Origin of the sequence: Streptomyces sp. NPDC006879 (genome assembly GCF_042869595.1) — a bacterium.
In the GTDB taxonomy this organism is placed as follows: Bacteria; Actinomycetota; Actinomycetes; order Streptomycetales; family Streptomycetaceae; genus Streptomyces.
Genome location: NZ_JBIAGC010000001.1, coordinates 182124 through 237932, shown reverse-complemented (window position 1 = coordinate 237932; position 55809 = coordinate 182124). Strand labels below are relative to the sequence as shown.

The 55809-nt window shown below is 70.5% G+C and carries 53 protein-coding genes, 1 tRNA gene, 1 pseudogene and 1 riboswitch (2 of these 56 running past the window's edge); of the genes and pseudogenes, 30 read left to right on the top strand and 25 right to left on the bottom strand.

Translation table 11 applies throughout. The features are described from left to right. The 3 genes in view from ACFYMC_RS01095 to ACFYMC_RS01085 are tightly spaced (each overlapping or abutting the next) and all read right to left on the bottom strand, a layout consistent with a single transcriptional unit that may run on beyond the window. Positions 1 to 790, bottom strand: the 5' portion of a protein-coding gene (locus ACFYMC_RS01095) for a bifunctional RNase H/acid phosphatase (protein WP_388517071.1). 509 nt of this gene lie to the left of the window's left edge; the window shows 790 of its 1299 coding nt (coding positions 1-790); it begins with the start codon at positions 788 to 790; the stop codon falls past the left edge of the window. Then, a complete protein-coding gene (locus tag ACFYMC_RS01090; protein ID WP_388517068.1) occupies positions 790 to 1533 on the bottom strand; it encodes a zinc ribbon domain-containing protein in 744 nt (247 codons plus the stop codon). The genes ACFYMC_RS01095 and ACFYMC_RS01090 overlap by 1 nt, the downstream gene beginning before the upstream one ends. Next, positions 1530 to 2396 carry a Nif3-like dinuclear metal center hexameric protein gene (locus tag ACFYMC_RS01085; protein ID WP_388516848.1) on the bottom strand — a complete coding sequence of 289 codons (867 nt, stop codon included), beginning with the start codon at positions 2394 to 2396 and terminating at the stop codon, positions 1530 to 1532. Before ACFYMC_RS01085 ends, ACFYMC_RS01090 begins: the two co-directional genes overlap by 4 nt. A 297-nt stretch (positions 2397 to 2693) precedes the next feature. Between ACFYMC_RS01085 and ACFYMC_RS01080 the strand changes: the two genes are divergently transcribed. Together ACFYMC_RS01080 and ACFYMC_RS01075 are read left to right on the top strand one after the other, a co-directional pair. Next, positions 2694 to 4202, top strand: coding sequence for a hypothetical protein (locus tag ACFYMC_RS01080; RefSeq protein WP_388516846.1), 1509 nt, complete (start codon positions 2694 to 2696; stop codon positions 4200 to 4202). Between the two features lie 227 nt (positions 4203 to 4429). After that, positions 4430 to 4609, top strand: coding sequence for a hypothetical protein (locus tag ACFYMC_RS01075; protein ID WP_388516844.1), 180 nt, complete (start codon positions 4430 to 4432; stop codon positions 4607 to 4609). A gap of 413 nt (positions 4610 to 5022) precedes the next feature. On the opposite strand, the gene ACFYMC_RS01070 is transcribed toward ACFYMC_RS01075, so the two are convergent. The 3 genes from ACFYMC_RS01070 to ACFYMC_RS01060 all read right to left on the bottom strand — a co-directional run bounded on the left by ACFYMC_RS01070 (position 5023) and on the right by ACFYMC_RS01060 (position 8079). Then, positions 5023 to 5967, bottom strand: a complete 945-nt coding sequence (locus ACFYMC_RS01070; RefSeq protein ID WP_388516841.1) for a 3-oxoacyl-ACP reductase — start codon at positions 5965 to 5967, stop codon at positions 5023 to 5025. 27 nt (positions 5968 to 5994) lie between these two features. After that, positions 5995 to 7071 carry a Zn-dependent alcohol dehydrogenase gene (locus tag ACFYMC_RS01065; protein ID WP_388516838.1) on the bottom strand — a complete coding sequence of 359 codons (1077 nt, stop codon included), beginning with the start codon at positions 7069 to 7071 and terminating at the stop codon, positions 5995 to 5997. A gap of 153 nt (positions 7072 to 7224) precedes the next feature. Continuing rightward, positions 7225 to 8079, bottom strand: coding sequence for a MaoC/PaaZ C-terminal domain-containing protein (locus tag ACFYMC_RS01060; RefSeq protein WP_388516835.1), 855 nt, complete (start codon positions 8077 to 8079; stop codon positions 7225 to 7227). A gap of 231 nt (positions 8080 to 8310) precedes the next feature. On the opposite strand from ACFYMC_RS01060, the gene ACFYMC_RS01055 reads away from it, so the two are divergent. After that, complete coding sequence (locus ACFYMC_RS01055; RefSeq protein WP_388516832.1) at positions 8311 to 8778, top strand: response regulator; 468 nt, start codon at positions 8311 to 8313, stop codon at positions 8776 to 8778. A gap of 29 nt (positions 8779 to 8807) precedes the next feature. On the opposite strand, the gene ACFYMC_RS01050 is transcribed toward ACFYMC_RS01055, so the two are convergent. After that, on the bottom strand, positions 8808 to 10013 hold the full coding sequence (locus tag ACFYMC_RS01050) for a lipid-transfer protein (protein WP_388516829.1): 1206 nt from the start codon (positions 10011 to 10013) through the stop codon (positions 8808 to 8810). 10 nt (positions 10014 to 10023) lie between these two features. Continuing rightward, positions 10024 to 12213 carry an acyl-CoA dehydrogenase gene (locus ACFYMC_RS01045; protein ID WP_388516826.1) on the bottom strand — a complete coding sequence of 730 codons (2190 nt, stop codon included), beginning with the start codon at positions 12211 to 12213 and terminating at the stop codon, positions 10024 to 10026. A gap of 456 nt (positions 12214 to 12669) precedes the next feature. On the opposite strand from ACFYMC_RS01045, the gene ACFYMC_RS01040 reads away from it, so the two are divergent. The 4 genes from ACFYMC_RS01040 to ACFYMC_RS01025 all read left to right on the top strand — a co-directional run bounded on the left by ACFYMC_RS01040 (position 12670) and on the right by ACFYMC_RS01025 (position 16548). Further along, on the top strand, positions 12670 to 13308 hold the full coding sequence (locus ACFYMC_RS01040) for a class I SAM-dependent methyltransferase (RefSeq protein ID WP_388516823.1): 639 nt from the start codon (positions 12670 to 12672) through the stop codon (positions 13306 to 13308). Between the two features lie 23 nt (positions 13309 to 13331). After that, positions 13332 to 14324 carry an N-acetylmuramoyl-L-alanine amidase gene (locus ACFYMC_RS01035; protein WP_388516820.1) on the top strand — a complete coding sequence of 331 codons (993 nt, stop codon included), beginning with the start codon at positions 13332 to 13334 and terminating at the stop codon, positions 14322 to 14324. Positions 14325 to 14511: 187 nt separating this feature from the next. After that, positions 14512 to 15408 carry a hypothetical protein gene (locus ACFYMC_RS01030; RefSeq protein WP_388516817.1) on the top strand — a complete coding sequence of 299 codons (897 nt, stop codon included), beginning with the start codon at positions 14512 to 14514 and terminating at the stop codon, positions 15406 to 15408. A gap of 129 nt (positions 15409 to 15537) precedes the next feature. After that, complete coding sequence (locus ACFYMC_RS01025) at positions 15538 to 16548, top strand: LLM class F420-dependent oxidoreductase (RefSeq protein WP_388516815.1); 1011 nt, start codon at positions 15538 to 15540, stop codon at positions 16546 to 16548. Between the two features lie 77 nt (positions 16549 to 16625). On the opposite strand, the gene ACFYMC_RS01020 is transcribed toward ACFYMC_RS01025, so the two are convergent. From ACFYMC_RS01020 to ACFYMC_RS01005, 4 genes are all read right to left on the bottom strand, one after another. After that, entirely contained in the window at positions 16626 to 17171 is a 546-nt protein-coding gene (locus tag ACFYMC_RS01020; protein ID WP_388516812.1) for a hypothetical protein, read from the bottom strand. Positions 17172 to 17339: 168 nt separating this feature from the next. Next, positions 17340 to 18422 carry a prenyltransferase gene (locus ACFYMC_RS01015; RefSeq protein ID WP_388516809.1) on the bottom strand — a complete coding sequence of 361 codons (1083 nt, stop codon included), beginning with the start codon at positions 18420 to 18422 and terminating at the stop codon, positions 17340 to 17342. After that, entirely contained in the window at positions 18419 to 19153 is a 735-nt protein-coding gene (locus tag ACFYMC_RS01010; protein ID WP_388516806.1) for a class I SAM-dependent methyltransferase, read from the bottom strand. The genes ACFYMC_RS01015 and ACFYMC_RS01010 overlap by 4 nt, the downstream gene beginning before the upstream one ends. An 82-nt stretch (positions 19154 to 19235) precedes the next feature. Continuing rightward, positions 19236 to 20552, bottom strand: coding sequence for a glycosyltransferase family 4 protein (locus tag ACFYMC_RS01005; RefSeq protein WP_388516803.1), 1317 nt, complete (start codon positions 20550 to 20552; stop codon positions 19236 to 19238). A gap of 217 nt (positions 20553 to 20769) precedes the next feature. Between ACFYMC_RS01005 and ACFYMC_RS01000 the strand changes: the two genes are divergently transcribed. Next, on the top strand, positions 20770 to 21390 hold the full coding sequence (locus ACFYMC_RS01000; RefSeq protein ID WP_388516800.1) for a TetR family transcriptional regulator: 621 nt from the start codon (positions 20770 to 20772) through the stop codon (positions 21388 to 21390). Positions 21391 to 21410: 20 nt separating this feature from the next. On the opposite strand, the gene ACFYMC_RS00995 is transcribed toward ACFYMC_RS01000, so the two are convergent. Both ACFYMC_RS00995 and ACFYMC_RS00990 read right to left on the bottom strand, forming a co-directional pair. After that, positions 21411 to 21644: a ferredoxin gene (locus ACFYMC_RS00995; RefSeq protein ID WP_388516797.1), complete on the bottom strand. Its 234-nt coding sequence runs from the start codon at positions 21642 to 21644 to the stop codon at positions 21411 to 21413. Continuing rightward, positions 21644 to 23101 carry an aldehyde dehydrogenase gene (locus tag ACFYMC_RS00990; RefSeq protein WP_388516794.1) on the bottom strand — a complete coding sequence of 486 codons (1458 nt, stop codon included), beginning with the start codon at positions 23099 to 23101 and terminating at the stop codon, positions 21644 to 21646. Before ACFYMC_RS00990 ends, ACFYMC_RS00995 begins: the two co-directional genes overlap by 1 nt. 189 nt (positions 23102 to 23290) lie before the next feature. Between ACFYMC_RS00990 and ACFYMC_RS00985 the strand changes: the two genes are divergently transcribed. The 7 genes from ACFYMC_RS00985 (at position 23291) to ACFYMC_RS00955 (ending at position 31223) form a co-directional block, all read left to right on the top strand. Beyond that, positions 23291 to 24328 carry an MBL fold metallo-hydrolase gene (locus tag ACFYMC_RS00985; RefSeq protein WP_388516792.1) on the top strand — a complete coding sequence of 346 codons (1038 nt, stop codon included), beginning with the start codon at positions 23291 to 23293 and terminating at the stop codon, positions 24326 to 24328. Between the two features lie 42 nt (positions 24329 to 24370). After that, positions 24371 to 24502, top strand: a riboswitch (cobalamin riboswitch). 108 nt (positions 24503 to 24610) lie between these two features. Further along, on the top strand, positions 24611 to 25906 hold the full coding sequence (locus ACFYMC_RS00980; RefSeq protein ID WP_388516789.1) for a prenyltransferase/squalene oxidase repeat-containing protein: 1296 nt from the start codon (positions 24611 to 24613) through the stop codon (positions 25904 to 25906). An 80-nt stretch (positions 25907 to 25986) separates the two neighbouring features. Then, positions 25987 to 26628, top strand: coding sequence for an SCO2322 family protein (locus tag ACFYMC_RS00975; RefSeq protein WP_388517065.1), 642 nt, complete (start codon positions 25987 to 25989; stop codon positions 26626 to 26628). Continuing rightward, positions 26625 to 27887 (top strand): energy-coupling factor transporter transmembrane protein EcfT, encoded by a 1263-nt coding sequence (locus ACFYMC_RS00970; RefSeq protein ID WP_388516786.1) that lies wholly within the window; start codon positions 26625 to 26627, stop codon positions 27885 to 27887. The genes ACFYMC_RS00975 and ACFYMC_RS00970 overlap by 4 nt, the downstream gene beginning before the upstream one ends. Further along, the gene (locus tag ACFYMC_RS00965; protein ID WP_388516783.1) at positions 27884 to 29605 is read left to right on the top strand and encodes an ABC transporter ATP-binding protein; all 1722 of its coding nucleotides are present in this window, start codon (positions 27884 to 27886) and stop codon (positions 29603 to 29605) included. The genes ACFYMC_RS00970 and ACFYMC_RS00965 overlap by 4 nt, the downstream gene beginning before the upstream one ends. After that, positions 29602 to 30522 carry an ECF transporter S component gene (locus tag ACFYMC_RS00960; protein WP_388516780.1) on the top strand — a complete coding sequence of 307 codons (921 nt, stop codon included), beginning with the start codon at positions 29602 to 29604 and terminating at the stop codon, positions 30520 to 30522. The genes ACFYMC_RS00965 and ACFYMC_RS00960 overlap by 4 nt, the downstream gene beginning before the upstream one ends. 296 nt (positions 30523 to 30818) lie before the next feature. Next, positions 30819 to 31223, top strand: coding sequence for a transglycosylase SLT domain-containing protein (locus tag ACFYMC_RS00955; protein WP_388516777.1), 405 nt, complete (start codon positions 30819 to 30821; stop codon positions 31221 to 31223). A gap of 131 nt (positions 31224 to 31354) precedes the next feature. On the opposite strand, the gene ACFYMC_RS00950 is transcribed toward ACFYMC_RS00955, so the two are convergent. Then, on the bottom strand, positions 31355 to 32524 hold the full coding sequence (locus ACFYMC_RS00950) for a steroid 3-ketoacyl-CoA thiolase (RefSeq protein WP_388516774.1): 1170 nt from the start codon (positions 32522 to 32524) through the stop codon (positions 31355 to 31357). A 476-nt stretch (positions 32525 to 33000) separates the two neighbouring features. On the opposite strand from ACFYMC_RS00950, the gene ACFYMC_RS00945 reads away from it, so the two are divergent. Continuing rightward, complete coding sequence (locus ACFYMC_RS00945; protein ID WP_388517062.1) at positions 33001 to 34248, top strand: cytochrome P450; 1248 nt, start codon at positions 33001 to 33003, stop codon at positions 34246 to 34248. A gap of 318 nt (positions 34249 to 34566) precedes the next feature. Here ACFYMC_RS00945 and ACFYMC_RS00940 read toward each other — a convergent pair whose 3' ends face one another. Then, entirely contained in the window at positions 34567 to 36657 is a 2091-nt protein-coding gene (locus tag ACFYMC_RS00940; RefSeq protein ID WP_388516771.1) for a bifunctional glycosyltransferase 87/phosphatase PAP2 family protein, read from the bottom strand. Positions 36658 to 37019: 362 nt separating this feature from the next. Here ACFYMC_RS00940 and ACFYMC_RS00935 point away from each other — a divergent pair, with 362 nt between their 5' ends. Next, a complete protein-coding gene (locus ACFYMC_RS00935; RefSeq protein WP_388516768.1) occupies positions 37020 to 37349 on the top strand; it encodes an antibiotic biosynthesis monooxygenase family protein in 330 nt (109 codons plus the stop codon). 100 nt (positions 37350 to 37449) lie between these two features. Here ACFYMC_RS00935 and ACFYMC_RS00930 read toward each other — a convergent pair whose 3' ends face one another. Next, entirely contained in the window at positions 37450 to 37845 is a 396-nt protein-coding gene (locus ACFYMC_RS00930) for a nuclear transport factor 2 family protein (RefSeq protein WP_388516766.1), read from the bottom strand. A gap of 127 nt (positions 37846 to 37972) precedes the next feature. Here ACFYMC_RS00930 and ACFYMC_RS00925 point away from each other — a divergent pair, with 127 nt between their 5' ends. Both ACFYMC_RS00925 and ACFYMC_RS00920 read left to right on the top strand, forming a co-directional pair. After that, positions 37973 to 38536 (top strand): GNAT family N-acetyltransferase, encoded by a 564-nt coding sequence (locus tag ACFYMC_RS00925; protein WP_388516763.1) that lies wholly within the window; start codon positions 37973 to 37975, stop codon positions 38534 to 38536. 79 nt (positions 38537 to 38615) lie between these two features. Beyond that, positions 38616 to 38927 carry a hypothetical protein gene (locus ACFYMC_RS00920; protein ID WP_388516760.1) on the top strand — a complete coding sequence of 104 codons (312 nt, stop codon included), beginning with the start codon at positions 38616 to 38618 and terminating at the stop codon, positions 38925 to 38927. Between the two features lie 71 nt (positions 38928 to 38998). On the opposite strand, the gene ACFYMC_RS00915 is transcribed toward ACFYMC_RS00920, so the two are convergent. Continuing rightward, a complete protein-coding gene (locus ACFYMC_RS00915; RefSeq protein WP_388516757.1) occupies positions 38999 to 41071 on the bottom strand; it encodes a DHA2 family efflux MFS transporter permease subunit in 2073 nt (690 codons plus the stop codon). A 940-nt stretch (positions 41072 to 42011) separates the two neighbouring features. On the opposite strand from ACFYMC_RS00915, the gene ACFYMC_RS00910 reads away from it, so the two are divergent. Both ACFYMC_RS00910 and ACFYMC_RS00905 read left to right on the top strand, forming a co-directional pair. Continuing rightward, positions 42012 to 42200: a peptidoglycan-binding domain-containing protein gene (locus ACFYMC_RS00910; protein WP_388516754.1), complete on the top strand. Its 189-nt coding sequence runs from the start codon at positions 42012 to 42014 to the stop codon at positions 42198 to 42200. Between the two features lie 120 nt (positions 42201 to 42320). Beyond that, on the top strand, positions 42321 to 43031 hold the full coding sequence (locus ACFYMC_RS00905) for an HAD-IA family hydrolase (protein ID WP_388516751.1): 711 nt from the start codon (positions 42321 to 42323) through the stop codon (positions 43029 to 43031). Between the two features lie 57 nt (positions 43032 to 43088). Here ACFYMC_RS00905 and ACFYMC_RS00900 read toward each other — a convergent pair whose 3' ends face one another. Further along, positions 43089 to 43670 carry a TMEM165/GDT1 family protein gene (locus tag ACFYMC_RS00900; RefSeq protein WP_388516748.1) on the bottom strand — a complete coding sequence of 194 codons (582 nt, stop codon included), beginning with the start codon at positions 43668 to 43670 and terminating at the stop codon, positions 43089 to 43091. Between the two features lie 505 nt (positions 43671 to 44175). On the opposite strand from ACFYMC_RS00900, the pseudogene ACFYMC_RS00895 reads away from it, so the two are divergent. From ACFYMC_RS00895 to ACFYMC_RS00875, 5 genes and pseudogenes are all read left to right on the top strand, one after another. Beyond that, positions 44176 to 44814: pseudogene (locus ACFYMC_RS00895) on the top strand (HNH endonuclease family protein); the annotation flags it as partial. Between the two features lie 119 nt (positions 44815 to 44933). Further along, positions 44934 to 46628 (top strand): alkaline phosphatase D family protein, encoded by a 1695-nt coding sequence (locus ACFYMC_RS00890; RefSeq protein ID WP_388516745.1) that lies wholly within the window; start codon positions 44934 to 44936, stop codon positions 46626 to 46628. A gap of 166 nt (positions 46629 to 46794) precedes the next feature. Beyond that, positions 46795 to 47412 carry a DedA family protein gene (locus ACFYMC_RS00885; protein ID WP_388516742.1) on the top strand — a complete coding sequence of 206 codons (618 nt, stop codon included), beginning with the start codon at positions 46795 to 46797 and terminating at the stop codon, positions 47410 to 47412. 264 nt (positions 47413 to 47676) lie between these two features. Beyond that, complete coding sequence (locus ACFYMC_RS00880) at positions 47677 to 48177, top strand: hypothetical protein (protein WP_388516740.1); 501 nt, start codon at positions 47677 to 47679, stop codon at positions 48175 to 48177. Positions 48178 to 48316: 139 nt separating this feature from the next. Next, positions 48317 to 49249 carry a universal stress protein gene (locus tag ACFYMC_RS00875; RefSeq protein ID WP_388516737.1) on the top strand — a complete coding sequence of 311 codons (933 nt, stop codon included), beginning with the start codon at positions 48317 to 48319 and terminating at the stop codon, positions 49247 to 49249. Positions 49250 to 49302: 53 nt separating this feature from the next. Here ACFYMC_RS00875 and ACFYMC_RS00870 read toward each other — a convergent pair whose 3' ends face one another. Then, positions 49303 to 49527, bottom strand: a complete 225-nt coding sequence (locus ACFYMC_RS00870) for a DUF2277 domain-containing protein (RefSeq protein ID WP_388516735.1) — start codon at positions 49525 to 49527, stop codon at positions 49303 to 49305. Positions 49528 to 49727: 200 nt separating this feature from the next. Here ACFYMC_RS00870 and ACFYMC_RS00865 point away from each other — a divergent pair, with 200 nt between their 5' ends. Then, positions 49728 to 50126: a hypothetical protein gene (locus ACFYMC_RS00865; protein ID WP_388516732.1), complete on the top strand. Its 399-nt coding sequence runs from the start codon at positions 49728 to 49730 to the stop codon at positions 50124 to 50126. A gap of 194 nt (positions 50127 to 50320) precedes the next feature. On the opposite strand, the gene ACFYMC_RS00860 is transcribed toward ACFYMC_RS00865, so the two are convergent. Further along, positions 50321 to 50392, bottom strand: a tRNA-Val gene (locus ACFYMC_RS00860). 139 nt (positions 50393 to 50531) lie between these two features. Between ACFYMC_RS00860 and ACFYMC_RS00855 the strand changes: the two genes are divergently transcribed. The 3 genes from ACFYMC_RS00855 to ACFYMC_RS00845 all read left to right on the top strand — a co-directional run bounded on the left by ACFYMC_RS00855 (position 50532) and on the right by ACFYMC_RS00845 (position 52730). Next, on the top strand, positions 50532 to 51806 hold the full coding sequence (locus ACFYMC_RS00855) for a hypothetical protein (RefSeq protein ID WP_388517059.1): 1275 nt from the start codon (positions 50532 to 50534) through the stop codon (positions 51804 to 51806). A gap of 113 nt (positions 51807 to 51919) precedes the next feature. Further along, a complete protein-coding gene (locus tag ACFYMC_RS00850; protein ID WP_388516729.1) occupies positions 51920 to 52459 on the top strand; it encodes a DUF4383 domain-containing protein in 540 nt (179 codons plus the stop codon). A gap of 55 nt (positions 52460 to 52514) precedes the next feature. After that, a complete protein-coding gene (locus tag ACFYMC_RS00845) occupies positions 52515 to 52730 on the top strand; it encodes a zinc ribbon domain-containing protein (protein WP_388516726.1) in 216 nt (71 codons plus the stop codon). Positions 52731 to 52844: 114 nt separating this feature from the next. Here ACFYMC_RS00845 and ACFYMC_RS00840 read toward each other — a convergent pair whose 3' ends face one another. The 4 genes from ACFYMC_RS00840 to ACFYMC_RS00825 form a co-directional block, all read right to left on the bottom strand. Next, positions 52845 to 53207 carry a tetratricopeptide repeat protein gene (locus ACFYMC_RS00840; RefSeq protein ID WP_388516723.1) on the bottom strand — a complete coding sequence of 121 codons (363 nt, stop codon included), beginning with the start codon at positions 53205 to 53207 and terminating at the stop codon, positions 52845 to 52847. A 226-nt stretch (positions 53208 to 53433) separates the two neighbouring features. After that, a complete protein-coding gene (locus ACFYMC_RS00835; RefSeq protein ID WP_388516721.1) occupies positions 53434 to 54096 on the bottom strand; it encodes an O-methyltransferase in 663 nt (220 codons plus the stop codon). Positions 54097 to 54100: 4 nt separating this feature from the next. Further along, on the bottom strand, positions 54101 to 54931 hold the full coding sequence (locus tag ACFYMC_RS00830) for an HAD family hydrolase (RefSeq protein WP_388516718.1): 831 nt from the start codon (positions 54929 to 54931) through the stop codon (positions 54101 to 54103). Then, a protein-coding gene (locus tag ACFYMC_RS00825) for a phosphoribosyltransferase (RefSeq protein ID WP_388516716.1) crosses the window boundary here: on the bottom strand, positions 54928 to 55809 show its final stretch. It continues 1614 nt past the right edge of the window; 882 of the gene's 2496 nt are visible here — the last part of the coding sequence; its start codon lies beyond the right edge, outside the window; the stop codon is at positions 54928 to 54930. Before ACFYMC_RS00825 ends, ACFYMC_RS00830 begins: the two co-directional genes overlap by 4 nt.

Below are 55809 nucleotides of genomic sequence, written 5' to 3'. Positions count from 1 at the left end.
CGACCTGCCGGCCACCGACCGCGGACAGCTCCGGGTCCGTGCCGCCGCTGCCGGAGAAACGCTTCTGGGGCGTCAACGCGGTCTCGCCGTGACGCAACAGGACAAAGGTGGCGGGAGTGCCTAGATCAGGCCCCGACCAGCCCGGCGCCGCCGAGGCCCCCTCAGGCTGGACGTGTTCCCGTGCGGCGCCCGCAGGACCCTCCGAGGCCGCCCCGGAGGAACCCGCCCGGCTCGCCCCGGCCGCGAGGGCGGCTCGGGCTTTGGCCGCCCCCGCCGCCGCGTCTCCGGGCGGCCCCGAGGGCGCACTACCGGCCTTGGGAGGGGACCCGCCCCCGGACAGGGCCGCGGAGGAGTTCGCGGGCTCCCACGCGACTCCGCGCTTGCCGGCGTCCATCGCTTCGTTGGCGAGCCGGTCCGCGTGCTTGTTCTGCTCCCGCGGAATCCACTGGTAGGTCACCTGGCCGGCCGGGTAGATCCGACCGGCCTCGGCCGCGAGCGGCTTCATGTCGGGGTGCTTGATCTTCCAACGACCGGACATCTGCTCGACGACCAGCTTGGAGTCCATCCGCACGAGCACCGGCAGGTCCGGCGCGAGCTCACGGGCCGCGTTCAGGCCCGCGACCAACCCCTTGTACTCGGCAACGTTGTTGGTCGCCACGCCGATGAACTCGGCGCGCTCCGCCAGGGTCTCGCCGGTCTGGGGGTCAAGGACGACCGCGCCGTAGCCGGCGGGCCCCGGGTTGCCCCGGGATCCCCCGTCGGCCTCGACCACCAGCCGGGTGAGCCCCATCACAGACCCGAGTCGGCCGTACGGACCAGGATGCGACCGCAGTTCTCGTGGCGCACCACCTTGTTGCGGGGTGCGGCCTTGATCTCGTTGATCTCGGCGACGTCCAGCTCGATCTGGCAGCCCAGGCAGCGGCGCTGGTAGAGCTTGGCCGCACCGACGCCCGCCTGCTTGGTGCGGACCTTCTCGTACAGCGCGAGCAGATCCGCGGGCACGGAACCGGCAACGACCTCGCGCTCCTTGCCCGCGGTCTCCGCCTCCGCGTCGAGCTCGGCGGTGGCGGCGTCGCGGCGGGTGGTCGCGTCATCGGCCTTGGTCTGAATCGAGGAGACACGCTCGGTCAGCTCGGTGACGCGCTCCTGCGCGGCCTCGCGGCGTTCCATGACCTCCAGCACCACGTCTTCGAGGTCGGCCTGGCGCTTGGCGAGGGAGGCGATCTCGCGCTGGAGGTTCTCCAGGTCCTTGGGCGAGCTCACCGCGCCGGAATCGAGACGCTGCTGGTCGCGGACGGCGCGCTGGCGCACCTGGTCGACGTCCTGCTCGGCCTTGATCTGCTCGCGGGCGGTGTCGCTCTCCTGCGTCTGCGCGGCGACCAACAGGTCGCGCTGCTGCACCAGATCCTTGGTGAGCGAGTCGAGCTCGGCGTGCTCGGGAAGTGAGCGGCGCTTGTGCGCGAGCTGCGACAGCCGTACGTCCAGGGCCTGGAGGTCGAGAAGTCGGATCTGGTCGGCGGGCTCGGCGTTCAGTTGGGGGCTCCAGAGTAGTCGTGTCGGGACGGGGTTCGGGGGGACGCGGCGTGCGCGGTCCAGGGGTCGGTGACCTTGTGCGAGACATGGGTGCGCAGGCCCCAGCCGTGTCGTTCGGAGAGCGCGTCGAGCTGGGCCGCGGCCTGTTCGCACCACGGCCACTCGGTGGCGAAGTGCGCGGCGTCGACCAATGCGAGCGGGCTGGTTTCGCGGGCTTCGGAAACGGGGTGGTGCCTCAGGTCAGCGGTGAGGAAGGCGTCCACGCCGGCGGCCCGCACCTGGCTGAAGAGGCTGTCTCCCGATCCGCCGCTGACCGCGACGGTACGGATCACCGCCTCGGGGTCGCCGGCGATCCGTACGCCCTGCGCGGTGTGCGGAAGTCGAGCAGCTGCGCGGGCCGCGAACTCGCGCAGGGTTTCGGGGTGGTCCAGTACACAGATCCGGCCCAGTCCTCGGCGCCCCTGCGGGTCGCTGGCATCGGGCACCAGGGGGCCGGTGATCCTCAGGTCCAGCGCGCCGGCCAGCGCGTCGGACACCCCGGGATCGGCGGTGTCGGCGTTGGTGTGCGCGACGTGGAGGGCGATGTCCGCTTTGATCAAGGTGTGGACGACACGGCCCTTGAAGGTGTCGGCGGCCACGGTGGTGGTGCCCCGGAGATAGAGGGGGTGGTGGGTGACCAGGAGGTCTGCACCCAGCTCCACGGCCTCCTCGGCGACTTCCTGCACCGGGTCGACGGCGAACAGCACTCGCCGTACCTCAGCCTGCGGATCACCGCAGACGGTACCGACAGCGTCCCACTGCTCGGCCCGCTCGGGGGGCCAAAGAGCGTCGAGCGCGGCGATTACTTCAGACAGTCGGGGCACGGGCCAAGGCTACCGCCCGTCGCACCCGCCCTACCGACCAGCAGCCCCCTTCGCATCGGCGCCCGCCCGCCACTGCCCGGACCGGCCCCTCGCAGGGCTGCCGAAGTGAGGTGCCCCGGCCACCGCAGCGGGACCCGTCCGCCCCTCGGGAGGGCCCCTGTTACCACCCGGCAGCACAGCCGCATCCGCCCGCTCAGGAGAATCCCGACCCCGCCACCCTTATGTGTGAAGCAGGGGTTCTCGTGTTGTTCGGCAGGAAGTGCGATAACTAGCTTCCTCGCTGGAGGTGACCAACCGATGACAGCCTGTGCCACAGAGTCGGCCGCGGCGACCGGCCGCGGTTCCGGCCCCGGGACCCCGGCGAACGCCACTGCGGGTGCCGCGCCCGCGGCTACGAGCACGACCGAGAAAGGCGACGCGCCCGGATCCTCGACCCCGGCCGAAGGCGAACCGGGTGCGAGAACCCCCGCCGGTGCCAACGCCGGCAAGGGGCGTCGCGTCCTGCGCTCGGGGGTGAGCGCTCCCCCGGCCCCACCGGGGGCCGCCAGTGCCATCGGCCCCGTGAACACCGGTGCCACCGCGGCGATCACGATTGGGGTGGCGCCCTCGACGGCTGCACCCGACGAGGCCGGAGCGACCACCGCGGGCCCACCCGGCGCCCCGGTCGCCCAGCAGACCGTGGGGCCCGGCCCCCGGGGAGTGCGACCGGCCGCGGGGTTCGCGCTGTCCGCGAACGGGGCGTACGCCGCCCGACTGACCACGGTCGCCGACTCGTGTTTCCCCGAGCGGTGGACCCTCGACGGACCGGAGCCGTATGCGGTCCCGCTGCCCCTCCAGCAACCGGAGGAGCCGGACGCCGAACTCGCGGCCCTCGACGACGGTCGGGTGCTGATCCACCGTCGGGTAGCCGGCCAGCACTCGTTCGCCCTGCTCTACCCGACCGGGCCGGGCACCGGTTCGGTCCCGTTGGGCACGATCGACGCCGAGCGCCTGACGCTGTTGCCCCCGTGCCCGGACGGTGGTCGGGTGTACGCGCTCACCTCCGGTGCCCGGGGGAGCGCCACCGGGCTGTGGCTGGTCGTGGGCGGTGGCTTCGGGCCGGAGCACGTCCTCGACGTACCCGGCCGCTGCTCCGGTGGGGTCTGGCTCGATCGTGCGGGCGGCCTGCTCGCACTCGATCAGGAGATCGACGGTGGCTCAGGCGGTCGGGCCAAGACCGTGGCGGTGGACCTGCGCGGGGGTGGCCGGGTGTCGCCGCTGCTGCAGATCGCCGCGCACAGCGACGACCGACTGCTGCTCGCCGACCCGGACAGCGGACTGTTGGTGATCCGATCCGACGCGCCAGGAGAACACCGCTTGGGTTGGGGGGTGTTGGGGAGTTCGCGACCCGTGCGCTTCCCCGAGTGCCTCCGCCCGGTCGAGGGCACGCCGACGCCGTTCGCCGTTCAGCCCGGGCAGGTGCTGATGCCGGAGAACTGCGCGGTCGCGCTGCGCATCGACGCTCCGGGCAACGCGAGCTGGCTCGGCATCTGGCGCCCCACCGGGCGCCGGCTGTTCCAGCTTCCCGCACCTCCCGGCTGGCTGCCCGGCGCCGGACTGTGGACCCAACAGGGCGTGCTGCGGTTGCCTTACGCAACCGCGCAGACGGCGTGCGGGGTAGCCGCGTTGACCTTCCCCGAACCGCCGCCGGACGTAGTGGTCAGCACGCCGGCCGAGCATTCCTCGAACGGGTGGTGCGAGGAGCCGGCTCGGCACTGCGCGCACCGACCCGTACCGCTCCAACAGGCACCGTTGACCAAAGGCTGAACAGTCGGTGACGCACGTTGTGGGAACGTGCGTCATCGAGTTTGGGTGAGGCGTCAGGTCTGATTAGATTCATGATCGGGGGCTGCGCATCCGTACCCGGCCAGGACGCCCAGGGGCACACGGGCGATGGGAAACGGCCGGGCCGTAGGGAGGGTGGTCCCCCGGGCTGCCACTGGCCCCGCGGCAGCAGGACGGTACGGAGCGAAGCAACGGAGTGACTTCCCACCATGTCTGAGACGACAACCGACACGACCGAGGCGCGCCTTCCCGGGGTGGGCGCCGCGCAGGCCGAGGCCGGTCACGGCCGGCACCGTGGGGGCGCGGCTCCCACCGAGGAACCGGCTGCACCCGCCCACGGGCGGCACCGTCGCCCGGCGGAGGCGACTGCCGGGGAACACGCCGCCTAAGAGGCCTGTCCCGCAATACCTGGCGGGCGTGCGGCGTCAGCTACGGCGTCTCGCTGCGTTGTCGAATCGCCCGAGCGCACCCGGTGCGAAGGCGACCTTCCGCCGTGCGATGCACCACGCCTGACGCCACACGCTGACCTACCAGGTAGTGCGGGGCAGCCCCTGGTGTCGTGACCGGCAGGGTTCGCCGGGCGCCGCCGAACCCTGCCGGTCACGGCGCACAACCACGCCGGGGGCGGGCCTGGTTGCCGCCACACGCACCGCTGGCGCCGTGCGGTACGGGGCCACCCGCACCCGGCGCTTCCCGACTCCTGAACTGAACGGCCTCGCCCCGCAGGATCGGGCCCCGCCTCGTCGGTCCGTGGACGACGCCGCAAGATCAACGCGGAGCCTCCCGGCCGGACCCAGCGGCCTCAACCACCGTGCCGAAGCCCGAGGACCTCACCAGCGGCGAAGGTCTCGCCGGCCGGCCGATCCGCGTAGTGGGGCGTGAGCAGGCCGTCCAGCTCCTCGTACGTGAACACGTCCTTCGCGGTGTCGAAGCGGGCGGCTACCCTCGGCCGCTCCATCACCGCCACGATCCCCCCGTGCACCACGAAGAGCTGGCCGGTCACCGCCGCTGCGGACGGCGAAGCGAGGTAGCCCACGAGCGGCGAGACGTGCTCGGGAGCCAAGGGGTCGAGCCGGCCCTCTTCGGGTACTTCGAAACCGGCGAAGACGTCTTCGGTCATCCGGGTGCGCGCCCGGGGGCAGATGGCGTTGGCCGTGACCCCGTACTTCCCGAGTGCCGACGCCGTCGAGGTCGTCAGGCCCACGATCGCGCCCTTGGCCGCGGCGTAGTTCGGCTGCCCCGCCGACCCGGCCAGGAAGGCCTCCGAGGAGGTGTTGACGATCCGTCCGTAAACGGGCCCGCCCGCCGCCTTGGACCGATCGCGCCAGTGGGCCGCGGCGAAGCGGGTGGTGTTGAAGTGGCCTTTGAGGTGGACTCGGATGACTGCGTCCCACTCCTCCTCCGACATGGAGAAGACCATGCGGTCGCGGAGGATGCCCGCGTTGTTGATCAGCACGTCGAGTCGGCCGAATCGTTTTACGGCCAGCGAGATCAGCTGCCGGGCCTGCTCGAAGTCGGCTACGTCACCGAGGTGCGCAACCGCCTCCCCGCCGGCCGCCCGGATCTCGGCCGCCACCGCCTCGGCCGGGGCGGCACTTGCCTCACCCGATCCGTCGCGTCCGGCTTGGCCGAGGTCGTTGACGACCACCCGTGCACCGAGCCGGGCGAGTTCGATGGCCTCGGCACGACCGAGACCGCGCCCCGCGCCGGTGACCACGGCGGACAGCCCCTCAAGTGGCAGTGACATCAGCGTCCTCTTCTCCGAGGTGGGCGGTCAGAGCTCGATGCAGGTGCGCAGGGCCGTGCCGGTGCGCATCTGGTCCAGGGCTTCGTTGATCTCACCGAGCCGCACCCGGTGGGTGATCAGCCCGTCCAAGTCGATCCGGCCGGCACGCCACAGGGCGATGGTCCGCTCGTAGGACCGACTGACGTCTCCGCCGCCGTACAGCGAGGGCAGGATCCGCTTCTCGTCGAAGAACAACGAGAACATGTTGACCTGGAAGTTGTCGTCCAGGGCACCGGCCCCGACCACGCACATCGTGCCGCCGCGCCGAGTCATCTCATACGCGGTGTGGGCGGTGGCGGACTTGCCGACGACTTCGAAGACGTAGTCGAATCCCTCGCCCGCCGTCACGCGTTGTCGGGCGTCCGCGAACTCCTGCGGGGAGACCGCTTCGGTGGCACCGAAGCGCAGTGCCGCCTCGCGGCGGGAGGCGACCGGGTCCACCGCGACGATCTGGGCCGCTCCCTGGACCCGAGCACCTTGGATCGTGGAGATGCCCACCCCGCCGCAGCCGATCACCGCGACCGAGGCACCCGCCTCCACCTTGGCCGTGTTGATGGCGGCTCCCAGCCCGGTGGTCACTCCGCAGCCGATGAGGGCGGCGATGTCGTACGGCACGTCGTCGGGGATCCGCACGGCGCAACCGGCGGCGACCACGATCTCCTCAGCGAAGGTGCCGGTACCCGCGAAGCCGAACACGTCACCCTGTGGACGTGTGAAGTTGGGCGTGCCGGCGTTCATGAACCCGGCCAGGCACAGGTGGCTCTGGCCGCGTTTGCAGCTTGGGCATCCGCCGCACGCCGGGAGCCAACAGACCAGCACCCGATCGCCCGGGCTGAGGTGGGTGACCCCCTCGCCGACCGCGACGACCTCTCCGGCTCCCTCGTGCCCAGGGACGAAGGGGGCGGGTTGGGGCAGTACCCCGCTCATCGCCGACAGGTCCGAATGGCACAGCCCGGTGGCCCGGATCCGGATCCTGACCTTGCCCGGGCCGAAGCCCACCGCCTCGACGTCGTCCACCACCTCCAGCTTGTCCTGGCCGATCTCGCTCTGGAGTGCTGCGCGCATGTGCGGCTCCTCTCGTGCCGGGTAATCCGGTCGGGTGAACCGGAAGTACCGAGTTCGCGGGTGGCTACGGCCTCCCGTCAGCTCGCGTTCGAGGTGGGCGTACCCGGCCCGTGCGAAAGGCCGGGTACGCCGTTCCCCCTCGCCGGGCGGATCTCAGGCGTACTCGACGACCGTGTCGAGGAGGACTGGTGCGTCGTCCCGCTCGGCGGCCGAGACGGAGGCCCGAACCGTCCCGGACGAGACCCACATCCGGATCCTCAAGGTCTCCGCGGGGAAGGCGATCCCGGCGAAACGGGTGCGGTAGGAGCGCACGCGCGACACCTCGCCGTCGAGGACGGTGTCGACCACGGCCTTGAGTGTCATGCCGTAGGAACACAACCCGTGCAGGATGGGCCGGTCAAAGCCGGCACGGCGGGCGAACTCGGGGTCGGCATGGAGGGGGTTCCAGTCTCCGGAGAGCCGGTAGAGCAGCGCCTGGTCCTCGCGGATGAACCGCTCGACCGTGTGGTCCGGTTCGCCGGTCGGCGCTTCCTGGCGCCGTGCGGGGCCCCGGTCGCCGCCGAATCCGCCCTCTCCCCGCACGAAGATGTCCGCCTCGCTGGTCCACAGCGGCCCGTCCGCGTCCGACACCTCGGAACGCAGCACCACCACGGCCGCCTTCGTCTTGTCGTACACCGCCACCACGCGGGAGCTGGTGTCCGCAGCGCCCCGGACCGGGATCGGCCGGTGCAGTGTGATGGCCTGTCCGCCGTGCAGGACCGCCGCGAGGTCGACTTCGATGCCGGGGGCGCCCAGTCCGCCGAGCATCGCCATGCCGGAACCGGCGACGGTGGCGAAGCTGGGCAGGACGTGCAGGCGAGACTCAAGGGTGTACTTCAGCTCGCTCGGGTCGGTGGCGGGGCACCCCGCCCCAAGGCCCAGGTGGTACAGCAGAACGTCCTTGTGGTCCCAGCTGATCTGGTGGGTACGGGGGTCGGCGGCGAGTGCCTTCGCGGCATCGATCGGCATGGAGATGCTGCTCCTTGGACTGGAGGAAGACCTCGGCGCGACTGTCCGCACCGTCGGCCGCACCGAGGTCGCTTCGGATCGACCGAGGCAACACTAGAACGCGTTCTAGGTCGATGGCCCTATGTATAACGCACCCCCTCGGACTTTGGAAGAACCCTGACGTGACGTCAGATCAAATGTGCGGCTGCGGTGTCACACCCCGTCGAAGCCCGCCCGACCTACCCTGACCAGATGGCGGAGATGCCCCGGGACCACCGGCCCACGAAGTCGCTACGCGTTCTACTGGCGGAGGAGGACGCAGGCGCGTCCGGAAGCGGGCTGGCCCTGCTCCTCGGCCTCCAGGAAGACATCGAGGTGGTCGCCCGGCCGGGCCGAGGCGAGGACCTGGTGACCGCCACCCTCACCAGCCGCCCCCACGTGGCCCTCCTCGACCTCGAACTCCCCGATGGCTGCGGACTACAGGCCGCCACCGCGCTCCGGGACGAGGCGCCCGACTGTCGCGTGCTACTCCTGACGCCGTCAGCCCGACCGGGGCTCCTCGACCGCGCCCTGGAGGCAGGTGCGGCCGGACTCGTCCTGCGCCACCTGCCCATCGAGGGCATCACCGATGCGATCCGCCGCTCCCTGACCGGCGAGCAGGTCTTCGACCCGATCTTCGGCACGCACAGCCCGGAACCTCCCGCCCCTGGCACGGCCTGAGTGCGGACCGGTTCCAAGGCGGCACCCTTTCAGCCTCCCGGGCCCGCCGGCCCTCGCAACAGGGTGACCACCGCGGCGCCGCCGAGGCCGATGTTGTGGGCCAACCCGACCCGGGCCCCAGGGACCTGGCGCGCCCCCGCCTCCCCGCGCAACTGCCACACCAGCTCAGCCGTCTGCGCCAAGCCGGTCGCCCCCAACGGGTGGCCCTTGGAGATCAGCCCCCCGGACGGGTTGACGACCCAGCGTCCGCCGTAGGTGGTCGCCCCGGACTCCACGAGCCTGCCGGAGAGGCCGTCCGCGCACATCCCGAGCGCCTCGTAGGTCAACAGCTCGTTGATGGAGAAGCAGTCGTGCAGTTCGATGACGTCGACGTCCTCTATGCCGAGCCCGGAACGCTCGTACACCCGCCCCGCCGCCTCCCGCGAGATCGGCCTGCCGACCACGTCGATACAGGAACCGGAGGCGAAGCTGGCCTCCGTGTCCGTCGCCATCGCCTGGGCCAGGATCTCCACGCCCCGATGCCGCCTCGCCTGCTCGGCGAGGAAGCGCTCGGACACCACGAGGCAGGCCGCCGCCCCGTCCGACGTGGGCGAGCACTGCAACCTCGTCAGCGGCGGATGGACGCTCTTCGCGGCCAGTACCTCAGCCACCGTGAACACTTCCTGGAACTGCGCGTTCGGGTTGTTCGCCGAGTGGCCGTGGTTCTTGGCACCCACGGCCGCCAGCTGCACCTCGGTGGTGCCGTACCGCTCCATATGCTCCCGAGCCGCGTTCCCGAAGATCTGGGCGGTCGGCGGTGACATCTCAAAACCGTGGGACCGCGCCATGACGCCGTAGTGGCGGGCCACCGGCGACAGCGCGAAGTCCCCGCCGTCCGCACCGGCGCCCAACGGACCCCGCTTCATCTGTTCGAAGCCGAGCGCGAGCACACAGTCACTCAGACCACCCTCCACGAGTTGTCTGGCCAGCATGAGCGCCGTGGCGCCGGTGGCGCAGTTGTTGTTGACGTTGTAGACGGGCACGCCGGTCAGCCCCAACTCGTATACGGCCCGCTGGCCTGCGGTGGAGGCCTGGAAGCAGTATCCGACCACCACTTGCTGAACCAGGTCGTACGCGACTCCCGCATCGAGCAGTGCGGCCCGGCCCGCCTCTGCGGCCATGTCCCAGTACTGCCAGTCCCGCGACTGCGGCTTCTCAAACTTCGTCATGCCCACGCCGGCAACCAGGGTCTTCACGTTCTTCCTCTCAATCCCGGGGCAGCCCGAGGATCCGCTCGGCTACGACGTTGAGCTGCACCTGAGTGGTGCCACCGGCGATGGTCAGGCAGCGCGACATCAACACGTCGTGCAGGGCGCGGCGTCCGTCACCTTCGTCGACCGCACCCGACGGCCCGAGGAGTTCCAGCACCAGCTCGGCCGTGCGCTGCTGATGGGTCGTCTGCACGAGCTTGCGCACACTCGCTCCGGCGCCCACGTCCCGGCCGGACACCTGCCGCATGGTGGTGCGCAGACCGAGGCAGGCGAGGGCATGTGCCTCGGCTGCCAGCGCTCCGATGCGCGCCCGGTGGGAGTCGTCCAGCTCACCCGCCCGGGCGAGCAGCGATTCCACCCCGGCACCGAAGGTCAACTGGTCCGCCATGTGAACCCGCTCGTTGTCGAGCGTGTGACGAGCCACCCTCCAGCCTTCTCCCACCCTTCCGACCACCGAGTCCGCAGGGAGCCAAACCTCGTCGAAGTACACCTCGTTGAAGAGGGACTCGCCCGTGATCTCCCGCAGTGGGCGGATGTCGATGCCGTGGCCCCCCTTCATGTCGACGAGGAAGAAGGTCAGACCCCGGTGCTTCGGGGCCCGCGGGTCGGTGCGGGCGAGCAGGATGCCGTAGTCGGCGCTCTGCGCCGCACTCGTCCAGACCTTCTGCCCGTTGACGCGCCACCCCCCGGCGGGATCGGGAGCGGCCCGGGTGCGCAGTGCGGCGAGGTCCGAACCGGCTCCCGGCTCGGAGAAGAGCTGGCACCACTGCACGTCCCCTCGCAGTGTGGGCCCGAGGAGCCGCTCACGCTGGCCGGGAGTGCCGTACGCGAGGAGGGAGGGAACCACCCAGGTGGCAACGCCGAGATCACTGAGCCGGACCCCTGCCTCCTCAAACACCTCCTGCACCACCAGCTGCTGCACCGGCCCGGCTCCCAGCCCGTACGGCGGCGGCAGATGCGGGGCGGCGTACCCGGTGGCGGCCAGGGTCCGCCGAGCCGCGGCCGGCCCCAGCCCGCGGGCACGGTCGATCACCGCGCGCGCACGGGTGCGATGCTCCTCGGCTGCTCCGCGGCTCTCCTCCGGCAGTCGCACGCGGAGCTGACGGCGCGCCCCGGCTTCGGCGAGGCGCACGGCCCGCAGCCGGTGTGACTCACCGGGGCCGAGGAGTTGGCGGGCCACCAGGGCGCGGCGCAGGTAGAGGTGGGCGTCATGCTCCCAGGTGAACCCGATGCCGCCGAGGATCTGGATGCAGTCCTTGGCGCAGGAGTAGGCGGCGTCGAGGGCGGACCCAGCGGCCAGGGCGGCGGTCAGCCCGCGGACCGCCGGGGGCTCGCCGGCCGCGACGGCCGCGTCCCAGACCAGCGCCTGGGCCTGCTCGATGCGCAGCAGCATGTCGGCGCAGAGGTGCTTGACGCCTTGGAATCGACCGATCGGGCTGCCGAACTGCTCGCGCACGATCGCGTGGTCCACCGCGGTGCGCAGGGCCCAGGTCGCGGTGCCACAGGCGTCGGCGGCGAAGAGCAGGGCCGCCAGGTCGGTCACGAGTGCGCCGTCCAGGTCCAGCAATTGTTCTCGGGGCACCTGGAGCATGTGTGCGGTGACCGAAGCCGTGGGGCGGGTGGGGTCGGCGCTCTCGTGCGCCCTTGTCTCCAGCGCCGCCGCGTCCAACGCGAACCACAGGGTGCCGGTTTCCGCCGTGGCAGCCAGCACGATCAGGTCGGCCCCGGCGCCACAGAGCACCGGCGGGGCGGTGCCGTCCAGGACGTGGCGGCCGTTTCGGGAGGGTGTCGCCCGCAGGGCACCTGGGCTGAGGGCGATGGCGCCGATGCGGCGGCCGTCGGCGAGTGGAGCCAGTGAGGCAGCGGCGGCGGAGCCGGCCCGGCTCAGGACGGCGGAGGTCAGGGCGCTGGGGAGGTAGGGGCCGGGGAGAGCGCACCCGGCAGCCGCTTCGAGGGCGACGGCCAGGTCGACGAGCGTGCCACCGCCCCCGCCGAGCGCGTTGGGCAGGTGGAGACCAAGGAGCCCCTGGGCGGCGAGGCCGTCCCAGTGGGCGGGGCGTCCCACGTGGGCCGAGGGTGGTGCGTCGAGGAGTTTGCGCACCTCGGCGGGTGGTACTGCGCGCGCCACCCATCCGCGCACCGCCTCGGCCAACTCCGCGTGTTCTTGGGTGATTCCGATGCCCATACGGATCCTCGCCGGGTCGAGGGGAGCGGTCGCGGCCACAATAGAACGCGTTTCAATCTGACGGAAGGTCAGATACCTGATCGGTTGTGGAGCCGCACCACGGCGCGCGAGCCCGCGGATGCGGGCGTCGAGATCCGGTTCGCCCCCTCACGGCCTCAACGGGCCCCTCACCGCCGACACCGGGCCCTCTTCTCCACCCAGGTCGTCCCATCACCCGGACCTGCCGGATGCAGTCGTTCCCGAGCGACCTCTTCGGCGTCCTGCCTCATCCGGCACCGCGAGACCCTCACAGGCGCCACCGCCACCCGGAAGGATCACTGACGCCCCCTCGCGGGCAGGACGGGCCCCCACTCCCGGGCTACTGACGCGTAGGGCAGCATGGGCACGCTCGGAGCACCACGTCCGGGCCACCCCCGCGCGCCACCCCGGGCACGCCGAGCCCCGCCAGGAGGAACCATGCCGCCCAAGCCCGCGACCCTCGCCGCGTTCGAGGAAGCCAAGGGCTTCATGCCCGTCGGTGAGGGGCTGGCGCTCTACGAGGCGGCGGTGACAGCCACCCGACTGGGGCTGCCCCTACTCGAAGTGGGGACCTACTGCGGACGCTCCACCCTGTTGCTCGCGGACGCGGCCCGCGAGGCGGGCTTGCTGGCCGTCACCGTCGACCACCACCGCGGGAGCGAGGAACAGCAGCCCGGCTGGGACTACCACGACCCGACGGTGGTGGACCACGAGGTCGGCCGGATGGACACCCTGCCCACTTTCCGGCGAACGCTTTTCAAGGCCGGCCTGGAAGACCACGTCATCGCGGTGGTGGGCCGCTCGCCGCAGGTGGCCGCCACCTGGGGAGGTGAGGTGGGCCTGGTGTTCATCGACGGCGGACACACCGAGGAACACGCCCAAGGCGATTACGAGGGATGGGCCCCGCACCTCGCCCACGGGGGTCTGCTCGTCATCCACGACGTCTTCCCCGACCCCGCCGACGGCGGCCAGGCCCCCTACCGGATCTACCGCCGGGCCCTTGCGTCCGGATGCTTCACCGAGGTCTCGAAGACTGACTCGCTGCGCGTCCTGCGTCGGGTTTCGCCGGGGATCTGAGAACAGGGCCTAGCATCGCCGACGTGCCGTACGACGACAGTCCCCCGCCCCCGGAGTCCACCGCGGCGGTCAGTCCGGACCGCCCGCGCCTGCTGCGCCGCCCCGCCCTGACGATCGCCCTCGCCTCGCTCCTACCGGCCGCGCTGGCCGGTTGGACGCTCCTGAACGCCGTGAACGGACCGGACGACGACAAGCCCGCCCGGGTACTCCCACTCGCCGGGCAGACCTCCCCCAGCCCGACCCCGCACCCCTCCGACTCTTCCACTCCCACCCCTTCCGCCTCCATGGAGCCCTCCCCCACACCCTCGGGTTCGACGACGCCCAGCCGGGCCGGATCTCACCTGCCGCTCACCGGCCGCACCGTGGTCATCGACCCCGGTCACAACCCGGGCAACTTCCAGCACACCCGTGAGATCAACCAACTCGTGGACATCGGCACCAACAAGAAGGAGTGCGACACCACCGGCACCACCACCAATGCCGGTTACAAAGAAGCCGAGTTCACCCTCGACGTGTCCCGCCGCCTGCGGACCGTCCTGGAGGAGCAGGGAGCGAAGGTGGTCCTCACCCACCAGGCCGACCGGGCTTGGGGACCGTGCATCGACGAACGGGCGCGGATCGGCAACGAGGCCGAGGCCGACGCCGTGGTCTCGATCCACGCGGACGGCGTCGCCGCCGGCAACCGCGGCTTCCACATCATCCTGCCCGCCCTGGTCAAGGGCGGCGATGCGGACACCGCTGCCATCGTGGACCCTTCGCGCCAACTGGGCGAACGCATCGCGGGCAACTTCGTGCGCACCACCGGCAGCGCCCCCTCCAACTACGTGGGCAGCGGTACCGGTCTGGTCGTCCGCAAGGACCTGGGTGGCCTCAATCTCTCAACCGTGCCCAAGGTGTTCATCGAATGCGGCAATATGCGTGACGGCAGGGACTCGGCGCTGCTGACGAACGCCGATTGGCGCCAGAAAGCGGCGCAGGGCATCGCGGACGGCGTCGTCGGCTTCCTCGGCGGGTAGGACCCGGGGCGGCTCGGCGTTCGGCGAACCACCGGCATCACACTGCCCGGTGGGGTAGGGCCAAGCGAGTCCCGGACCCGGCCGGTGGGATGCGTACGACATCCGTACGATGGTGGGCCGGGCCACGGGCCCGGCCTCCGCACCACCGCGAGACCGCCCCGACGACACGACCGAGAAGGACACCCAAGTGAACATCCGCTCCCTCACACGAGGTGACGGCGTGGTGATCGGAGCAGCGGTGATGCTGTTCATCGCCTCGTTCCTCGATTTCTACTCCCGCGACTGCTCCGGGGCATCCGCAGTGGTCTGCGACGCAGAGGACCTGTCGAGCGCCTGGGACACCGCGGGCCTTGGCATCGTCTTGCCGGCTGTGGTGTTGACGGGACTGATCGCCGCAACCCTGATCATCGTGGGCCGCCTACAGCCCGAGGGGCGCAAGTTCGCCGGCCTGTCCCTGGCCCAGTGGGGCAGTGCACTGGCCCTGGCGGCGTTCTGGAACTCCCTGTGGTCACTGATGACCGGCCCGGAAACGGACGGTCCGGGCATCGGCGCGGTCCTCGCCTTCCTCGCCACCGGAGCCCTCGCCGGCTCGGCGGTCTTCGGCTCCCGGGTCCCCGGGCTCGGCGCCCCCCTGCTCCCCACCCCGACCCCGCAGGTCGCACAGCCCTACAGCGGGCAGGGCGGGCACGGGTATGGGTACCCGGGAGCCCAGCAGCCGGCGGGCCAGCAACCCTTTGACTCCGGTCTCCAGCACAACCAGGGAAGTGCCTCCCCGCAGCCCCATCAGCAGCAGGGCGGCGCCCCGTACGGGCAGCAGGCTGCGCACGACCAGCCCGAACCCGCGGGCCAGCACGGCGCACCGGGCGCCCATGCCCCGGCGGCGGGTTTCGCGGCCTTCTGGTTCGCGGTGCCGGTCGCGCGCCCCCTGTTCGCCGAGGACGGCTCCCCCACTCCGATCGCCGAACTCGCTCCGGGCACCTGGTACCTGGCCGTGGACCAGTACGGGCAGTCGGCCCTGGTGGCCCAGACCCAGGACGGCCGACGCGGCGTCCTCCAGGACACCTCCGGCATTCAGCGCGGCTAGCCGCGCCCCCCGGCGGGCGCACGACGAAAGCCACAGGCACGACGGCCCTTCGCCCTTCCGGGCGGAGGGCCGTTGCCCTACAGTCTCCTGACGCTCCATCAGTTAAGGGATGCACTGGAAGGGGACACCGTGCGCCTCGGACTCGCACTCGGCTACTGGGGGCGCGAACCCACCCGCGACCACCTCGATCTCGCCGTCGAGGCCGAGCGCCTCGGCTATGCCTCCGTGTGGACCGCCGAAGCCTGGGGCTCCGACGCCTTCACTCCACTGACCTGGATCGCCGCCCACACCTCTCGGATCCGCCTGGGCACCGCCATCGCCCAGATGGCGGCGCGCACACCCACGGCAACGGCCATGCACGCGCTCACCCTCGACCACCTGTCCGGCGGCCGGATGATGCTCGGCCTCGGCCTGTCCGGCCCCCAGGTCGTCGAGGGCTGGTACGGCCGCCCGTTTCCGGCGAGCCCCCTGACGGCGACCCGCGAGTACGTCGACGTGGTCCGGCAGGTGCTTCGGCGCGAGGCTCCCGTGAACCTGGCAGGGCGATATCACTCCCACCCATACGCGGGACCGGACGGCACCGGTCTCGGCCGCCCCCTCAAAGCCATCACCCATCCGCTCCGCCCCGACCTGCCGGTGCTCCTCGGCGCGGAAGGACCGAAGAACATCGCACAGACCACCCGGATCGCAGACGGCTGGCTCCCGCTGTACTGGTCGCCCACCCGCCTGGACGCCTACCGGGCGGCGATCGCGGACGCCCCCAAAGACTTCGTCATCGCGCCGATGGCTCGCGCCTCGGTGTGCCGCGACGTGACGGAGGGTCTGCTGCCGGTGAAGGCGATGCTCGGCTTCTACATCGGCGGGATGGGCCACGCGGCGCGCAACTTCCACGCGGACCTGATGGCCCGCATGGGCTACGAGGAGCAGGCGCGCCGGATCCAGCAGCTCTTCCTCGCCGGGCGCCGCGCCGAGGCAGTACGGGCGGTACCGGACTCCTTCGCGGACGAGATCTCGCTGGTGGGACCCAAGGAACGGATTGCCGAGCGGCTGGAGTTGTGGCGCTCCGGACCGGTCACCGACCTCCTCGTGACCGCAGCGGACCTACACACGCTACGAGTACTGGCCGATCTGAACTCCTGATGCAGGGGCGGGCGTTGAGGGGCGCACCGTCCGGGGCCGGCCGTCGCGGCGGACGGACGGCCCCGGCGCGCGCCGTGTCAGCCGCCGAGCTGGGATGCGGAGGGCACCTGGTCCTTCACCTCCGCGCCCGCGCTTCTGCCGGCGTCCTTCACGCTGTTGATGACGCCCTCGAAACTGCCGATGTCGGCGTCGCTGACTTCGCCCTTGCGGAGTTTGGTCCCGAGGTCCTTCAGGGATTCGATACCCGCCGTCAGCGGTGCCACGGCCTTCGCCAGAGTTTCGTCCCCCTTGGCGTTCTCCACCGCCGCCTTCAGCCGGTTGTAGGTGAAGGCGCCCGCCAGGCCCGCCTTGACCAGGGCGAAGGTGCGGCCGTCCGCCCCCTTGTTGAACTGGCCCTCACGATAGGGCTTGACGATCCACTGGTACGTAGCACCAGCAGCGAGGCCGGCATTCGCGACGAAGCGGGTCTTGGCGAACCTCTGCTGCTCCGGAACGCTGGTCGCGGACCCGGTCGGGCCGGCCGCGGCGTCGCCATCGGCTCCGCAGGCCGTGGCTCCGGCCAGCATCGCGCAGGAGAGCAACAGCGCTACGAGGGCGCGTCGTAGCGGAGCGGTACGGAGCACGACAGACCTCCACGAGCGGCGGATGCTTCCGCTGGCAGCCTCGCTTCGCGCTCCGGGGCACGCCACCTGGAGCACCCATTCGAGTCGTTCACCCGACCCGCCCGACCATGCTCCCAGGTGGGTGAGACCCCTCCGCCAGTCAGGTATGGCGGGTGGGACGCACGCTCTTCAGGCGCAGCACCCCGGATCGAGCCCGGCAGGCAACTGAAGGCCGCCGAAGACGGCCGTCGTAGCCTCGTCCCCGCCGAGCGCGGCAACGGCCAGCAGCAGGGAGCCCGCGGTCCAGGTGGTCTGCTCGACCGGCCACACGGCCCGGTCGTCGAAGACGTAGCCGGTCCAGTACAGCCCGCCCTCGGCCCGCAGGTGCCCGAGGGACTGAAGGATCTCCAAAGCCCGGTCCGATTCGCCCATCGCCCAGAGCGCGAGTGCCAGTTCGCAGCTTTCGCCACCGGTCACCCACGGGTTGGGGAGCACACAGCGCACGCCGAGCCCGGGGACCACGAACTCCTCCCAGCGGTCCTCGATCCGCTGCTTGGCCTCGGTGCCGGTCACCGCCCCGCCGAGGACCGGGTAGTACCAGTCCATCGAATAGCGGTCCTTGTCCAAGAAGCGCTCGGGGTGACGAAGGATCGCGTGCCGCAGCGCGCCGGCCGACAGTTCCCAGTCGGGCTGGGGCTCCTCGCGGTGACCGGCCATGGCCAGGGCGCAGCGCAGCGCCTGGTAGATGGAGGAACAGCCGGTCAGTAGCGCCTGTGGTACCGCTGTGTCGTCGGGCTCACGCTTCCAGCCGATCGCGCCACCGGGCTGCTGGAGACCGAGGACGAACTCGACCGCGGCGTAGACCACCGGCCACATCCGCTCCAGGAAGGCGTCGTCGCCGGTGGACAGGTAGTGGTGCCAGACGCCGACGGCGACGTAGGCGCAGAAGTTGGATTCCTTGCCGGCGTCCTGGGGCCGGTCGGTGAGCACCCCCTCAGGAGTATCCGGGTAGGCGGCGTACCAGGAGCCGTCACCGTTCTGGTGGCGGGCCAGCCACTCGTAGGCGCGGGCCGCGGCCTGGTGCTCACCCGCCGCGTCCAGGGCCATGGCGGCCTCGGTGTGGTCCCATGGATCGAGGTGGTGCCCTCGGTACCAGGGGATGGCGCCGTCCTCGCGCTGCACCGCCAAGATCGCGGCAACGGTCTCGGCGGCCTGCTCCGCGGTGAGCACTCCCGACAACGCGAGACGCTCGGTACGCCCGGGGGAGCTCATTTCGCCGCGCCCGCGGGAAGGTGCGGCTTGGTCGCGTACGCCACGAAGCTCTTGCCGATCAACGGATTGAGTGCCTGTTCGGCGAGCCGGGTGGCCAGCGGCTTCTTCATGATGTCCCAGACCAGCAGCTTGTGGTACGCCTTCACCGGCAACGCCTGGTCGTTGTCCACGCCGAAGGCGCACTTGAGCCACCAGTAGGGCGAGTGCAGGCCGTGCGCGTGGTGGGTGCCGTAGGGCTTGAGGCCCGCCTGCTTCATCTTCCCCAGCAGTTCGTCGGCCCGGTAGATCCGGATGTGTCCGCCCTCGACCTCGTGGTAGGCGTCGGAAAGTGCCCAGCAGACCTTCTCCGGGCCGTAGCGCGGCACGGTGATGGCGATCCGGCCGCCGGGGCGCAGGACGCGGACCATCTCCGCCAGTACGCCCTTGTCGTCCGGGATGTGTTCCATGACCTCCGAGATGATGACCACGTCGAAGGAGTCATCGGGGAAGGGCAGCGCGAGCGCGTCGCCCTCCATCGCGGTGGCGGTGGCACCGACGGGGGCCTCGCCCGCCTCCTTCATGGCCGCGAACCACTTGGCGACCTCCCGGATCTCCTCGCCGTTGCGGTCGAGCGCCACGACCTGGGCGCCGCGCCGGTAGCACTCGAACGCGTGCCGGCCTGCGCCGCAGCCCAGATCGAGTACGCGGTCGCCGGCGGCGAGCGGGAACCGGGAGAAATCGACGGTCAGCACGAGGGCCTGCCTTCGTGGTCGGGAGTTGCGGGCGGTTCGGAGCGGGATGGTCGGAAGGGGATCGGCTGCGCCCCTGAGGCGGTCACCGGCCCGCAGCAATCGCCGCACGGTAGTGCGCGACGGTCCCTTCGGCTGCCTTCGCCCAGGTGAAGTTGGCCAGGACTCGCTCGCGACCGGCGGCGCCGAGACGGGCCCGCAGCGCGTCGTCGTCCAGCAGGCGACCGAGTGCGGCGGCGAGCGCCTCGGCATCGCCCGGCGGGACGGCCAGGCAGGTTTCGCCGTCGGGGCCGGCGACCTCGGGAATCGCGCCTCCGGTGGTGGCTACGAGCGGCGTACCCGTGGCCATCGCCTCGGCGGCCGGGAGGGAGAAGCCCTCGTAGAGGGAGGGAACGCAGGAGATCTGGGCGCTGCGCACCAGGTCGACGAGTTCGCGGTCGGTGACGCCCTTGACGAATTCGACGGCGCCCTGGAGTCCGTAGCGTTCGATGGCGCGGGCGACCGGCCCGTGTTCGGCACGCTTGCCGACGACCACGAGGTGGGCGGCGGGGCGCTCGGTGCGCAGTTTGGCGAGGGCTTCGACGAGGTGCACCAGGCCCTTGAGCGGGACGTCGGCACTGGAGGTGGTGACGATCCTCCCGGGCACTTCGGCCACGGTCGAATCCGGGGACCACAGTTCGGTGTCGGCGCCGATGTGGACCACGTGGATGCGGTCGCGCGGGACGCCGAGGTGACTGGCGATCTCCTGTTGCGAGGAGCCGGAGACGGTCAGTACGGACGACAGTCGGCGGGCGACCCTCTTCTGCATGCGCGTAAAGGCGTACCAGCGGCGTACCGAGACCCGTTTGAGGCGGTCCTTGGCGGCGTCGAGGTCCAGCTGGCGGTCCACGGTGATGGGGTGGTGGATGGTGGTGACCAGGGGCGCGCCCAGGTTGCCCAGGAGGCCGTACCCGAGTGTCTGGTTGTCGTGGATGATGTCGAAGTCACCGCGTCGGGCCGCCAGGTGGCGGCGGGCCCGCAGGGAGAAGGTCAGCGGCTCGGGGAAGCCACCGGTCCACATGGTGGCGACTTCCAGGGCGTCCACCCAGTCCCGGTACTCGCCGCGTGCGGGGGTGCGGAAGGGGTCAGGCTGCCGGTAGAGGTCGAGGCTGGGGAGTTCGGTGAGGCTCAGGGCGCCGACGCCGGGCCCGGAGACATCGTCGAGCACGGCGTACGGCTGGGCTCCGATGACTTCGACCGTGTGCCCGAGCCGGGCCAGCTCCCGCGAGAGGTGTCGGACGTAGACGCCCTGGCCGCCACAGAACGGGTTCCCCTTGTAGGTGAGGAGCGCAATGCGCAACGGGCGTTCGCCGTCGGTGGTCGAACCCGTGAAAGGGCTCGCCACCATGGCCTCAGCGGACACTCTCGGCCCCCTTCTCACTACATTTCCGCCGGAGCGTAACCGCTCGGTTAATCTAGAACAAGTTTCAGACTTGACCGGTCAAGGAGCATTGAATCTACCCGCCGGAAACCACACCGTAAGAGCCACGGCAGGTGATTCGCGCCACGACTGGAGCTCCTGACATGCTGAGCCCCAGCACTGCGCGAAAGAATGTCACAGAACGCCAGGATTGGGACATATGACAGCGGAAGCCCGAGCCGCCAACCCCGCTTCCCCGCCCTTGACGGAGCGCCAGGAAGCCCGCCGGCGTCGCATCCTGCACGCCAGTGCCCAACTGGCCAGCCGGGGCGGCTTCGACGCGGTCCAGATGCGGGAGGTCGCCGAATCCTCCAGTGTTGCGCTCGGCACGCTCTACCGCTACTTCCCCTCCAAGGTGCACCTCCTGGTCGCGACCATGCAGGACCAGCTCCAGCACATGCACGCGACCCTGCGCAAACACCCGCCGGCCTCGGACGAGCCCGCCGAACGAGTGGCGCAGACGTTGATGCGTGCCTTCCGCGCCCTCCAGCGCGAGCCCCAGCTCGCGGACGCCATGGTGCGCGCCCTGACCTTCGCCGACCGCAGCGTCAGCCCCGAGGTGGACACCGTCTCGCGGCTCACCACAGCGATCATCCTGGACGCGATGGGGCTCCAGGCGCCTGCGACCGCCGAGCAACTCTCCGCGGTGCGGGTGATCGAGCACACCTGGCACTCGGCGCTGATCACCTGGCTCTCCGGCCGCGCCTCGATCGCCCAGGTGAAGATAGACATCGAGACGGTCTGCCGGCTCATCGACCTGACGGCCCCCGAGCAGAGCTGACGGCGGCAGACCCGAGCCGACTACTCCTCGGGCGGGAAGACCAGTTCACCGCTGCGCACGAGGGTGATGGTGATCGCCTCCACCGGACACCCCTCGGCGGCTTCGAGCACACCCGCTTCCGCCTCCGCCTCCTCCTGCCGGGGATGGGACTGCCGGGCCGAGTCGAGGCGGAATCCGCCGGGCGCGTGGTTCGCGCACATGCCCGAGCCGATGCAGACCCCGCGATCCACCTGGATGCGCCACCGGTCCCCCATCACCCCTCCCAGCCGGACGGCAGGTGGATCATCTTGTGCTCCAGGTATTCACTGAGCCCCTCCGGCCCGAACTCCCGCCCCACCCCGGAGTTCTTGTAGCCCCCGAAGGGGCCGAGCATGTCCAGGCTGAAGGTGTTCACGTTGTACGTGCCCGTGCGCACCCGGCGGGCGAAGTCGATGCCGCGGGCCACGTCCGCGGTCCACACGCTGCCACTGAGTCCGTACTCCGAATCGTTGGCGATCCGCGCGGCCTCCTCCTCGTCCCCGTAGGGCAGCAGGCAGATGACCGGGCCGAAGATCTCCTCCCGGGCGATCCGCATCGCGTTGTCCACCCCGCCGAAGAGCGTCGGCTCCACGTACCAGCCGCGTTCCTGACCGGCTGGCCGGCCACCGCCCGCCAGGAGCTTGGCGCCCTCCTCCTGGCCGATGCGGATGTAGTCGAGGCAGCGCTGCTGCTGCCGCCGGGCCACCAACGGCCCGATCTGCGTCGCGGGGTCCAGAGGATCGCCCACCACCAGGGCGGTGGCGGCGGCGGCCAGCGCCTCGGCCACCTCCTCGTACCGGCTGCGGGGAGCCAGGATCCGGCTCTGGGCGACACACGCCTGACCGTTGTTCATCCAGGCCGCGGGCACGATCTGGGCGAGCGCGCTGTCGAGGTCGGCGTCGGGCAGGATGACGGCCGCCGACTTGCCGCCGAGTTCGAGGGTGACTCGGGTGAGGTTGCGCGCGGCGACCTCCATGACCCTTCGGCCAGCGGACACCGAGCCGGTGAAGGAGACCTTGTCGATGCCCGGGTGTCCGACCAGGTACTCGCTGACCTCCCGGTCGGCGGGCAGGATCGACAGGACCCCTTCGGGCAGGCCCGCCTCCCCGACGATGTCGGCCAGGAGGTAGGAGTCGAGCGGTGACTCAGGAGAGGGCTTGAGCACCACCGAGCAGCCGGCCAACAGGGCGGGCGCGAGCTTGGCCGCGGCGACGAACTGCGGAACGTTCCAGGGTGTGACGGCCGCCACCACCCCCACCGGTTCCCGGCGCACCAGGATCCGTCCGAGCACGCCGTCGCGGAACTCCTCGTACGGGTAGTCACGGGCGACCGTGATCGCCGCGTCCCACACCATCATGGCGCCCAGCGCCTGGGCCAGCACGCTCCAGGAGTAGGGGGAGCCGTTCTGGGAGCTGATCGACCGGGCGATCTCCTCGTGCCGTGCCGCGATCCCGTCCTTGATGCGCCCCACCACCTGCATGCGCTCGGCGAGGGGCAGTTGCGGCCAAGGGCCCTCGTCGAAGGCCCGGCGGGCGGCGGCGACGGCCCGGTCGACGTCCTCTCGGGAGGCGTGCGGCACCCGTCCGAGGACTCGTTCGGTATGGGGGGAGATCACCTCGATGGTCTCGGTGCCGAGCGGATCGACGAACTCTCCGCCGATGAAAAGCCTCTGGTGCTCCACGAGCTCGGTCATGGTGGTGCCTGCCCTTCCCGACGGCCTACCCCTGACGCTTCTTCAGATTCAGAACTGATACCAGTTCCACTTCAAGGAGTCCACGGTCCGAGCAGTCGACAGAAGGCCAAGAAAGTTCACTCGGGCTACTACTGTAACGAGTTCTCGTTATAGTGGGCGCTCCGCACCGTCACCACACCAGGGGGCCACATGACACAGGTGACCGACCACGGCGGGGGCGTGCACAGCATCAAGGTCCCCATCCCGGACAACCCCCTGGGCCACACCCTCGTCCACGTCCTGGACACCGACCGCGGCCCGGTCCTCATCGACACCGGATGGGACGACCCCCACTCCTGGGACACCCTCGTCGAAGGCCTGGCCGAGCTCGGTGTCGAGATCGCCGAAATCCACGGCGTGGTCATCACCCACCACCACCCCGACCACCACGGCCTGTCCGGCCAGGTTCGGGAAGCCTCGGGTGCCTGGATCGCCATGCATCGCGCCGACGCCGAAGTCGTCCGCCGCCTGCGCGACACCGACCCCGCCGAATGGCTCCGCTACCTCACCACCAAACTCGCTGCCGCCGGCGCCCCCGAAGACCACCTGGCCCCCCTACGAAGCGCCCGGGACTCCGGGCGGATGCGTTCCCTGCCCGGCCTGCACGCGGCCCTACCCGACCGGGAGATCCTCCCCGGCGAGCTCCTCCCGCTAGCCGGCCGACACCTTCGGGCCCTCTGGACGCCCGGCCACACCCCCGGGCACGTCTGCCTCCACCTGGAAGAGCAACATCCGGCGAACAAGCCGGGCCTGGGTCGCCTGTTCTCCGGCGACCACCTCCTCCCGGGCATCTCGCCGCACATCGGCCTCTACGAGGGTCCGCAGGACGCTCAGGCCACCGACCCGCTCGGGGACTACCTCGATTCCCTGGAACGCATCGGGCGCCTCACTCCGGCCGAAGTGCTACCCGCCCACCAGCACCCCTTCTCCGACGCACCCGGCCGGGTGCGCGAACTCCTGGACCACCACGAGGAACGACTGGCCGGGCTCCGCGCCCTCCTGGGCCAACCACTGACCCCCTGGGCACTGGCCGAGCGGATGGAATGGAACCGCCCCTGGGAAGAGATCCCCTTCGGCTCCCGCAACATCGCCGTCTCCGAGGCCGAGGCCCATCTACGGCGGCTGGTGAAACTCGGCCGGGTCGAAGCGGTACCCGGCAGCGATCCGGTCACCTATCTGGCGGTTTGAGGGCGCCGGCGACAGCGGCCAGGCCGCGCTCCGGACCGGCAAGGTACCTGCCGGTACAGTGGGCGGGTCGTTGACACTTCCGTTCGGGGAGAAGCCGGTGCGAATCCGGCGCTGACCCGCAGCCGTGAACCGCCCAGGCGGTGAGCCGGATCGCCCCGTGCGGATGTACACGGCTCGCGCCACCGCAACGCGGTGGACGGCAACCGTCGAGGAATGCGGGGCCGGAGCCCGGTGCCGCCCGCGCCTGCCTCCCGGCTCCCCAGCAGGAGAGGCCCCACCCCCGTGAACGTACGACGCAGCGCCACCGTGCTCGCCGCCACCGGCGTATTGGCGGTGGCACTGGCCCCCGCAGCCCTCGCGGCCCCCTCCCCCGCGCCCGCCATACCCTCCGGCCTGTACGGCACGACGGACCCGACCTACGACGGAGTCTGGCGCCAGTCGCTGGCCTTCCTCGCCCAGGACGCCGCCGGCGTGCAGCCCGCCGCAGCCGCCGTGAACTGGCTGACCGGCCAGCAGTGCGCCGACGGCTCCTTCGCCTCCTTCCGCCCCGACCCGGCCCAGGACTGTGACGCCAAGACCATGGCGGACAGCAACGCCACCGCCGCGGCCGTACAGGCGCTCGCCTCGCTCGGTGGCCACGACGCGGTGGTCGCCAAGAGCGTGGACTGGCTGAAGTCCGTACAGAACGAGGACGGCGGCTGGAGCTACAACCCCGGCGGGGCGAGCGACGCCAACTCCACCGGCATCGTGGTGGGCGCGCTCGCCGCGGCCGGCGAGAAGGTGGACCAGGTGGCGTCCAAGAAGGGCGCTCGGGCCACGAACGCCCTGGCCTCCCTCCAGGTCAGCTGCGCCGAGAAGGACATCGCCACTGCGGCCGACCTCGGAGCCTTCGCCTACCAACCGGACCAGGCCGGCAAGCTGTCGGCGAACGCCGACGCCACCGCCGCGGCCGTCCTCGGCATGCTCGGCATGAGCCTGCTCGTGGAAGCCCCGAAGTCCAACACCCCTCTCACCGAGGCCACGCCCACCTGCCGCACGGGCGCAGAGGCGGCGCAGAAGGTCGAGCCCGCCCAGGCCGCCGCCGCCGCCAGCGCCTATCTCGCCCGCACCACGGCCAAGACCGGTGACCACCTGATGTCCGCCATGCCGGGCGCCACCGACCAGCCCGACGTCGGCAACACCGCGGACACCGTCATCGCCCTGGCCGCGGCGGGCCACCGGGACGCCGCCGCCAAGCCGCTGGCCTGGCTGGAGCAGAACGGAGCCGCCTGGGCCAAGACCGCCGGGCCGGCCGGCTATGCCCAGCTCGTCCTCGCCGCCCACGCCGGCGGCGCCGACCCCAAGGCCTTCGGCGGCACCGACCTGGTCGCCCAGCTGAACGCCCAGGGTCCGGCCCCGGCCGCTGCCGCGTCCAAGGAGCAGTCCTCGGCGAACGCGGACACCAAGGACGACGCCGCCGAGAAGTCCGAGGAGAAGAACTCGGGCTCCAACATCTGGTGGATCATCGGTGTGGGCGCCGTCGCCGGCATCGGAATCGGCATCCTGATCAGCGGCCGCAAGAAGAACGGCACGTCGTGACCGTCCGCCGCCCCCCGCGCCCCGCGTCGGGCCGCCCGTACGCGACGGCGCTGGCCTTCGTCCTCGCCCTCGGCAGTTGTATGACGCTGCTGGCTGCGGGCCCGGCCCAGGCCACCGGCTACCGGTACTGGTCGTTCTGGGAGCGGGACGGCGGCCGATGGGTGTACGCCACCCAGGGACCGTCCACCACCCGCCCCGCCGACGGCTCGGTCCAGGGCTTCCGCTTCTCGGTGAGCGAGGATTCGGCGGTCGGCTCCCCGCTCCCGCGCGGCACCGCGGAGTTCGCCACCCTGTGCAAGGACACGCCGGCTCGGGAAGGCAAGAAGCGAGTGGCGCTCCTCGTCGACTTCGGTCTGCCCCGAGACGCACCGCAGGGGGAGAGCCCACCCCAATCCGAACCGCGCGGCTACTGCGCCTCCCTCGCCCCGGCGGCGACCACCGCCGAGGCGTTGGCGGTGGTCGCCACCCCGCTGCGCTACAACAGCGCGGCGCTGCTCTGCGCCATCGCCGGGTACCCGCGGCGGGGCTGCGGAGACCAGGTGGCTCAAGCAGAGCCGCGGAACACGGCCCCCGCACCCGCGCCGAGCACCGCGACAGCGCCCGGCACCGCCGAGTCCGGCGGTGGGTCCGGTCCTTCCGTGGGGCTGCTGGCCGCGGTGTCCGCGGTGATCGCCTTGGCGACGGCCGCCCTCTGGCAAAACCGCCGCCGCCGGACCCGATGACCGGGCTTCCCCAGCACCGCACCACCGCCCGCCCGCCCAGGGACACGGGCGGCCCGGAATCCCGGAGAGGGTCGGCGCGGGAGCACGCCGATCCGCCCCGCTGGTGGAACCGGCTACGGGCACCGGTGGCGACCCGCGCCAACGCGGTCACCGCCGGCGCCTGGTGGCTGTGGGCACTGGGGCTGGCCGCAGCCGCGTCCCGGACCACCAATCCGCTGCTGCTCGGCCTGCTCGTGGCGGTCGCCGGTTACGTGGTGACCGTCCGTCGCACCGACGCTCCCTGGGCCCGCAGCTACGGCTTCTTCCTACGGCTGGGCGTCTTCGTGCTCGTCATGCGGCTCTTGTTCACCGTGGCCCTCGGTTCCCCGGTCCCGGGCACGCACCTGCTGTTCACGCTGCCCGAACTGGCCCTGCCCCACTGGGTCAAGGGCATCAGATTGGGCGGGCCGATCACCGCCGAGCAACTACTCTTCGCCTGCTACCAGGGCGCAAGACTGGCCACCCTGCTCATCTGCATCGGCGCCGCCAACTCCCTGGCCAACCCGGCCCGGCTGCTGAAGTCCCTGCCCGCCGCCCTCTACGAGGCAGGGGTCGCCGTCGTGGTGGCGATGACCTTCGCCCCGCACATGGTGGCCGATGTGGCACGGCTACGCCGGGTGCGGCGGCTGCGCGGCCGACCCACCGGCGGGATCAAGGCGATCCTCCAGATCGGACTGCCCGTACTGGAAGGCGCCCTGGAGCGGTCCGTGGCAGTGGCCGCGTCCATGGACGCGCGCGGCTACGGACGCACCGCCCAGGTGCCCACCGCGGTCCGACGGACCACCGGCGCACTGACCCTGGGCGGGCTGCTCGGGATCTGCGCGGGAACCTACGGACTGCTCGCGGAGCAAGGCGCCCGGTTCGGAGTCCCGCTCCTGCTCGCGGGTCTGATCGCCGCGCTGGCCGGCCTGCGCCTGGGCGGGCGGCGCAGCATCCGCACCCGCTACCGGCCCGACCGGTGGGGGGTGCGCTCCTGGCTGGTGGCCGCCTCCGGAGCGACCGTGGCGGCCGGGCTGGCCCTGTCGGCGACAGTGGACCCGGAAGCGATGAACCCAGGGGTGCTACCGCTGGTCTGGCCGGTGCTTCCGCTGTGGCCCGCCGCCGCCGTGCTGGTCGGGCTGCTGCCGGCCTTCGTGGCTCCCTCGCCGGCCAGCACCGCGCCCGGGGCACGGCACCCGGGTACCCCGACGCAGCAGGACACGAAGGAGACGAGGACGTGATCCGCTTCGAGCAGATGTCGGTCACCTACGAAGGGGCCGCGCACCCCGCGCTTAAGGTGGGCGATCTCCAGGTTCCCGAGGGCGAGCTGGTGTTGCTCATCGGGCCTTCGGGCGTGGGCAAGTCCACCCTGCTGGGCACCGTCTGCGGACTCGTACCGCATTTCACGGGCGGCACCCTGCGTGGTCGCGTCACGGTGGCCGGCCGGGACACCCGTACTCACAAACCGCGCGAACTGGCCGATGTGGTGGGCACCGTCGGGCAGGACCCGCTTGCGCACTTCGTCACCGACACCGTCGAGGACGAGCTGGCGTACGGGATGGAGTCACTGGGGATCCCACCCGAGACGATGCGGCGCCGGGTCGAGGAGACCTTGGACCTGTTGGGGCTCGCCGAGCTGCGTGACCGACCCATCGCTTCCCTCTCCGGCGGACAGCAGCAACGGGTCGCGATCGGCTCGGTACTGACCGCCCACCCCCGGGTCCTGGTGCTGGACGAACCCACCTCCGCCCTGGACCCGGCCGCGGCCGAGGAAGTGCTCGCCGTACTGCAACGGTTGGTGCACGACCTGGGTACCACGGTGCTCATGACCGAGCACCGGCTGGAGCGGGTGGTGCAGTACGCGGACCGGGTGGTCCTGCTCCCCGCACCCGGCGCGGCTCCGGTCACCGGGTCCCCGGCCGAGGTGATGGCGCTCTCCCCGGTCCGTCCACCCGTGGTCGCCCTGGGCCGGCTGGCCGGCTGGTCGCCGCTGCCGCTGTCGGTGCGCGACGCCCGCCGGGCGGCCGATCCACTGCGCACCCGCCTGGTCGGCCTGACCCCGCCGCCGCTCGGCGCGGCGGCAGCCCCGCCAACGTTGCGCCCCGCTCCCGTCGCCGCGTCCCCAGGACGGCGGGGCCTGCGCAGCCTGCTGCACAGGCGTCCGGCGGCAGCTGGGTCGAACGCCGCGGCGGACGGTCCGGTGTTGGTGGTGGACTCGCTCGGGGTGCGCCGGGACCGGGCCGAGGTACTGCGCCGGGTCTCCCTCTCCCTCGCCCCTGGGGAGACGGTGGCTCTGATGGGCCGTAACGGTGCGGGCAAGTCCACGCTGCTCTCCACCCTGGTCGGCATGCTCGAACCCAGCCAGGGCACCGTGCGGGTCGGCGGGCTCGATCCGCGCCTCGTCACGCCCGCCGCCCTCGTACGGCAGGTCGGACTGGTTCCGCAGGACCCCCGTGACCTGCTGTACGCCGATACGGTCGCCGGTGAATGCGCCGCGGCCGATCAGGACGCGGGCGCCGCAGCGGGGACCTGCCGGTCCCTGGTCAGCGCGCTGCTCCCGGACGTGTTGGACGACGCTCACCCGCGGGACCTCTCGGAGGGGCAGCGGCTGGTGTTGGCGCTGGCGCTGGTGCTGACCGGGCACCCTCCGCTGATCCTGCTCGACGAGCCCACCCGCGGCCTGGACTACGCCGCCAAGGCACGGCTGGTCGAGGTCCTACGGGCGCGGGCCGCTCAGGGCCATGCCATCGTGCTGGCCACCCATGACGTGGAACTCGCCGCCGAGCTGGCCGACCGGGTGATCGTCCTGGCCGACGGCGAGGTCGTCGCGGACGGCCCGACAGCCGAGGTGGTCCTCTCCTCACCCGCCTTCGCGCCCCAGGTGGCGAAGGTGCTGGGACCGGGCGGGTGGCTGACCGTGGGACAGGTCGAACGGACGCTGCGAGGAGAAACCCGATGACCGGACGCGACCGCTCGGCACGGGCCCACCCGGTGCGCATCGGGCCGCGCGCCGCAGCCGCGCTGGTCCTGGTCACGGTGATCGGTGTCGCGGCCTTCGGGTGGCCGTTGCTCGCCGCGCCACAGTCCGGGCTCGCTCACGCGCAGGACGCGCCGTGGTTGTTCGCGGCGCTGTTGCCGCTGCTGGTGGCCGTGGTCGTGGCGGCGCTCAGTGATCAGAGTGAGCACGCGGCGATCGACGCCAAGGCGGTGGCGATGCTCGGGGTCCTGGCCGCGGTCGGCGCGGCGTTGCGGCCTCTGGGCGCCGGTACGGCCGGGCTGGAGCCGATGTTCTTCCTCATGGTGTTGAGCGGCCGGGTGCTGGGGCCGGGTTTCGGTTTCGTCCTGGGCGCGGTGACCATGTTCGCCTCCGCGCTGCTCACGGGTGGGGTGGGGCCCTGGATGCCGTTCCAGATGTTGTCGATGGGCTGGTTCACGATGGGTGCGGGGCTGCTCCCCGGGGCCGTCTGGCTGCGCGGTCGTGCGGAGCTCGCGCTGCTCTCGGTGTACGGGTGCGTGGCGGCGTTCGGCTACGGCACGGTGATGAACCTCCAGGGCTGGCCGTTGATCGCCGGCTTGGAAAGCAGTGTCTCTTTCGAAGCGGGGGCCCCGCTGGGGGAGAACCTGACCCGTTTCACGGCTTATGTACTGGCCACCTCCATGGGCTGGGACCTGGGCCGGGCGGTGTTGACGGTGGTGCTGACCCTCGCGCTCGGTTCGACGGTCCTCAAGGCTCTGCGTCGAGCTACCCGGCGGGCGGCCTTCGCCGCACCCGCGACTTTCGATATGCCGGTTATGTCCGATTCCAGCCTTCTTTCCGGCGCCCGAATGAGCCCAGAATCAGGCGATTTCTCGGATACAACCGGTCGCACAGTGTGACATCGAGGCCCCTGCGGGGTGAGCCGCCCCATAGGACCCACGTCACATACGAGGCGGCCTAGTAGCGTGGGGAACCGGCCACGGAACCCTCGAAGCGCCCCACCGACCCCGACGGCTACGACCTGCGGTAGGACACGGGGGGCTTTGCAAGCCCCCCGCCAGGTGGCTACAACTGGATGTGTCGCAAGGCGGCCCGGGTCCTCACCCGGAGCCCCCGGCAAGTCCCCCGGACATCGCGTGACTCACGCACGTCCTCGACATGCCCGCGACCCCCTGTTCCCGATGGAAGGTTCTCCGTGTCCAACACCGTCATCCGCCGCATCGCCCGTTCGAAGAAGGCCCTCGTGGGCTCCGCCGTCGCCCTGGGCGCCGCCGGCTCCCTGCTCGCCGCCGTTCCGGCACAGGCTGCTCCGATGAACGCCCAGGCGATCGCGCACAAGATGATCCCGGACGCCGCCCAGTACCAGGCCTTCAGCAACATCGTGTCCCGTGAGAGCGGCTGGAACCACACCGCCACCAACTCCGCCTCCGGCGCGTACGGCCTGGTCCAGGCCCTGCCTGCCTCGAAGATGGCTTCGGCCGGCGCGGACTGGAAGACCAACCCGGCCACCCAGATCAAGTGGGGCCTGGACTACATGAACTCCCGCTACGGCAGCCCGGTCGGCGCCTGGAACTTCTGGCAGACCCACCACTGGTACTAAGCCGTCCCGGCCACCGGTGGAAGCGGAACGCCCTCCATACGCACGAAAGGCCCCGAAGCCCGACCTCCCCAGGTCGGAGCCGGGGCCCTTCGCCTCCCATCCCACCCACAAGGGTCAGCGAGCCCTGGGGGCTACAGGCGCTGGATGATCGTGCCGGTTGCGAGCGCACCGCCGGCACACATGGTGATCAGCGCGAACTCCCCTCCCCTGCGCTCCAGTTCATGCAGGGCCGTGGTGATCAGCCTCGCCCCGGTCGCCCCGACGGGGTGCCCCAGCGCGATGGCGCCACCGTTGACGTTGACCTTGTCAAGGTCCTGCTCGAAGACCTGCGCCCAGCTCAGCACCACCGAGGCGAAGGCCTCGTTGATCTCGACCAGGTCGATGTCCCGCAGGGACATCCCCGCCTTGCCCAGCACCGCTCGGGTCGCATCGATCGGCCCGTCCAGGTGGTAGTGCGGATCGGCTCCGACGAGGGCCTGCGCGACGATGCGCGCCCTCGGCTTGAGCTTGAGAGCCCGGGCCATGCGCCGCGAGGCCCACATCACGGCGCACGCGCCGTCGGAGATCTGCGAGGAGTTCCCCGCCGTGTGAATCGCCGTCGGCATCACCGGCTTGAGCCCTGCCAGCGCCTCCATGGACGTGTCCCGAAGCCCCTCGTCGCGGTCCACGAGGCGCCACATCCCCTGCCCGGCGGACTGCTCCTCTTCCGTGGTCGGCACCTGCACCGCGAAGGTCTCCCGCTTGAAACGCTCTTCGGCCCACGCCGTCGCCGCCCGCTGCTGCGAGAGCAGGCCCAGCCGGTCCACCCGCTCACGCGTGAGCCCGCGCTTGCGTCCGATGCGCTCGGCCGCCTCGAACTGGTTGGGGAGGTCCACGTTCCACTCGTCGGGCCAGGGCTTGCCCGGGCCGTGCTTGGACCCCGACCCCAGGGGCACCCGACTCATCGCCTCGACCCCGCAGGCGATGCCGACGTCCATGACCCCACCGGCGATCATGTTGGCGACCATGTGGTTGGCCTGCTGGGAAGAACCGCACTGGCAGTCCACCGTAGTCGCGGCCGTCTCGTAGGGCAGCCCCATGGCCAGCCAGGCGTTGCGCGCCGGGTTCATGGACTGCTCCCCCGCATGCGTCACCGTGCCCCCGACGATCTGCTCGACGCAGTCGGCGTGGATGGCCGTGCGGGCGAGCAGTTCGCGGTAGGTCTCACCGAGCAGATAGGCGGGGTGGAGATTGGCGAGGGCGCCTGCGCGCCTGCCGATGGGGGTACGTACGGCTTCGACGATGACGGGTTCCGCGGCCATGAGCTCGTCCTCTCCTCCACAGCTGTGCGGGGCCGTCCCGGCGGTCCCGCAGGGGGCTGTGCCGACATCGGGGGGCGGGGTGCCACCGCCCCGCCCCTCAGGGGTGCCGCCAAGGGGGCACGCTTGCCCCTTGGTGTTGCCCGGGTACGCGAACGCTCCGCGCACCTTTGGCGGACCACCCAGGTGCGCCCGCACGAGGGCTTTCGGTCGGCACCCCGAGAGCACGCACCGGGCGCCGCTCCTCTACGGGCGGGCACCATCTGCGCGACACTAGTACGCGTTCTAGTTCTTCTTCGCAGTCTCAGTTCCACACCCCCCGGCACGCAAGGGTCTTGCACGCCAATCCGCTTATTCGCGCACATCCATACCGGAGACCGCGAAGCGCAAGAGGTACCGCCGGGAACCTTGCCACTTCTAGAACTCGTTACTACCTTCAAGGGCAACTTCTGATGGTCCGTCAGACTCTGGAGTTGCTGATGACCTGCCCAGCGGTGCCCGAGGGCTTCGACGCCACCGACCCCGACCTCCTCCAAGCCCGCGTGCCCCTGCCGGAGTTCGCACGGCTGCGGCAGACCGCACCCGTTTGGTGGTGCCCCCAGGAACGCGGAACCACCGGCTTCGACGACGCGGGGTACTGGGCCGTCACCCGTCACGCGGACGTCAAGTACGTCTCCACCCACCCCGAGCTGTTCTCCTCCATGGCCAATACGGCCATCATCCGCTTCAATCCGCACATCAGCCGCGACCAGATCGAGGCCCAGCGCCTGATCATGTTGAACATGGATCCGCCGGAACACACTCGCGTCCGACAGATCGTGCAACGCGGCTTCACGCCACGCGCCATCCGCGGCTTGGAGAGCGCCCTCCGCGACCGGGCGAGCCGGATCGTCGCCGGAGCAGGGCAACACACCGACGCCGCCGGCAGCTTCGACTTCGTCACCCAGATCGCCTGCGAGCTACCGCTCCAGGCCATCGCCGAACTCATCGGCGTCCCCCAGGAAGACCGCACCCGGATCTTCGACTGGTCGAACAAGATGATCGCCTACGACGACCCGGAGTACGCCATCACCGAGGAAGTCGGCGCCGAGGCGGCCATGGAGCTCATCGGCTATGCCATGAACATGTCTGCGGACCGCAAAGAATGCCCCGCCAAGGACATCGTCACCCAACTCGTCGCCGCCGAAGGCCAGGGGAACCTCAGCTCGGACGAGTTCGGCTTCTTCGTGCTCCTCCTGGCCGTCGCCGGCAACGAGACCACCCGCAACGCCATCAGCCACGGCATGTACGCCTTCCTCACCCACCCCGAGCAATGGGAGCTCTACAAGAGCAAGCGGCCGACCACTACCGCCGAGGAAATCGTTCGCTGGGCCACTCCGGTTGTCTCCTTCCAACGCACCGCCACCTGTGACACCGAACTCGGCGGCCAGCAGATCAAGGCGGGCGACCGGGTCGGGATGTTCTACTCCTCCGCCAACCACGATCGGGAGGTCTTCGACCACCCCGAGGTCTTCGACATCACCCGCGACCCCAACCCCCACCTCGGCTTCGGCGGCGGCGGCCCGCACTTCTGCCTGGGAAAGTCGCTGGCCGTCCTGGAGATCGACCTGATCTTCAACGCCCTGGCCGACACCCTGCCCGGAATGCGCCTGGCCGCCCAGGGCCCGAGGCGACTGCGGGCACCCTGGCTCAACGGCATCAAGGAACTCAGGGTCAGCCCGACCTGACAGGCCCGGCCAGCACCGACCCACCGGGCGCTCCGGTGGCGGCCCGCCCGATTGGGGGCGACCATGACAGAACGCGGCGATCCAAGCCGAAGGGGTGCCGGGGCGCATGGAGTCCCGGCACCCCTTCGGCCGCTTCCGCCCCGGCCTAAGCTAAGGACTGTCCCGTAGTCCCCGGCGGGCGCACGGCGACAGCTACGGCACCTCGCTGCGTTGTCGGAACGCCCGAATACGCCCAGTATGGGGACGCCCCTCCGCCTTGCGATGCACCGCATCTGACGCCGTGCGCTGATCCACCGGGGATTACGGGACAGCCCTGAGTTAGCTGGCGGTGACTCCCGGCTCTCGTGCTCCGGGCCGCTGTGGAGGGACGTCCGGTCGGGCTCCTTGAGCCACGACCTCCTCCACCACCCCCTTGACCGCCGGCCCACGGGGGCCTGAGAGCACATGGACCAGCACGAACCCGCATCCGATGACGACCGCGCCGCCGACCGCGTCCAGCACCCAGTGGTTGGCGGTGGCGACGATCGCGCAGACCGTGAACAGCGGATGGAGCAGACCGAGCGTCTTCTGCCACAGCCGGGGGGCCAGGAGGACGATCACGATCCCGCACCACAAGGACCAGCCGAAGTGCAGCGAAGGCATCGCCGCGTACTGGTTGGAGATCGCCGTCATCGCACCGTACTGCGGGTGGGCGAGGTCCTGCGGGCCGTGGACAGTGTCGACGAACCCGAGCCCGGGCATCAGCCGGGGCGGCGCCAGCGGGTACAGCCAGAAACCGAAGAGCGCGATCACCGTGCCCAGCCCCAGCGAGGCACGGGCCCACCGGTAGTCAGCCGGTCGACGCCAGTACAGAACGGCCAGGATCGCCAGCGGGACCACGAAGTGGAAGGAGGTGTAGTAGAAGTTGAAGAAGGCCTTCAGCCAAGGTGTCTGGACCACCACCGCGTTGACCGCGTGCTCTATGTCGATACCGAGCGCCCTCTCGACGGCGACGATCTGCCGCCCGTTGTCCTCCGCGACGCCCCGGCCACCGGTGGCGGCGGCCCGAATGTGCGAGTAGAGCGAGTAGCCGACCCGTATGAGAAGCAGTTCCAGCAAGAGGTTCGGGCGCCCGAGGACCCTGCGCCAGAAAGGCAGCAGCGGAACCCACGACCAACGTCCCGGGGCACCCACCGCGTACCCCTTGGGCACCGGTGACTGCCAGTACGCACTGCCGCGTTCCAGGAACGGCACCGCGCAGGCGGCAGCCACCGCCACCAGCAGCAGGACGTTGTCACGCACCGGGGCGAGAGCCACCAGGTTCGGCAACAGCACCGTGCTCGGCAGGGTCATCGCCAGCACCACGGCGACCGGCCACACGGGACGGTCCACCGCCCTCCTGCCCACCCGACCGGCCGTGGCGAGCAGCAGCCACAGCATCTGGTGGCGCCAACCCACCGGGGAGACGGCCACGGCCACACAACCGGTGAGCGCCACGGCCAACAGGAGTTGACCGTCACGGGCATAGCGGACGGCCCGCCTCAGACCGAACCAGCAGACGGCGCCGGCCAGCACCACGAAGAGCGCGATCTCCAGAGGCCCAGAGAGTCCAAGGCGCAGCAGCGCGCCGTGCAACGACTGGTTGGCGAGCCCCTCCGGCCGGCCACCGACTCCGGTACCGGCACGCTGTTCGATCCAGTACGTCCAGGAGGCACGAGGCATCGCCACCGCGGCAAGGACGGTGCCCGCCGCGAACACGATCCCACCGGTCCGGGCGGCTTCACGGCGGCCGGTACACCAAAACAGGGGCGCAAAGAGCAGGAGCGCGGGCTGAAGCGCGGCGGCGCATCCGATCAGCAGACCGCTGACCCGCTGGCTGGGGGCGTGGAAGCAGGCGAGGAGCACCAGCAGGACGGGGATGACACCGATCTGGCCGAGCGAGAAGGCGCTCCGGACCGGCAGCGCCAACAGGAGCAGGACCAGGGCGGCCGGCAGGGCGAGCGACTCGGTGCGTCGACTGACCGGTGCGGGCAGCGCCCGGACGGCCACCCAGGCCAGCAGGGCGACGAGCAGCAGGGTGCCAAGGGTCCAGCCGGCCGCCACGGCCTGCGGCTCGGGTCGGGCCAGCGGCTTGAGCACGAGCCCGGCGAACGGTGTTCCGGCCGCCGGACCACCGTGTATCCATGAGGCCAGGTCGGCCACCCGGTCGCGGGAGGGCAGGCTGGCCACCGCCATGACCTGGCGGACCGCGAGAGCCGCGACCACCAACCACAGCCCGGCCCGCACCACGGCCGGACGGGAGGCGCCCCCCGTGTCCAAGGCGACCCGTCCGGCTTCACGCGCGTGATCCACGTCCCGGCCCGGTCCGCCGCCGTCTATGCAGCCGGCGTCACCGCGCCCGCCCGCCCCGCCCTGTTCCACTGTCGCCACGCCGCGCCGGCCTCCGCCCCTGTTGCTCCGTCTGGCTTTCTCGGGGCTCGACGCATACCAGCGACTTGCGCGGTGCCCACTGAGGGGTGGGAGCACCGCACCTTCGCCCGGCCGCCACTGCCCATTTCCCCGCCCGACGATATCGCTCCAGGACCCGTCCAGCCCCCTGAGGTACGGCGCAAGCGCCGGCGCGACCACGATGGAGTCCCTGGGCGTCGGCGGTTGGTGGCGCGGTGTTCCGCCGTGCGGTCAGAGCATGGCGGCAGGCTCCTCACGACGCCCTGACCCACCCGTGTAGGAGACTGCACCCAGGTGGTCGAGGCCCGGTGCGGTGCCGGGCCTGAGTTCCCGAGAGGTGTCATGTGTCCAGCGTGGTAAAGATCAATGTCCTGACGGTGCCGGCCGAGCAGCGCGAAGAGCTGGAGAAGCGGTTCTCCGCGCGGGCCGGCGCCGTCGAGAACTCCGACGGCTTCGAGTGGTTCGAGCTGCTGCGCCCGGTGGAAGGCACGGACACTTACCTCGTGTACACCCGCTGGCGGGATGAGGCGGCCTTCCAGGCGTGGATGGAAGGCCCCATGAAGGCGGCGCACCAGGGCGCACCCGCCAGCAGCGGTGAACGGCCCAAGCCGGCTGCCACCGGTTCCACGCTGTGGTCGTTCGAGGTGGTGCAGCAGGCGGGCCCGAAGTCCTGAGCCAAGGGCACGGCACCGCGGCGCCCCGCATCCGTTCGCGGCGCGGGGACACCGCGGTGCCGTGCCCGGGCAGCGCTGGCCGACCGGACGCGTCTGGGCATCAGCTCCAGAAGGCGTCGCTCTCCTCGATGTCCGCCACGCACTCGTCAATATCGGTGATCTTGCCGCCGACGATGGTGAAGAACAGTCCTCCACCCATCTCGATGCCGCGGTCGCCGCGGTCGGCGCGGATGGTGTGCACCGACATGGCGTGACCACGTCCGTCAACGAAGACCGAACGGAGTTCGACGGCGAGCGTGCCACCCGTCTCCTCCATGAGGCTGCGGTAGTAGTCCATCACGGCCTCTCGGCCCTTGTGGTGCCCCGACAGCTTGCTACTGCCCGGCACGTGGTGGATGACGTCCGCTGTCATCAGCGCGGCGAGGGTGTCGAGGTCTCCCGCCGTGAATGCCTCGTACCCACGATGGACGAGCGCGTAGTCCGGATGCTCCGTCATGGCCTCTCACCCCTTGTACCGCACGGCGTTGGAGCCAGAACCGACCGTTCATCGGCTTTTCTCATCATCCCTCCGGGGCTGTGGATATTCCACGCGGCGACTGGCGAGCAGGTCCCACAATGGCGACATGAACAGCAACGCCAGCACCACCAATGCATCGATGCGGGGTGGCACTTGGTCCATCGGCCCCGAGCCCGTCTGTGGCACTGAGGGCTTCCAGCTGCGCCGTGCCTACTACGCGGAGATAGCGAGCCGGTACTGGCAGAGACCAGCGACGGACGCCGAGGTGGCCCAAGGGCTCGCCGAGGATCCGGGCGAGGAGCTGACACCGCCCACCGGAGAGTTCCTCGTCGGCCGGCTCGCCGGTCGGCCCGCCGCCTGTGTCGGCGTGCGGATGCTGGACGCCACCACCGCCGAGCTGACCCGGGTGTACGTACGCCCCGAAGCCCGGGGCACCGGCGGCGGGGCCGCCCTCCTCGTAGCGGTCGAAGCGGTTGCCCGCACCCTGGGAGCCACCCGGTTGCGACTCGACACCCGAAGCGACCTGATCGAGGCCCGCAGACTTTACGCACGGCACAGATACCGGGAAATCCCCGCGTATAACTCAGGCCGCTATGCGGAGCATTGGTTTGAAAAGCACCTCGCGGCTCAGGCCCCGACGCGACCGACATGTGTCAACGGGAGTCACTGAGCTGGGGCCGAAAGCCCCGGCTTCCCTTCGAACCAGTGGCGACCATAGATTTGCCACATCACATCGGGAGGCGACGAAGTTGATCAAGATGGTGGAGCGACAGCCCGCGGCACAGAAGCTTCTGATCGCCGGATTCTGGCTCTCCCTGCTCGCCCTGGTGGGTTGGCTGCTGAGTGATGCCGTCAGCGCCCGTGCGTCGCAGCAGCCGTGGTGGGACCTCGGCGGTGCTGGTGATTGGGTGGACTTCTACGCACGCGCCATAGCCGCCGGATCTTCGATGGCGGCAAAGATCACCCTCGCCGTGGCGGGCCTCCTACTGGCCCGCGACCTACTCTCCCGCCTGGCAGGGGCCATAGGTCGGCTCCTTCGGCGTGGCCCCGCGGGAGCCTGAGGGCCTGCGCCACCCTCCCGGCGCCATTGGGCCCCTGCCACCCACAGCGGCTCTGGGCAGGCCGCAGTCCTTCACGCCCCCGCGGCGTGATCACGCCTGGGAGCCCGGTCATAGGGTTCCTCGGCATCAGACCCGCAGAGTTCGGCGTTGAGCTCCTCCACCAGTTGGACGAGGTCGGTCGGGCGATCAGGGCCCCACCAATCGCCCAGGAGCTGGGCGAGGGAGTCCTGTCGAGCCGCGGCCAGCCGGTCGGCGGCCCGCAGTCCCCGGTCGGTGAGCACCAGTGTCAGCCCCTCCCGCCGGACGAGTCCGCGCTCCTCGATCTGCCGGGCCCCTTCGGTGACGATCCGCAGCGGCACCGCCGTCCGTTCGGCCAACCGCGAGGGCTCCACCGAGCCGTGCCTCTTGATCCGCAACAGGAGCCAACTGGCTGCGGGCAACAAGTCGTAGCCCGCCCTGGCAGTGATCTTCTCGTACACGTGCTTGCGTCCCTCACGGGTCCCCAGCACCGAGAGCGCTCGGGCAACCTCGTCCCGCGAACTGCGTTGCACCGGATTGGAAGCGAGTGTCTCGCTGACGTCCGGTGCGGTGACGGACGCTCTCAGCGTGTCCTCCTTCATCAGCCAGGCCACCGCGAAGGCCACCAGCACCACCGGCACGGCGAAGAGAAACACATCGGTGATGGAACTGGCGTAGGCGTCGAGCACCGTGGGCTGGAGCTGCGGCGGAAGCTGGGAGATCGCCCGGGGATCGGCCTCCAACTGGTCGACCCCCACGCCTGGGGGGAGTTGCTGACCGGCGAGGGCGGAGGCGAGCTTGCTGTCCAGACGATTGGTGAAGATCGTGCCGAAGACCGCGACCCCGAAGGAGGCGCCGATGGATCGGAAGAAAGTGGCGCCGGAGGTTGCAACTCCCAGGTCCTCGTAGCTGACGGCGTTCTGCACGACGAGCACGAGCACCTGCATCACCAGGCCGAGCCCCGCACCGAAAACGAAGAAGTAGACGCTCATCTCCCAGGTGGAGGTGTTGCGGTGCAGGTTGTGAAGGAGGAGGAGACCGATCGCTGTGACAGCGGTGCCGGAGATCGGGAAGACCTTCCAACGTCCGGTACGGCTCACGATCTGCCCGGAAGCCGTGGAGGTGATGAGCATGCCGAGGACCATCGGCAACATGTGCACCCCCGACATCGTCGGGGAGATGCCCTGAACCACCTGGAGGAAGGTCGGCAGATAGACCATCGCCCCGAACATGGCGAAGCCCACGACGAAACTGATGACCGAGGCAAGACTGAAGGTGCGGATGCGAAAGAGTCCGAGCGGGAGTACGGGCTCCACGGCGCGCCGCTCCACCGAGACGAAGGCGAGGAGCAGGACCACACCGAGCACGGCCAGCCCGATGATCTGCGGCGAGGCCCAGGCCCAGGTGGCTCCGCCCAGCGAGGCGACGAGCACCAGGCAAGTAGCGACAGAGGCGATGAGGAAGGTGCCGAGGTAGTCGATGGTGTGCCTCGCGGAGCGCACCGGGATGTGCAGCGCCCCGGCGATCACGAGCAGGGCGATGACCCCGACGGGGAGGTTGATGTAGAAGACCCAGCGCCACGAGAGGTGGTCGACGAATAGCCCTCCCAACAGCGGGCCGAGCACGCTGGTCGCGCCGAAGACCGCACCGAACAACCCCTGGTACTTGCCGCGCTCGCGGGGCGAGACGATATCGCCCACGATCGCCATGGACAGCACCATCAGGCCACCGCCGCCCAGGCCTTGGAGAGCCCGGAAACCGATCAGTTGGGGCATGTCCTGCGCGATGCCGCACAGTGCCGAACCCACAAGGAAGATGACGATGGCGGACTGGTAGAGCTTCTTGCGGCCGTACTGGTCACCGAGCTTTCCCCAGAGCGGAGTGGCCGCTGTGGAGGCGAGCATGTAGGCGGTGACCACCCAGGACAGGTGGTCCATGCCACCGAGCTCGCTGACGATGGTGGGGAGCGCGGTGGAGACGATGGTCTGGTCGAGGGCGGCGAGTAGCAAGCCCAACATCAGGGCGCCGATGGCCACCAGCACACTACGCCCGGCGTGTTCGCCGGGCGGTAGGGCGGGTCCGCGGTCCGGGTGCGTACCCTCGGTCGTCACTTCCTCCCGCGCCATGGACTCCTCCTTCGGGACGTGCCACGTCTCCATCGTGATGGGGTTGTCCTGTTATGGCCTGTTGGGAGGACGAGGCAGGCTGAGAGGCCTGCATAATCGCTGGCAACAGCCAGGGAGGGATGTACGAGTGAGCGCGGAGCGCTGTCTGAATTGTGATGCCCCTGCCATCGCACCGGGTGTTCCCGCATGCCCTTGTCCGTCGGCCTCCGAGCGCCTTGACGACGCCTGCGCGGACTACGATCCCCTGCGGATACGCCCGTACATAGCCCAGCCTCCGCCGCCTGACGCCACGGGAGCAGCACAGTCAGCGCCGCTGGCGCCACGGCCGGAGCCGTCGCCACGATCGCCGTGGCACGGCCATGAACCTGACCAGCCGCCACCGTCCCGAGCACCTGGGCAGTGGGATCCGTCCGCCCAGGAGACACCGACCACCGAACTGCGCGTCCTACCTGCGCCGGTGCTACCCGGCGGGGCAGCACCCTCGGGGAGGCGCAGCGGGCAGGGCCACGGCACCAGGGGGCGCCGTGGACGCAAGAAGCCGCGCACGGGCCTGCTCCTGACGGGCGCCGGGCTCGTCGGGGTGCTCGCACTGGGCGGGCTCGCGCTGTTGATAACCGACAAGGCCCCCGAGACCGCTGCCGCGCCCTCCCGAGCGAGCGCCTCGGCGCCGAGCCTGAGGCTGGCACCGGGACCGGCGGGGTCCACTGTGGAGCCAGCGGCCTCGATCCGCCCGTCCACGGTGTCGACCTCCCGTGCGCCCTCCTCGCCGCCGCCCACGGCTTCGGCAAGTCCCTCAACGTCCCCGTCCCCTTCCACTCTCCCCACATCGAGCCCTTCGGGTGCGAAGCAGCCCGACCCCACCCGCAGCGCACCCCCACCGTCGAGCCCGAAGCCGCCCGCCGGTGGTCCGGTGCTCTCCCGTGGCGACAAGGGGGACGAAGTGACGGAGCTGCAACTGCGACTGGCGGCCTTTGGGATGTACGACGGAGAGGTCAGTGGAACCTACAGCCGGCAGGTGGAGCGTGCAGTCAAGCGCTTCCAGAGGTCCACGGGGATCACGGAGGACCGCTCGGGGGTCTATGGCACCAAGACGCGCGAGACCCTGGAGACGGTCACCTGGGAGCCCTGATGTCCGGTTGGCGTGCATGACCGTGTACTTTGTATCGTGAAGAAACAAAGTGGTTCCGCCCGCACACCCTGACCGGCGGGCGGAGCCGCTTGTTCTCTTCTTCCGTCTGGAGTTCCCTGGATGCCAGCCACTAACGCCCACCCGACCCCGGAGGTCGCGACCGTGGGCGGCACCGTCACCCTGTCCGCCAAGGCCCTCCTGCTCGACATGGACGGCACCTTGGTCAACTCGGACGCCGTGGTCGAGCGCTGCTGGAGCGACTGGGCGGTCCTCAATGGCCTGGATCCCGAGGAAGCCCTCAAGGTCGTGCACGGCCGCCAGGGGTACGCCACCATGGCCCTGTTGCTGCCGGAACGTCCCATGGAGCTCAACCACAGGGACAACCGCGCGATGCTGGCGCGCGAGACCGCCGATGTCGAGGGCGTCGTGCCCGTCGAAGGCGCCCGCGCCTTCCTCGCCGCACTGGAGGGCCTTCCGCACGCCCTGGTGACCTCGGCCGACGAGACATTGGCCGTGACCCGCATGGCGGCCTGTGCGCTCCCCGTCCCCAGGGTGCGGATCACCGCGGAGCACGTCCATGCGAGCAAGCCGGATCCTGAGGGTTTCCTCAAGGGCGCCGCCGAACTGGGCGTGCCAGCGGCGGACTGCATCGTCTTCGAGGATTCCGGGGCCGGCATCGCCGCCGGCCAGGCCGCGGGGATGCCGGTGGTCGGCGTGGGGCCGCGCGCGGGCGCCTACGGACCGACGGTCCACGTCCCGGATCTGAGCGCGGTGCGCGTCGAGGCGACCCCTGACGGCGGGATCCGCCTGCTCCTCTCACCGTCCGCCTGACCCCCGCCTCCCGGTGACCGGGTCAGGACCGGCCACCGGGGCGACCCCGCGGCACACTCACTGGGCGATCGCTTCGTAGAGACTGAATACGGCTAGAGCACCCATCGCGACCGCGGCAACCCTGGTGATCACGTGGAGCGGCAGGTACTTCATCAGGGTCCGTCCACCCAGGATGCCGATCCCGGCGACTGTCCAGAGGGCCAACACGGCACCGAGGCCGACCGACACCGGGTCGTCGTAGCGGGCCGCCAGGTTCGCGGTCATGATCTGCGTGAGGTCGCCGAACTCGGCCACCAGGATCAGGGTGAAGCCGGCGCCGGAAACCTTCCAGAAGCTCTGGTCCGCCGGCGGCGTCACCGTCTCCTGCCCGTCCGCCTCCTTGAGCAGGAGCATGGCCGCACCCAGTAGGAAGAGGACCCCGACGACCGCCTGGAGCAGTCGCTGGGGCAGCAGCGTCAAAACACTGCCGGCGGCGATGGCGAGGGCGACGTGGAGGGCGAAGGCGGCGGCGACGCCGACGAAGACGTAGGAAGCGCGATAGCGGGCGCCCAGCATCAGACCGGCCAAGGCGGTCTTGTCGGGGAGTTCGGCGAGAAGGACGACGCCGAACACGATCGCCAGGACGGTGAAGCTGATCACAGCGGGTTTACCTCGGTCGGTCGGGCTGCCGCAACCGAGTGACCTAGCTGTTTCCGGGGTCGCTTCGGCTCGACAGCGTCACGGAATCTACGTACGGGACACTGCGGCCGAAGGTCTCGCTGGCACGACCGTCACACACGGATCAGAGTCGGCCTCCGGGCGCCGGCTGGAGCGACCCAGCAGTATGTCGACGGTCCGGCGAAGAGCTACTCCCCTTCTGCTCGGGCAACAGTACGCGAAGTTCCGTCGCGTCGGGCGAGGGCCTTCCGCCTGGCGCCGCGTGCGCAAGCGTCACCGCGTCAGCCGCCCGCCACGCCTCGCCGGGGCGCTTTCCCCTCGCGCCCCCGGACGCCTTGATGAACCCCGACCCTCGCATTGACGTGTCCATGTCGCTAGCTTGTCATCTTTCAACCACCCTCAGGAAACCCGCCACCCCCACGATGACGGGACCCCATCCGGGGCAGTGCAACCAAACCCGCACCCCTGCAAGGGAGTTGCCATCCTCATGCCTGATATCTACGCGCGTGGAACCGCCGTTCTCGCTGCCGCCACCGCACTCGCCGCCACCGCGCTGGCCAGCGCCCCCGTAGCCCTGGCCGCCCCGCCGACCCCGATCAGCGCCGCCACCGCGCGCACATATCTGAGCCAGCTCACCGTCAGGTCGGAAGGCTCCTCCAGCGGCTACAGCCGCTCCCTCTTCCCCCACTGGAGCACCGTCTCCGGCACCTGCAACACCCGCGAGACGGTGCTCAAGCGGGACGGGGTGAACGTGGTCACCAACTCCTCCTGCGCCTCCGTCAGCGGCTCCTGGTACTCCCCTTACGACGGAGCCACCTGGACCCAAGCCTCCGACGTCGATATCGACCACGTCGTGCCGCTGGCAGAGGCCTGGCGCTCGGGAGCCAACAACTGGACGACCGCGGAGCGCCAACAGTTCGCCAACGACCGCTCCCGTCCGCAGCTCATCGCCGTGACGGACAACGTCAACCAGTCCAAGGGCGACCGCGACCCCGCCGAGTGGATGCCGCCACGGGTCGCTTACCGCTGCACCTACGCCCGGATGTGGGTACACGTGAAGCACTACTGGGGCCTGAGCATCGACTCGGCCGAGAAGCAGTCGCTCCACAACACCCTCAGCGACTGCGGACCCACCCTCGGACCCACCAGGAAGACGCACGCGGGACACCCATTCGGAAACTCCGCTCCCCTACGACCCGTTTCGTCACTAACGTCAGAGCCACCAGGGCGGAGGGGGACGAGGCAATGGCGGGACTACGACTGGGACCAATGTTGCGTTACGTCGACTGGGAGGGGGCCGGCACGGCCACCGTCTGGGTCGAGGCCGACCGTCCGTGCACCGCACGGGTCCACTGCGCCGACGGGGCGGGCGGGGCCGCGCGGACCTTCCAGGTGGCTGGACACCACTACGCGCTGATCCAGGTCAACGGACTGACCGCGGGGACCACGACCTCCTATGAGGTTCTGCTCGACGGCCAGCGGGTGTGGCCGCTGACCGAGAGCCAGAGCCCCTTCCCGCCGAGCACCATCACCTCCCCGCGCGGTCGGACCGACGGCGCGGGGAACGCCGAGGCCGTGCGCATCGCCTTCGGCTCATGCCGCTGGGCGGCCCCACCGGCCGACAGCCACGACCGGGTGGGGCCGGACGTCCTGGACACCCTGGCAGCCCGGCTGGCTTGCGACCCCACGGGCGAACGACCTGACGTCCTGCTCCTCCTCGGCGACCAGGTGTACGCCGACCAGACCTCCGAGGCCACCCGGCGGTGGCTGGGCAACCGGCGCGACCTGACCGAACCACCGGGCCCGCAGGTGGCGGACTACGAGGAGTACACGCGCCTGTACTACGAATCCTGGCTGGACCCGGGGGTGCGCTGGCTGCTCTCGACCGTACCCAGCTGCATGATCTTCGACGATCACGACGTCATCGACGACTGGAACACCAGCGCCTCCTGGCTCGCCGAGATGCGCACCCGCCCCTGGTGGCGCGAACGCGTACTCAGCGGCCTCATGTCCTACTGGGTCCACCAGCATCTGGGTAACCTCTCGCCCGCCGATCTGGAAACCGACCCGCTCTACAAGGCCGTCCAGGAGACCCCGGACGGCACCGAAGCACTACGCCGTTTCGCGGCCACCTCGGACATGGACGTCGCCTCGGTGCGTTGGAGCTACCGCCGCGACTTCGGACGCGCTCGCCTGCTGATGGTCGACACCCGAGCTGCGCGGGCGCTGGAGGAGGGCCGGCGGGCCATGCTCGTCGTGGAGGAGGAGGGCTGGCTCCGGGAACAGGCCCTGGCCGGCCAGGTACGAGCCGAGTACGACCACCTGCTCATCGGCTCGTCCCTTCCCTGGCTCCTGCCGCCCCTCGTGCACGAGGCCGAGGCGTGGAACGCCGCGCTCTGCAGATCCGAGCGGGGTGACCGCTGGGCCCGGCTCAGCGAAGCCCTCCGTCGGCGCAGCGACCTGGAGCACTGGGCGGCGTTCCCCGCCTCGTTCGCGCGGCTCGCCGAGCTGATCCGATCCGTGGGGAGCGGGCAGGGGGCGCCCGCGACGGTCTGCGTGCTGTCCGGAGACGTCCATCACGCCTACGTGGCGGAGCCCGACTTCGGTGCCACGGTGTCCGCCCGGATCTTCCAACTGACCTGCTCGCCGGTTCACAACTCGATCCCCGCTTCGATCAGGCTCGGCTTCTGGTTCGGCTGGAACAGGGCCGCGCGCCGGTTGGGCAGGATCTTGCGACGGCACGGACGGGTGGCACCGCCTCCGGTGAAGTGGCGACGCACCGGAGGCCCCTGGTTCGGCAACCAGCTCATGACGTTGACCCTCCACGGCCGCTCCGCGCGGTTGCGACTGGACCAGGCCAGGAAGTCCCGTCGCGGCGGCGCCAAGGCGTCGGGCGCCCGACTGGTGACGGTTGAGGAACGAGAACTGAGCGGGCCCTGACGGAAGGCCCCGGCGGTCGGCTGGATCCCGCGCTCCAGCGAACCCCGAGCGCTTTGTGGGAGAACAGCGGGCGTACGCTGTATGGCTGACCTGCCGCCCCGCCGCTCCCTCGCGACTTCGCGGCACCTGCCGCCCACGCCGCCCAGGACTCGGACCGGGAGACTCGTTGCTTGAGACAGTGGGGCCGCTGACGGGCAGCCCCTGGATCTACGCCGTGGTCGCCCTCTCCATCCTCCTCGACGTCTTCCTTCCGCTGCTGCCCAGCGGAGTGTTGGTGATCACCGCGGCAGCAGCCGCCGCAGCGGCCGTGACCGACGTCGGGGTGGCGGGGCGGGTTCCCCAGGAGGTCCCTGATGTGCTCGGGCTACTGGTGATCGCGACGACGGCGTCCGTACTGGGCGATCTCGTGGCCCACCAGGTCGCTTGGCGGGGTGGGGCACGCTGGGACCGCGCCGTCGCCCGCTCGCGCAGGCTGAGTCGAGCCCAGGAACGCCTCGGCACGGCCCTCAGCCGAGGCGGTGGCGCGCTCGTGGTCATCGCACGCTTCGCCCCCGCCGGCCGCTCGGTGGTCTCCCTCGGCGCAGGTGCAGCCCGACGCCGCGTGGGTGAATTCCTGCCATGGTCGGCACTGGCGGGGGTCGCCTGGGCGGGTTACAGCGTCGGGCTCGGCTACTTCGGCGCGCAATGGCTGGGCGTGACCTGGCTGGCAACTGCTGTGTCGCTGTGCGCCGTGGCGGCGGCCGGCGCGCTGGCTACCTATCTGGTGCGCCGACCCCAGGCCTGAACCCTGCCCTCCGTGGAGACGTCACAGCGCCTCGCGTCGCTTCCCGTGCGTCCCCGGCCGGGCCGTGCGTAAGGGACCTGCGGCACCTGGAGCGAGGCGAGCAGGAACTCCCCCGACCGGGCGAGTCACCTCACCCGTTCACCCGGCAGCGATCGCCGCGGTGGGCATCGGCTCCTAGCGTCCGGAACACGGTGCGCACTCGAATCCGCGACACATCCGTGTCCAACGCGCACTGTTGCCGAGGAGTCCGAGGAGTTCTTGAACATGCGCCCCATGCGTTCCCTGCCCGCCATCAGCGCGGCCACCGCCCTGGCCGCTACGACCCTGGTGATGTCCACCGCCACCTCCGCCTCAGCGAACGACCCTTCGGCCACCGTCTCGCCGAGTTCCGTGACCCCAGGCAGTCGGGTCAGCCTCAACCTCCAGGGCTGTGGCACCAAGACCGGGCGCGCTTCGTCCTCGGCCTTCGGCGATGTGATCCTGCAGCCCGGCAACCTGGAGGCGACCAACCTGGTCGGTGCCGCGACCGTCTACGACAACGCCAGCCCGGGTTCCCACCAGGTTCGGTTCATGTGCGGCATCGGCAGCGGGGTCCAGCCCCGCCCCGTCACGATCAACGTCGTGGCCGGCCCGGCACGCGGTGGGGTGGGGGGCAGCATGAGCTCCGTCAACCCGGCCCATATCGCCATCGGTGGCACCCTGGTGGCAGGGGCCATGGGCGCCGGCGTCTGGGTACTGCGCCGCCGAGCCGAGTCCCGCATCTGAAACCCTGACCCGTGCGGCACCCAAGAAGCACAAGAGGTCCAAGGTCCCTCATTTGAGGCATTTATTCCACTATTACCTGGTGGTGTAACCCGGGAGGCTGAGGAGGGTCAACTCACCTCAGCGCCGAGGAGTCGCCGCCATGTACCGCCCGGAATCCACGGACAGCGTGGGCCGTCCGCAGAAGCCGGCCCCGAGCGTCGCCTCACCGGTCATCGCCGCGGTGGACGGTTCGGAAAACGGGAACCACGCACTGGAATGGGCACTGGCCCAAGCCCGGCTGAGCAACGCCGCCCTCCACATCGTGCATGCCCGCCTGTACGCGAACACGCTGAGTGCCACCGTCGCCGGTGAGCCCTCCCAGGAGGACCCGGTGCTGCGCCGGGTCCGCGCGACGGTCGAGCGTCGCGAAGCGCTGCCCCCCGTCGAGTACCTCTCGCTCCCCGGGGCGCCCGAGGAGGTACTCCCCCAGCTCGGGGACCACGCCCGACTCATGGTGCTCGGCGCCCGAGGACGCGGCGGTTTCGCCAGCCTGCTGCTCGGCTCGAACGGTCTCGCCTGCGCGGGCCGGGCGGCCTGCCCGGTGGTCGTCGTACCGCGTGCCGAGCCTCCCCTGTGGGAACCGCACGGTCAGATCGTCCTCGGCGTGAACGGCACCTGCCCCGACGCGGCCACGACCGCCTTCGCCTTCCAGGAGGCCTCTCGGCGTGGCGCGAAACTGCAGGTCGTCACCGCCTACTCCTGGCCGGGGCCGCTCTCCGACGCCCTCTACGACGAAGAAGCCGCCGAGCAGGAGGTTCGAGCCTCAGCCGAGGCGCACCTGCGCCCCTTCGTCGACTTCCACCCCGAGGTCCCCGTGGAACTCCTGGCGGCCCCCGGCGACGCGGCCGGCCATCTGGTCTCCGCTTCCCAGGCAGCAGACCTGGTGGTCATCGGACGACACCGGCACCGCCCCCTGTCCGCCCAGCTGGGGTCCGTGACGAACGCGGTACTGCTCCACGCCAACTGCCCCGTCGCGGTCATCCCGCCGGCGGAGGGCTCCGTGCCTACGCCCGCACTGCCCGCCGAGAACTGATCCCCGCCGAGCCCAGCAGTCCGCTGCCCGCTCTCGGCACGCCGCGACCCGGATCAGGCGGAGCTCTTCGCCCCGCGCACCTCGATCCCCTCCAGGAGATCTCGGGTCGCCTCAGCCACCGCGTCAACAGCGCGGTCGAAGACCTCACGGTTGTGCGCGGCCGGCAAGCGGAACCCGGAGACCTTGCGCACGTACTGCAGGGCGGCGGCCCGCATCTCCTCCTCCGTCGCCTTCTCGGGGAGGGCCGGCGGACGCAGGGTCTGAATGCTCCGACACATGCCACCAGTATGGCCGCGGTCGCCTCGGGAGGGGGCTCCACGCCCATCGGTGAGCGACCAGCACGCAGCCGAGGGCTCCTCGACCGCCGGGTGCGCGATGGGTGGGGAACCACGGCGCGCCCGTACCCAGCTAAAGCACCCGGGTGGATCTGAGTACCTGCGCTCTGGTCGGCTCCGCGCCAAGCCGGAACGCTTGGGCCATGCGACAACGACCACCGAAGCCCGCTCCCCAACTACTGGCAGTCGTGATGGCTGCGATAGCGCTGGCCGCGTGGGCTGCCTGGCTGGGCTGGGACCAGCATCGCGACGTGCAACCCGATGGTTCGGTGACCGGGCCATACGAGGCGTGGCAAGTGATCGGGCTGGCGCTGACCCTGCTGGTGCCCGTGGCGTGGGCGGCATCCCGGCACTTCCTCGCAAGCTCTGTGCTCGGCGTCACGCTCGGCCTGACCGCTGCCGCCTTCTACGACTGGTCGGACGACTCCAGCGGCCTGTTCGTGGTCGGCGTGGGGATGGTCATGGTGGGGAGCCTCGTCACCACCACCGTGGTTTCCACCGTGATCGCCTCTGTGAAACGCGATGGAGGGCGCGGAGCTTGACGGCATACCGGCCGCGCCGCCCCGACGACCGCCGCTGAGAAGGGTGCAGCGCGCCGCGGTTGCCCACAGGGAAGTACGGGGTGGTCGCTCGGGGGGATATGGCATCGATGTGGCATCCGGTACCAGGAAGGCCCCCCGTTCGAACACGAACGGGGGGCCTCGATGTCTGGTCTGGCCTGCTACGGAGACCTACGTGGGCGCGGACGGTTTCGAACCGCCGACATCTGCTTTGTAAGAGCAGCGCTCTACCCCTGAGCTACGCACCCGTGGATGAGTGGACAGCCTACATGGCAGGGCCTTGGGCGATGCAAACCGCCCGGGCCTGGCGGTCGGCGATGCGACGGTCTGCTGTGTTCGTCTTCGCCAGGTGGGAGAATGAACCGGGCATGGCGGGCTCGGCGGACGATGCGGCACGGGAGAGGGATTGTGACGGCGACTTCCCGGCGGTGGTTCGGTGGACGGGACGAGAGTCGACGGGCCGAGGCCCAAGCTGCGAAGGATGCTGCCGCCGCGGCCTTCTACGAGTTGGACACGGCTCAGCGGGACCTGCGGATCTCCATGGAAACGATCACCGCGGTGGATCGATCCCCGGCGGCCCGGCGGGCGGTCGAAGGCTTCGCGGAGCTGGGCCGGCGCATCGACGAGGCCAGCCACGCATACATCGAGGCCGTGGACGCTCAGGACCTGGACCAGGACGGCCTGGAGGGTGCGGTCGCGATCCGGGCCAAGGAGGACCTCGACCGGGCCAAGGACGGGCTGGTGCAGGTCAGGGCGCAGCTGGACGAGTTCGAGCGTGGCCTGTCCACGCTGCTGGGACAGGCGGAGTCCCAGTTGGCCAGACTGGCGCCCGCCGTCGAGCGGGCCAAGGCCGCGCTGCTCGGCGCGAGCAACGCGCTGAAGGCGGTGCGGTCGCAGGGCATGAAGGCGGACGAGTTGGCCGCCCGGCTCGCGGCGCTGGCGCCTGAACTGACCAGACTGAACCAGGGTGCTGGTCAGCATGGCGTCCAGGAGACCATCCACCGCGCCAACCAGGTGCTGAGAGAGGCCGAGGCGATACGCGCGGAGGCGGAGCGGCTGCCCGAACGCGCGGCGGAGCTGGACCGCCGTCTGGTGTCCCTGCGGACCCGTGCGCAGGCGCTGACCACGCGGACCGGTCAGGTCGACCCGATCCTGAGCGAACTACGCCGACGCTTCAGTGCTGCCTGCTGGCAGGACCTTCAGGCGGTCCCCGAGCAGGCCTCCGGCTCGCTGCGCCAGGCGGAGGAGCGGCTCCAGGAAGCCGGGAAGGCCCGCGGGGAGCAACGCTGGGCGGATGTGGGCGCCCTGTTGGCCACCGTGCGGTCGCTCCTGCAGTCGACGGACGAGGCCGTGTCGGCCGCCGGAGAGCGACTGCGTGTGTTGAACACGGTGGCGTCCGATCCTCAGGAGGAGATCCAGCGGACCCGGTTCGCCATCCGTGATGCACAGCGCCTGGCGATGGAGGGGCGGACGGTACCCGATCCCCGGCAGGCAGGGCCCTTGGACGCCGCGGTGGCGAGGCTGGAGCGTGCGGTGGCCGGGCTCTCCGGGCGTCATCCCGACTACTGGCAGTTCCTTCAGGAGACCGAGGGGGTGCGGCAGGCCGTGGCCCGGGTGGTCGCGGACATCCGGGCCCAGCGCGGTGGCGGGACGGGCTACTGATCCAGGTTCGCGCTGCGGCCGGCGGTGACGGATGCTGGAGCATATGGCGGGTTCCCCCTCGTGGTCCCGCGCCACCGCGATGCTTGCGTGCGGTCTGCTCAGAGGAGGCCGAGATGGCCGGTCATGTGATCCACCTCAAGCCGATCGGCTCTGCGCTCGATGAGCATCTACCCGTCGACCACAAGCTGAGCACGGTGTACCGGGTCGGCGCGGGCCTGATGGGCCTGCTGTTGCTGATCTTCGGCGTTCTCGGGCTGACCCACAACATCGGGTTCTTCGACACGGGCGGGGACACCGTTGCCGGACTCAACACCAACGGGGCCTTGAGTGTTCTGTCCATCCTGGTCGGGGTGCTGCTGTTCGTCGGGATGGTGAGGGGCGGCAACGCCGCCTCAACGCTCAACATCACGCTCGGTGTCCTCTTCATTGCGAGTGGGTTCGTCAACCTCGCCCTACTGGAGACCGGTTTGAACTTCCTGGCTTTCGAGATCCAGAACGTGCTGTTCAGTTTCGTCGTGGGAGTGATGCTGATGTGGTTCGGCATGTACGGACGGGTGGGCAGCGCGCTGCCCCACGACAACCCCTACTGGCGGGCCCGGCATCCGCAGGAGGCCGACAGGGAGGCCCGCAGCCGCCCCGGAAGGAGTCGGTAGCGCCCTTCTCGGCGGGCCGTAGCGAGGCTGGCCCGGGTCCGTCTAGCCTGAGCTCATGCCTCGCTACGAATACAGGTGCCGCACCTGTGGTGACACCTTTGAACTGAACCGTCCGATGGCCGAGTCGGGCGCGCCCGCAAGCTGCCCCACAGGGCACCCCGACACGGTGAAGTTGTTGTCAACGGTCGCCGTCGGCGGCACCGCCAGGGCGACCGCTCCCGCTCCCGCCCCGGGTGGTGGCGGCTGCTGCGGCGGTGGGGGGTGCGGCTAGCGGGGGATCCGGCCGCTTCGGGTGCACCGGCCTTCCGCGGTGGTGCCGATGGCGAACTCCTCCACCCGTTCTGCTCCGGCCGGAGGAGGCCAACCCGCAACAGCCCGGTGGTCCTCAGGTCTCGAAGCGAGCCGCCTCCACGTACTCCGGCTGCGGGTCGAGCGCCGCGGCCAGTCGGAAGTGCCTCTGGGCCTGTGCCGGGCGGCCGGAGCGTTGGAAGGTGCGGGCAAGTGCGAAATGAGCGAAGGCGTTGTCCGGCTCGCGCTCTAGGACGAGCTCGATCTCAAGCTCTGCCGGCCTGAGTTGCGCTGCGGCGAAGAAGGCTCGGGCACGCAGGAGTCGCGCGGCGGTGTTCTCCGGGTGGGCTGCGATCACGGAGTCGAGCAGTTTGACGGCGCCGCGCGGATCTCGCGCCGCGAGCAGTTGCTCCGCCGCACGGAAATCGATGACATGGGTCTGCGGGTTCATCTCGGGCACGCTGGCATCCTTCCCCTCGCCTCGGTTGTTCAACAGCTTCCAGCGGGGTCGTTATTCCGATCTTCGCCGGGTCTGGTGGCCGGCCTGCCGGTACCGCGCCCAGAGGGCGTCGCCCTGATGCCGGTCGCCGCCGGCACCCGACGGGCTGTGTTCCCGGCGCCATCTGCGGCGTTGGGGGCGCGGCCCGTAAGGGACGGGCTCGGAGGGGGCGGCGCCCCCTCCGGGATCAGCGGCGCCTACGGGAGAGGGTCAGACCGTCGGAAATCGTCAGGAGCACGCTCTCCATTCGCTCGTCCTGGGTGACGTGCTCGTTGAAGGCCCGGACCGCGCCCACCGAACCTGTCGCCTCGGGGTCCGTCACCGCTCCGTGGAAGAGCGTGTTGTCAGTGACGATCAGACCGCCCGGTGCCATCCGGGGAACGAGTTCCTCCCAGTAGGCGATATAGCCCTCCTTGTCGGCGTCGAGGTAGGCCATGTCGACGTGCGGCGTCGCGGGCAGGGCTCGCAAGGCCTCCAGAGCGGGACCTATGCGCAGCTCCACACGGTCGGCGACACCCGCGGCCTCCCAGGCCCGCTTGGCATAGGCCGTCCACTCCTCGGAGATGTCACAGGCGATGAGTCGCCCGTCAGCCGGAAGTGCCTGGGCCATGGAAAGCGAGGAGAACCCGGTGAAGGTGCCGACTTCGACGATGTGCCGAGCACCCGTCAGACGGACCAGGAAGGCCAGGAGCGGCCCCTGTTCCTGTGCGGACTGCATCCCGGCGGACTCCGGGAAGCGCGCGTAGGTCGTCTCGATCAGATCCCGCTGCACGGCGTCCAACGGGGGACTGTGGTCGAGCGCATAGGCGTACAACTCATCAGTGATCTTTGTGCTGTTACCCTTGGTCATAGCACTATTCTGCCGCCCTCAGATGCTGCTTCGCCGCCCGGTCGAAGCAGCGCAGGATCTCCTCTCCGGCCGCGACTCCGGTCAACGCCAGCGGCATCACTCCCGGAGCGCTCCAGCCGACGTCGGCGAGCTCTCCGTGTCCGGGCAACCACGACTGGTCGGCCGCCTGCAGCAGGTCAGCGTCCAACAGCGAATCGCCCGCGGCCAGCGTCAAGGTGGCGCCGGTACGCCGCGCGACCTCAGCCATGGCCGCGCTCTTGGTCAGTGGCCGGGGCACGGCATAGATCTTGCGACCTTGTAGCGATACCGACCAGCCCCGCTCGTCAGCCCAGGCGGTCAGCTCCTTGACCCAGGCCGCCGGCAGCAGGGGGCGTTCCACCACCAGGTAGGCGAAGAGGTCCTCGGCCACCCGGGCCTTGCGCAACCATGCAGGGTCGGCGGAGGCGAGCAGGTGCTCGTGGACCTCCTCCAGCGGGGCGCAGCTCTCGGCCAGGCGCCGAGCGGTGCTGCGGCGCCAGTCCTGGTCGGGTACGCCGTCCACCAGGAGTTGCCCTCCGTTGGCGCAGATCGCGTAGCTGGCCGCAGGGCCGGGGAAGCGGATGCGCTGGTACTGCTTCCGGGTGCGGGTGGTGGTCGGGACGAAAAGCACCCCCGGCTCGGCCGCGAGCGCTGCCAGCAGGCCGGCTGCGCTCTCGGTCATGAAGGACAACGGCTTGCTCTCGTGGACCTCGACGCACAGCAGGCGGGGTGCGAGAGCGTCAGGCGTGCTCAGCGCGAGCGCTGCGGCCGAGTAGATCAATGTGCGGTCGAGATCGCTTGCCACCAAGACGGTCACGGGTTCGCCACGGCCTTTCCGTCCGCGCCGGTCGCACCGCGCGTGTATCGGGGGTGAATGAGTCCTACGCACGTGTAGGGGAGGTCCTCGGCCTCCTCCACGGGCACTCCTCGCTGAGCGGCCAACAAGCGGACGTGGTCGAGGTCGGCTCCGGCGCCGCGGCGGGCCAGGATCTTCCAGGGCACCCGTCGCAGCAGTACCCGTGTGGTCTCACCAACGCCGGGTTTGACCAGGTTGACATCGTGGATTGCCTGCTGCTCGCTGATCCGCTCGACCGCGGCCCAACCCTCCCAGGTGGGACTGCGATCCGCCGCGAGCATCTCCTTGACCTGCTCGGTCACGGAGTCGACCACTTCGTCGAAGCGTCCCGCCACGGTATCGACGAACTCGACGGAGACATCGGCCGGGGTCAGCTCCCGGTAGAACTTCGCGCCGTGGAAGTCCTGCGGCCCGACCAGGTCAGCACGGAGCACGGTGCGCGAAACGAGCCCGGAAACGGTGGAGTTGAGACAAGCCGAAGGAATGAGGAAGTCTTCGCGGGTGCCGTAGGTCGAGACGCAGCCGCCCGGGTCCGCCAGGACCACGAGCTCCGGGTTGAAGGCAGGGAACTCCCGCAGCGCCGCCGTCAGTTCGCGGGTGATCGCTCCCTTTCCGGTCCAGCCGTCGACGAACACCACGTCGGCCGGGTCGTGGCGGGCGGCGAGCCAGCGCAGGGCCTGGCTGTCGATGCCGCGACCGCGGACGATGGAGACCGCATAGTGCGGAAGGTCAAGGCCGTGCCGGTACTGGGCCCAGCGGCGCATCAGCACGCCCACCGGAGTTCCGGCGCGCGCCAGGGAGACCAGCACGGGGTGCGGGGACCGTTCGGCGAGCACGGT

Excerpts from the sequence above, each read along its gene's own strand:
- ACFYMC_RS01080 (WP_388516846.1), top strand. The coding sequence starts at position 2,694 with ATGACAGCCTGTGCCACAGAGTCGGCCGCGGCGACCGGCCGCGGTTCC.
- ACFYMC_RS01075 (WP_388516844.1), top strand. The coding sequence starts at position 4,430 with ATGTCTGAGACGACAACCGACACGACCGAGGCGCGCCTTCCCGGGGTG.
- ACFYMC_RS01070 (WP_388516841.1), bottom strand. The coding sequence starts at position 5,967 with ATGTCACTGCCACTTGAGGGGCTGTCCGCCGTGGTCACCGGCGCGGGG.
- ACFYMC_RS01065 (WP_388516838.1), bottom strand. The coding sequence starts at position 7,071 with ATGCGCGCAGCACTCCAGAGCGAGATCGGCCAGGACAAGCTGGAGGTG.
- ACFYMC_RS01060 (WP_388516835.1), bottom strand. The coding sequence starts at position 8,079 with ATGCCGATCGATGCCGCGAAGGCACTCGCCGCCGACCCCCGTACCCAC.
- ACFYMC_RS01055 (WP_388516832.1), top strand. The coding sequence starts at position 8,311 with ATGGCGGAGATGCCCCGGGACCACCGGCCCACGAAGTCGCTACGCGTT.
- ACFYMC_RS01045 (WP_388516826.1), bottom strand. The coding sequence starts at position 12,213 with ATGGGCATCGGAATCACCCAAGAACACGCGGAGTTGGCCGAGGCGGTG.
- ACFYMC_RS01040 (WP_388516823.1), top strand. The coding sequence starts at position 12,670 with ATGCCGCCCAAGCCCGCGACCCTCGCCGCGTTCGAGGAAGCCAAGGGC.
- ACFYMC_RS01015 (WP_388516809.1), bottom strand. The coding sequence starts at position 18,422 with ATGAGCTCCCCCGGGCGTACCGAGCGTCTCGCGTTGTCGGGAGTGCTC.
- ACFYMC_RS01000 (WP_388516800.1), top strand. The coding sequence starts at position 20,770 with ATGACAGCGGAAGCCCGAGCCGCCAACCCCGCTTCCCCGCCCTTGACG.
- ACFYMC_RS00995 (WP_388516797.1), bottom strand. The coding sequence starts at position 21,644 with ATGGGGGACCGGTGGCGCATCCAGGTGGATCGCGGGGTCTGCATCGGC.
- ACFYMC_RS00990 (WP_388516794.1), bottom strand. The coding sequence starts at position 23,101 with ATGACCGAGCTCGTGGAGCACCAGAGGCTTTTCATCGGCGGAGAGTTC.
- ACFYMC_RS00985 (WP_388516792.1), top strand. The coding sequence starts at position 23,291 with ATGACACAGGTGACCGACCACGGCGGGGGCGTGCACAGCATCAAGGTC.
- ACFYMC_RS00975 (WP_388517065.1), top strand. The coding sequence starts at position 25,987 with ATGACGCTGCTGGCTGCGGGCCCGGCCCAGGCCACCGGCTACCGGTAC.
- ACFYMC_RS00970 (WP_388516786.1), top strand. The coding sequence starts at position 26,625 with ATGACCGGGCTTCCCCAGCACCGCACCACCGCCCGCCCGCCCAGGGAC.
- ACFYMC_RS00960 (WP_388516780.1), top strand. The coding sequence starts at position 29,602 with ATGACCGGACGCGACCGCTCGGCACGGGCCCACCCGGTGCGCATCGGG.
- ACFYMC_RS00950 (WP_388516774.1), bottom strand. The coding sequence starts at position 32,524 with ATGGCCGCGGAACCCGTCATCGTCGAAGCCGTACGTACCCCCATCGGC.
- ACFYMC_RS00945 (WP_388517062.1), top strand. The coding sequence starts at position 33,001 with ATGACCTGCCCAGCGGTGCCCGAGGGCTTCGACGCCACCGACCCCGAC.
- ACFYMC_RS00930 (WP_388516766.1), bottom strand. The coding sequence starts at position 37,845 with ATGACGGAGCATCCGGACTACGCGCTCGTCCATCGTGGGTACGAGGCA.
- ACFYMC_RS00925 (WP_388516763.1), top strand. The coding sequence starts at position 37,973 with ATGAACAGCAACGCCAGCACCACCAATGCATCGATGCGGGGTGGCACT.
- ACFYMC_RS00915 (WP_388516757.1), bottom strand. The coding sequence starts at position 41,071 with ATGGCGCGGGAGGAAGTGACGACCGAGGGTACGCACCCGGACCGCGGA.
- ACFYMC_RS00905 (WP_388516751.1), top strand. The coding sequence starts at position 42,321 with ATGCCAGCCACTAACGCCCACCCGACCCCGGAGGTCGCGACCGTGGGC.
- ACFYMC_RS00890 (WP_388516745.1), top strand. The coding sequence starts at position 44,934 with ATGGCGGGACTACGACTGGGACCAATGTTGCGTTACGTCGACTGGGAG.
- ACFYMC_RS00880 (WP_388516740.1), top strand. The coding sequence starts at position 47,677 with ATGCGCCCCATGCGTTCCCTGCCCGCCATCAGCGCGGCCACCGCCCTG.
- ACFYMC_RS00875 (WP_388516737.1), top strand. The coding sequence starts at position 48,317 with ATGTACCGCCCGGAATCCACGGACAGCGTGGGCCGTCCGCAGAAGCCG.
- ACFYMC_RS00870 (WP_388516735.1), bottom strand. The coding sequence starts at position 49,527 with ATGTGTCGGAGCATTCAGACCCTGCGTCCGCCGGCCCTCCCCGAGAAG.
- ACFYMC_RS00865 (WP_388516732.1), top strand. The coding sequence starts at position 49,728 with ATGCGACAACGACCACCGAAGCCCGCTCCCCAACTACTGGCAGTCGTG.
- ACFYMC_RS00855 (WP_388517059.1), top strand. The coding sequence starts at position 50,532 with ATGCGGCACGGGAGAGGGATTGTGACGGCGACTTCCCGGCGGTGGTTC.
- ACFYMC_RS00850 (WP_388516729.1), top strand. The coding sequence starts at position 51,920 with ATGGCCGGTCATGTGATCCACCTCAAGCCGATCGGCTCTGCGCTCGAT.
- ACFYMC_RS00845 (WP_388516726.1), top strand. The coding sequence starts at position 52,515 with ATGCCTCGCTACGAATACAGGTGCCGCACCTGTGGTGACACCTTTGAA.
- ACFYMC_RS00835 (WP_388516721.1), bottom strand. The coding sequence starts at position 54,096 with ATGACCAAGGGTAACAGCACAAAGATCACTGATGAGTTGTACGCCTAT.